Raw genomic sequence first — 57,671 nt, 5'->3', positions numbered from 1 at the left:
AGGTTACCAATCTTTCAAAATGAAAGTCGGTACGAATGTAAAAGAAGATGTAGCGAGAATTGAAGCTGTACGCGAACGTGTAGGAAATGATATCGCGATTCGCGTCGATGTAAACCAAGGTTGGAAAAATAGCGCAAACACATTAACAGCACTTCGTTCATTAGGACATTTAAACATTGACTGGATTGAACAACCTGTAGTAGCAGACGATATTGACGCAATGGCCCATATTCGTTCTAAAACAGACCTTCCGCTCATGATTGATGAAGGATTAAAAGGCTCTCGTGAAATGCGCCAAATTATTAAATTAGACGCAGCTGATAAAGTGAATATAAAACTAATGAAATGCGGTGGCATATATCCAGCTGTAAAACTCGCTCATCAAGCTGAAATGGCAGGCATTGAATGCCAAGTTGGATCGATGGTCGAATCATCTGTTGCCTCTTCCGCAGGATTCCATGTCGCTTTCTCAAAAAAAATCATTACTAGTGTCGAACTTACAGGTCCATTAAAATTCACGAAAGACATCGGAAACCTACATTACGATGTACCATTTATTCGCTTAAACGAAAAACCAGGACTCGGCATTGAAATAAACGAAAATACATTACAAGAATTAACCGTCTTTCAAGACGTTGTACGCTAAAGGAGGACTAACACATGACGATTCTTTACGAAGGAACATTAAAACAAAACAACGATCCATTTCACGTTACATTACTATCTTTAGAACATATAGAACAAATTTTATCATTACAAAACGTTGTAGTTGAAGCGCTAGAGGATAAAGGTCGTTTACAACCACTCTCGCTAGAAGAATTTCAATACATTCTAGAAGGAAATGGCATGATGATTGGTGCCTTTATAGAAAACGAGCTCATCGCATTTCGTGCCCTACTCGTTCCTCCTATCGATGATGAACATTTAGGGCTTGATATTGGCCTATTAGAAAGTGAACTACACCGCGTTATCTATCAAGAAATCTCAAACGTTCATCCGAACTGTCGCGGAAATGGTATGCAAAAAATATTAGCGGCAGTTATAATGGGTGAATTACAAAAAGAAGACAGCAAATACGATTACGTTTGCTGCACAGTTGCGCCTTTTAACATTCCGAGTTTAAAAGATAAGTTTGCGCAAGGAATGGAGATTGCTGCGCTGAAGGAGAAGTACGGCGGGAGTATGCGATATGTTTTTGTGAAGGAGTTGCGCGGGGATAAAGAAAGCAATTGGACGGATATTAAAGATGTTCCGATGAGTGATGTTAGTGAAAAGCAATCGTTACTTTCGGAGGGGTATCGCGGGTATGAGATGGAGAAAACAAACGATACTTTCATTGTGAAGTTTGGACGATAATTTATATACAAAAAGAAAAGGATGTCACCTATTCAAAAATTTGAATGGCGACCTCCTCTTCTCTTTTGATGAACTGTACCTTGGTAAATGAAATTATATGAGCGATTTTTTGAATATATCGACCACAACTTCAAATATATCAGCGATTTTTAAAATATGTCGACCACAACTTCAAATATATCAGCGATTTTTGAAATATATCGACCGTAACTCCAAATATATCAGCGATTTTTGAAATATATCGACTTACCGACAAAGATTGACAATAATCGCAACCTATATAATCCACATTACTAAACCGTCATCTTCCAACTCGATAACGCTAACCAGTTTTCCATTTCCTTATAATCAGGCATTATCTTCCCGACAAGACGCCAAAAAGATCGATCATGATTTAAATGGACCATATGACACATTTCATGAACAACTACATAGTCAATTACCTGCTGTGGTGCCATTGCTAGCTTCCAATTAAACGTTAACTGCAAGTTCGAATCACAAGTTCCCCATGTACGGCTACTATCTGTAATACGAATAGAACGCGGTTTTGTTTTAAAGTTATTTTGATGTGCTTTAATACTCTTCTCTACTAACGCCTTGCACTGCTTATAGTAAAATCGTTTTAAAGCTTGCTGTATTTTCTCATCCTTAAGCTCTTTCACATAAATGTGGAGCTTATCTCCTTCAAAAATCGCATTGTCTTGCTCAATACTTATATCCTGAGAAATCTGTATCGGATACGTGTTTCCTAAATACAGAAACCCCTCTCCTTGATCATAAGCCTTTTCCTGTGGACCACGCATTCTCTCTTGCATTTCCTTACGTGTTTTCTGAATCCAATCCCATTTCTCCTCTAGCAACTGGACTAAGTATTCAACAGGTGTACCTTTTGGAGCCTGCACTTCCACATTTCCATACGAATCTACAAAAAGACGCACGGACTTTTTCTTCTTATAAGTTATATGAAAATTAATTGTCTCACCTAAATATGTATGTACCATTTCATCACCTAGCATATTATTTTTACAAATAAAAAAGAGTAGGATACGAACGTCCTACTCTATCTATTATATCATTTACTGCTTTAACGAACTTATTATCCTCTATACTTTACACCTAATCCCTTAATGAAATTCCTTGCGTATCTATCGCCACACTCTTTGTAATTTTTATGGCCTTTTTTTCTTAACAGAGCGCCTAACTCTCCTTTTGTTACCGTAACGCCTACGCTATCTAATATATCAAGTACATCTTCACTCGTTAATGAAAGTGCAATTTTCATTTTCTTTAAAAGAAGGTTATTGGCACTCTCCTTGCTCTGTACAGGTGCCGGTTGTCCTGGTTTCGGATCTTGCTTTCCTCTTTTTAAAGTAATAAATCCATTTAAAAATGCCTCTAACATCATCATATCGCATGTTAGTACGTACTCATCTTCGATTACATCGTCATTTTCAACTTCATGTTGCGGCGCTCTCTTTATTTTTGTAAGCATATCAACTACATCTTCTTTCGTTACTTCCATCCCGCCAAGTTTAAAGATTTCCACCATATCTATATCTCTTATATCTAAAGCATATCTTACTCTTTTTAATATATCGTTGTTGCTCATTGCCATTGTTTTTCCTCCTGAAATGTTGATTATAATAATGCTTTTAGCATGTGTAAATTAATGTCGTTAAGTTACTACTTTAACATTTTAGGGGGAGGTTTTGTAGTCTTAGGTGGATTAATATACTTTTGGGGATGATTTTAAAACAGCAACATATGTTGTTTAGGCACTTTGAATTATCCATTTAAGCCCAATCGAATTATAATGCTACTAGAGTTAATATGGGAGTGAATCAATATTGAATTATCTAATTGGTTATAAAGATGCTGAATGAAACTTCGGACATGAGGATCCAATGCTAACAGAATATACATATGGAGAGTCAGGATCTGATACTTAAAAGTACAAAAGGGAGATTTTCTATCCTTTCATAAAACAATACATAACAAGCTCTATATAACCGCATATTATGTGGTCGAAGAATTCGCGCTTATAAAAGATATCAAACTATGTAAAGAAGAATTAAAATCAAATACCGTAAAAGGTATTTTAGTTGGCAATAGGATAACTCCTTCCTTTGAAGATGATATTAATAAAGCAAAAAAGGATGGGATAATCGTACGAAATTACGGATGGGGATTTACAATTAATTAACACACTTGAAAATGGACTAACCTGATATAGGTTAGTCCATTTCTTTTTATACAACTCTAAATTTGTGATACGGTTCACCTTAACTAATCTAAACGAGGTTATTGTTTATTATTTATATAATTAAATTTAACAAAAAAGATTGTGCCTTCCGATCCTGTTTGAATTTCTATTTTTGCATTATGACGGGCAGCAATGGCATAACATATGCCTAACCCCAATCCAGTTCCATTATCTTTGGTTGTATAAAATGGAGTACCCAGTTTCTCTAATACTTCAGGCTTGATACCTTTTCCTTGATCTCGCACTGCAAGCACCACACAATTTTGACCTTCCTTGTAAGTGCTAATGGTTAGTACTTTCCTTGTGCTCATCGCTTCTAAGCCATTACGATATAAGTTTATTAATAATTGCCGTATCTCATTACGGTTTAAAAGTAATTCCGGAATGTCATTTGTATCAACTTGAATATATTTATTTTGATTATACGTATCAACCTTTATTAAAGGAATAATGTCGTGAATAATTACATTTAAATCTAACATCTGCAAATCTGATTTCCTTGTATTACCCATTGAGAGAAATTCAGTAATAATAGAATTGGCACGATCAAGTTCTTCAATCATTAATTTAAAGTACTTATTATGTTTCTCATAGGTGTTCTCTTCTTTTAATAACTGCAAAAATCCCCGTACTGCTGTCATTGGATTTCTAATCTCATGACTGATACCTGCTGCCATTTGCCCTATTAACTCTATGTTGGATAACCTTTTCAATTCCTGCTCATATTGCTTTTTTTCCGTTATGTTTTTAAAAATACAACAAATACCATCATCATACGGGTATGCAATAACCTCGTGCCAATATTCATCAGAGGTAGAAAGAAATTCGAAATGAACTGTAGTTCGCTCTGACATTGCACGATGAAATTCCTTATACATAACTGTGTCGACGCTACTCCGGAAAATTTCCCATACATTCTTGCCTAATACATCTTTTGCTGTTTTTCTTTGTGGAAAATATTGATGCTTATTTACGTACGTAAATTCCCATTTATTATTCAAAGTAAAGAATCCATCCGTAATACTTTCAATCACACTTGTAACTTTTTCATTAGCAGCAGCTAGTTCTCTCGTTCGCTCTTCCACCATGCTTTCCAATTGATCCATATATAACAAGTTTGATAACGTAGGAGCTGTGGCATCAACGATAGATTTTGCCAGTTGAATTTTGGAATTATCGTAATTGTGAGTTTTTCCCTCTTTGCCAACGACGATTACCCCTAATACTCCTCCCATTGAAACCAATGGAATCATCAGTAGACCCTTACTATCTATATTTTTTGTTTGAATAACCTCTTGGATCTTGGCTTCATAGCTTTTCTCCATCCAATCCGCTTCTGTCCAATTGCAGTCCTTGCTTAACTTCGTTGTTTTAATCGTTGTTTTGTCTAGCGGGTCTAAAAGGTGGACGCCCATGTTTTTACTCTCTAAAATCTGTCCTAGGTAAAAAAAACATTTATCAAAACTCTCCTGTATCGAGGAACACATTGATAAATCACGGGTAACATTTAGTAACAGCTGCTTCTCGGCAATAAGGTTTTCCTTTTGTGTTAAATTATTTGCGTTTTGAATTGCGACCGCAGCCATATTTACATACGCTTCAACACTTTGAATTTCTGAATCTGTTAAGTTCATTGGAGCTCCATAATCAAATAAAAAAACCAGACCAAATAACTCCTGCCCAAATGAGATAGGCAGAGCTAATAAGGATTTAATTTTGAACGCATCAACTGGTCTCGGATCTGGTCGATGATCCTTTGAGGTATCAGGGATATAGATGGTTTTTTGGGTTTCAATAACCTCTTTTGCCAGTAAGTCTATTTCAGGATCAATTACCTGAGTATCGAGCGTTACGCCATTTATGGTCTCTGGTTTTCCTGCAAACCCTCTAAATGTTCCATCTTCCTGGGGTAAATAAATTCCAACAGCGTTGCACCTAACAATCTCCTCTGATATCGCCATTGTTACACGCTGCAATACTTCACGTAGTTCTAATTTTGTATTTATTATTTTTGTTATATTCGCGAGCCTAGAATATCTCGTCTGATCACTTAACATTCACATAGCCTCCAATTATAGGCATAATAAAGTAAAACTTTAATCAGCCCTCACCAATCGGGCTTTTACGGGTAGCACGACTCCCACCTAACTTCTTTGCACTAGCTGAATTTTGAGGTGGGAGTTTTACTACCCGGCAAATAGCGGGATAAAATAAACATGATAATATCAGTGAAAATCAAGACCAACCATTTTCTCCTGTATTCTTTGCTTACCCTTGTTTTACATAGAATACATCACTTACTTATGATACGGTTCACCTTAATTAAAATGAAACAAACACTAATTAAATCGCTATACCCCATCCCGCTAACTTTCAAAAGTTACAATGTTTCACTATCTCCATCCTTATCAACACTAGCCTCAAACTTATCAAGCAACGCACGCACTTCATCAGTCGATTTCGTGCTCATCAATTGATTTCGTAGTTCAGCAGCTCCAGGGAAGCCTTTTACATAAATTTTGAAGAAGCGATGAAGCCCTGTAATTGAGCGTGGCAGTACTTCTGCATATTGATCTTGAAGATCAAGTTGTAGTCTTAGAAGATCAAGATGTTCTTTACTACTATGTTCTCTTGGCTCTTTTTCAAAGGCAAATGGATTTTTGAAGATGCCTCGTCCGATCATTACGCCATCAATGCCGTATTTTTCGGCAAGTTCCATTCCAGTTTGACGGTCAGGAATGTCTCCATTGATTGTTATTAATGTATTTGGTGCGATACGGTCACGTAATTTTTTAATTTCTGGAATTAGCTCCCAATGCGCGTCTACTTGGCTCATTTCTTCTCTTGTACGTAAATGAATAGAAAGGTTCGCAATGTCTTGTTTGAAAATATGCGTTAACCAATCTTCCCACTCACTTAACTCTTTAAAGCCAAGTCGTGTTTTTACGCTGACAGGTAGTCCGCCCGCTTTTGCTGCTTGAATAAGTTCTGCTGCAACATCTGGACGTAGAATAAGGCCACTACCTTTTCCTCTCGATGCTACATTTGGTACTGGGCAGCCCATATTAATATCGATTCCTTTAAATCCTAGCTCTGCCATGCCAATACTCATTTGACGGAAATATTCAGGATTGTCTCCCCAAATATGTGCCACAATTGGTTGTTCATCTTCTGTAAAAATTAAACGACCACGTACACTTTTCATACCTTCTGGATGACAATAGCTATCCGAGTTTGTAAACTCTGTGAAGAATACATCTGGACAACCAGCTTCACTTACTACGTGACGGAAAACAACGTCTGTCACATCTTCCATTGGTGCAAGTACGAAAAATGGTCGTGGTAAATCACGCCAAAAATTATCTATCATTTCAAATTCAAATCCTCTCACTATGAATACAATTTCAAACTCTCAATTTATAATTTTTGAAAATCAGCAATATTTATTTTAACTAAAATCGTTTCTAAATGGTATTTTTATAAACCAAAAAGCAGATGGTATAGATTTTTTCTATATCAACTGCTTTTTTATTATACCAACTTAAGCCAAGCCACACACTCTACATGAGTCGTATGCGGGAACATATCAACAGGTTGTACTTCCTGCGTTTTATATCCGCCTTCTTCTAGTACTTTTAAATCACGTGCTAATGTTGCTGGGTTACATGATACGTATACGACGCGTTTTGGCTTCATGTCGATGATTGTGTTTAGTAGTGCTTCGTCACAGCCTTTACGCGGTGGATCTACGACCATTGTGTCAGCAATTACGCCTTCTTTGTACCATTTTGGAATGACTACTTCTGCTTCTCCTACGCCAAATTCAGCGTTTGTCATGTTGTTTAGTGCTGCGTTACGGTTTGCGTCTTCAATTGCTTCTGGGACGATTTCAACGCCGTACACTTTTTTTGCTTTTTGCGCTAGGAATAAGGAGATTGATCCGATTCCGCAATAGGCATCGATTACTGTTTCGTTACCGTCTAACTTTGCGTATTCTAACGTTTTATCGTATAGTACTTTCGTTTGTTCTGGGTTTACTTGATAGAATGAACGTGCCGAAATCGCAAATTTAATGTCACCGATAAAGTCATAAATATATTCTGATCCGTACAGTACTGTCGTTGTGTCTCCGAAGATTACGTTTGTACGCTTCGGGTTTACGTTTTGAACAATTGATTTTACTTCTGGGAATTTCGCAGCAATTTCTTCAATGATTGCTTTTTTGTTTGGTAGTTCAGCTGTGCGTGTAATAAAGACAAGCATAATTTCCCCTGTTACTTGTCCGTAGCGAGCCATTACGTGGCGAAGTGTTCCTTTGTTACGCTCTTCGTTGTACGCCGAGATACCATGTTTCTCACAAATACGTTTTACTTCTTGAATTAATGTATCGTTTTCTTCCGCCTGAATTAAGCATGATTCCATATTAATGATGTCATGCGTTCCTTGACGATAGAAGCCAGCTACAAGTCCGCCTTCACGTTCCCCAATTGGTACTTGTGCTTTATTGCGGTATACCCACGGGGTTTTCATACCAAGTACAGGATGAACAGGAACATCGTTTAGTCCTCCGATGCGCTGCATAACGTCGCGTACTTGTTTTTCTTTCGCTTGTAATTGTCCTTCATATGTTAAGTGCTGAAGCTGGCAACCGCCGCACTCATTGTACACTGGGCATTCTGCATCTTTACGATATGGACTTTCTTGATGAAGCTTCATTAAACGACCAAACGCGAAGTTTTTCTTCACTTTAATAATTTTAATTTGCGCTTCTTCACCTGGTAATCCGTTTTTAACGAAAATAGGATAGCCTTTTACTTTCGCAACACCGGCACCATCATGTGTTAAATCTTCAAATACTACATCTATAAACTCGTTTTTTTCAACTGGTGGCGTCATTTTTGTACTCATTTTCCGACCTCTCTTTTTCATAACACTGCGTTACATTTTATCATACTTATATGGTCTATTTCTATTGGAAGAAAAAAAGCTATTGACGATAGTTCTCTAGTAATGTTACGCTACTACTAATTTAATACGGACGATGTTACCTCATATATACTTGATAATATGGATCGAGAGTTTCTACCCGGCAACCTTAAATTGCTGGACTATGGGGAAAACTAATGAATATTAGCCTATGCGCAAAAAAGGACTCATATTGATTAGCTTTCTCTCATAGATGAAAGTGAATCCATATGGGTCTTTTTTTATTTTCATTTTTCTAAAAGGTCAGACATCTTACGTATGACATAAAACCTCTTTGTTTTATTTTTAGTAATATAACGAGCGTTTTATGTACAAACTTTATACGAACTTCTGAAAGGGGCAACTACATGCAATATGTAATGAGCATTATCGGCATTCTTGTCGTTTTAGGTTTATGTTTTGCTTTGTCAAACAACAAAAGTAAAATCAACTTCCGTGCAATTGCTATTATGATTGGTTTTCAAATTTTAATCGGTTGGTTTATGTTTGGCACAAAGATTGGTCAACAAATCATTGTTTTCATTGGTAAAGTTTTCAACAAACTAATTAAACTTGGTACGACAGGTGTCGATTTTCTCTTTAATGGAATTCAAAGAGATTTTGTCTTTTTCTTAAATGTATTATTAATTATCGTATTTTTCTCAGCACTACTTTCTATCTTTAGTTATTTAGGTGTTTTACCATTCATCGTTCGCGTTATCGGCGGTGCACTTTCAAAAATTACTGGTTTACCACGTGTTGAATCATTCCACGCAGTAAACTCTGTATTCTTCGGTTCAAGTGAAGCGTTAATCGTTATTAAAAACGATTTACAGCATTTTAATAAAAACCGTATGTTTATCATTTGTTGTTCTGCGATGAGTTCAGTTTCTGCTTCTGTTACAGCATCATACGTAATGATGTTAGATGCGAAATATGTACTAGCAGCTCTTCCACTAAACTTATTCTCAAGCTTAATCGTTTGTTCGTTATTAACACCAGTTGATACGAAAAAAGAAGATGAAGTGATTCAAAAATTTGATAGAACTCTATTCGGAGACAGCTTTATCGGTGCAATGATTAACGGTGCGCTTGATGGTTTAAAAGTAGCTGGTATCGTTGCCGCATTAATGATCGCCTTTATCGGTGTTATGGAAGTTGTAAACTACGTAATTAGCGCTGCTTCGGGTGCAATGGGATATGCTGTTACTTTACAACAAATCTTCGGTTATATACTTGCCCCATTCGCATTCTTAATGGGTATCCCAGTTCATGATATTATCCCAGCTGGTGGTATTATGGGTACGAAGATTGTCTTAAATGAATTCGTAGCAATCCTTGATTTAAAAGGCGCTGCTGCAACATTAGACCCACGTACAGTTGGAATCGTTACTGTATTCTTAATTAGCTTCGCAAGTATTAGCCAAATTGGGGCAATCGTTGGTACAATCCGTGCCCTTTCTGAAAAGCAAGGAAGCATCGTATCAAAATTCGGTTGGAAAATGCTATTTGCATCAACACTTGCGTCTATTTTATCTGCGACAATCGCTGGATTGTTTATTTAATAAAAAATCACCTTACTTGTTTAAGTAAGGTGATTTTTTTGGATTCTTTATGAAACTGAACGAAATTCAACTACTTCCTCTTTACTAATAAGTTTTCCTTCGTGTATACCTTTTACTGAAATATCAATAATAGATTTATCCTCTCCTTCAAGCTTACCTAAGGAAAATAAATAGATTAAATCTTCTTTTTGTAACATCCATTGCTTTCCATTCAATGGACCTAATATTCTTTTTTCTGAAGATGGTTTTATTTCTCCAACATACTGACATTCTCCAAAAGAAGTTTTTATTATATTTTTCTCTGTATCAATTACTATATGCTGAAATAGCTCTAGATTTTTACTTGAAACAATTTCTATCTCATGGTTACTTTTTTGTTTAAATTGCAGCTTTCCATCACTTGTATTAGATAAACTACTATTCTCAACAGCGTTCCTAAAAAAATTATATTCTTCTTCCGTAACACCAAAATTCGGATGATAAGGCTTCACCTGCTTATCTATATGCCCCGATATGTAGTTTACATACCACTCTTTATCATTTTTTACATGATCACTCATTTTTTTAGTAATAACCTCTACTTTTTTACGGGTATCACGATCCATCTCAATCGTCATAATATCCGCCGTAACTTCCGCGTTCATCAGATGCTTTGGAATATACTCTTCCACACTATTCGCCTTACTCACTTCACTTTGACAACCGACTATGAATAACGATATGAGCAGAATATATACTATTTTTTTATATTTCATTTCTGTTCTCCACTCCGTACATCAGTATTACTTTCATTTATAGCGTTTCTTATTATAGTTTAAAATCCTGATATTTTAATAGAAACTACTCTAAATATGCAAAATTGCATATTAATAAACCTTCCTCTTACTTTAAAATTAGCTTAAATCATTTACCAAAATATACAAATTACAAATGTAAAATGTTATAATTTGTAAAAAAACACATTGGAGGATACTATGAAAGCCCACGCTCTTTTCGACTTCTTACATTTACTAGTTTTAAGCATGAAAAGTTATTATGTATGGGGAATGCCGATCTATGTCTTCATTATTCCTCTTATTTTTGTAGTCGGTTATATTATTATCAATTCTAATAAGAAACGAAAGAATACCTCTATTCAAGGTCACTAATCTTTCGCTCTAATAGCTCCTCCTAAAAATCATATTCCCCTCATTTTCTTCAAATGATATGATGAACAAGGGTATATCCCCACCACTCTTATAGCGGTGGGGATTTTAATGTAAGCATGCACCATAATACACAATAGAAGGTGATTTCATGAAAAAATACGCAGCAATTGCTTTATGTACATCTGCCATTCTAGCAGGATGTAGTACTAGCAATGTAAGTCCAGAACCTAAAAAAGAGAAAAAGGTTCAAGAAGTTAAGAAACAAGAAGAGACCGTGCAAGAACAAGGTAAAATTTCTTATAATCCAATTACGCACGAATCTACAAACGTAAATATTCATATTACGGACATAAAGGATTCTTTAACCGAAGTACAATATAAAATTTGGCGCACTGCTGATGGAAAAGAAAATACTAAATCTTTTTCTTCTAAGGAAAAGGAGAAACAATTCACTATTCCTTTTGATATAAAGGAATTTGAAGGAAAACGTGGGGAATATCAAATTGAAGCATTAGGGATAAAAGAGGATGGGAAAACTATTCCGCTTACAAAGTCTACTATAACTTTCGAGCAAAAAATTCCTGTTCTTATGTATCATGCAATTGATGATTACCACGGACAAGGTATTAAAGATTTATTCGTATCTCCAGCTAACTTTGAAGCACAAATGAAATATTTAAAAGAAAATGGTTATACATTGTTAACGTTTGAACGCTGGGGCGATATTAATAAAGTAAACAAGCCGATTTTCGTTACATTTGATGACGGTATGAAAAATAATATGAATGCGTTTCATGTTTTACAAAAACTAAAAGACGATACATTTAAACCAGCGGCAACAGAATATATGATTGTTGATAATGTTGATGTAGAAGGAGCTCTTTCTACATCTGAAATAAAAGAAATGGTTGGTTCCTGCATTTTCTCTGTACAATCTCACACAGCAACACATGCAGACTTGCCGAAAATTACAAACTATGAAGAAGAATTAAAAGGATCGAAAGAGAAGCTCGAAAAAATAACAGGTAAGCCTGTTATCGCAATTGCTTATCCATTCGGTCATGTAGACGATAAAGTTGTCGCAGAAACAAAGAAATACTATCAATTTGCAACGACAACGAAGCCTGGACAATTCATTACGAAAGGTGAACCGGATGAGTTGTTAAAAATGAAACGTGTCCGTATACACCACACAACTACTGTGGAGCAATTCGCCTCTTCCATTAAATAAATGTGAGAGCTCAATACATTTTGAGCTCTCTTTTTACTTTATATTTATATATATTTTTAGAATTTTCTTGTATTATATATAGTAAGAAATCTTTCAAACTAAAGGAGATTATACATATGTCATTTGAACAAACGTTAGAGAAATATGCTGCTCTTGCAGTCAATGTTGGTGTTAATATTCAACCCGGACAAACTTTATCAATTAGTGCACCTCTTGAGGCTGTACAGTTTGTACGCCTCGTTACAGAAAAAGCATATAAATCTGGTGCAAAACACGTATATGTTGATTGGAATGATGAGACGTTAACACGCTTAAAGTTCGATCTAGCTCCTGAAGAAGCTTTCTCTGAATTTCCTTCTTGGAAAGCGCATGCTCGTGAAGAATTAGCAAAAGAAGGCGCTGCATTTATGTCTATTTATGCAGAAAATCCTGATTTATTAAAAGGTGTAGAAGCAACACGTATCGCAACTGCTCATAAAGTAGCCGGTGAAGCGATGAAAGTATACCGTGATTACGTACAAGCGGACAAAGTAAGCTGGTGTGTTATTTCTGTTCCTACGAAAGAATGGGCTGCGAAAGTATTCCCTGATGTAGCACCAGAGGAACAAGAAGCTAAACTATGGGATGCTATCTTCAAAGCTACTCGCGCTGATTTAGAGAATCCTGTGGAAGCATGGAAAGAACATGATGAAACGCTACATACAAAAGTTGATTACTTAAACGAAAAGCATTATAAAGCTCTTCATTATACAGGTCCTGGAACAGACTTAACGATCGAACTTCCAGAAAAGCATATATGGGCTGGTGCTGGTAGCCTAAATGAAAAGAACGTACCATTTATGGCTAATATCCCAACTGAAGAAGTATTTACAATGCCACTTAAAACAGGTGTGAACGGCCAAGTGTCTAGCACAAAACCGTTAGCATTTGCAGGTAACATTATCGATCACTTCACGTTAACATTTGAAAACGGACGTATCGTAGACTACAAAGCTGAATCTGGTGAAGAAGCTTTAAAACATTTAGTAGAAACAGATGAAGGCTCTCACTTCTTAGGAGAAGTAGCTTTAGTGCCTCATGACTCACCAATTTCAAACACAAATATTTTATTCTACAATACGCTATTTGATGAAAACGCATCTTGCCACCTTGCAATCGGAAGCGCTTATGCATTTAACTTAGTTGGCGGAAAAACAATGTCTAAAGAAGAACTTGCTGAAAATGGTGCAAACGCTAGTATTACACACAACGACTTCATGATCGGATCAGCTGAGCTTGATATCGACGGTATTACAGCTGATGGAAGACATGAGCCGATTTTCCGTAAAGGTAACTGGGCGTTTTAATATAAGAGGAGGCTACCCCAATGGGCAGCCTCCTCTTATTATGTCGTTTTTTCCGGCACATCAATATATTTCAAAAATCGCTGATATAAATTGTGACAAAGAAAAAAGCTATCTTCTACAAAAGATAGCTTTCATGATGCCGATGACACCTTAAGTCCAATTACTCCTAGAACAATAAAGAGAATACAACACGCTTGGAATAAGTTAATATGCTCTTTAAAGAAGTACACACTAATAATTGTAATAAGTAGTGTCCCTAGGCCGGACCAGATCGCATAAGCAATACTTAAGTTAATCTTCTTTACAACGATAGCAAAGATACTGAAGCAAATACCATAAAAAACGAAAATAAGGACACTTGGAACAAGCTTTGTTAAACCGTTCGATAATTTCATCGCAATCGTTCCAGCTACTTCAAAAATAATTGTTACGAGTAATAATAGCCAATATACCATACTAGAATCTCCTTCTCTGTTACCTTATAGAGATTCTAGTATACTACTTATAGCCCTAACGAAATATATTTAATTTCTAAATATTCCTCGATACCGAAATGGCCTCCTTCACGGCCGATACCACTTTCTTTAAAGCCACCAAATGGTGCCTGTGCAACTGATGGAAGTCCATCATTTAAGCCGATAATTCCGTACTCTAATGCTTCGCTAATTTGGAATGCCTGACTAATATCTCTTGTGAAAATATAAGCAGCCAAGCCATATGGTGTATTATTTGCACGTTCGATTACTTCTTCAACCGTTTTAAATTTCGCAACTGGTGCAACCGGTCCAAATGTTTCTTCATTCATACAAAGCATCGTGTCATTTGCCAACCCAATTACTGTCGGCTGAATGAAATATCCATCTAACTCTGTAAATTTATGGCCACCGTATAAAACTTCTCCACCCTTTTGAATTGCATCTTCAATATGTTCTTGTACTTTCGAAATTGCATTCGCATCAATAAGTGGCCCTACAGTTGTTCCTTCGCCGAATCCGTCTCCAACTTTAAGCTGCTCTACAGCTTTTGTGAACTTTCCTGCAAATTCTTCGTACACTTCTTCTTGAACGAAGACGCGGTTTGTACATATACACGTTTGTCCTGCGTTACGGAATTTCGAACCGATTACCGCTTCTACCGCCTTATCTAAATCAGCATCATTCATAACAATAAATGGAGCATGACCACCTAACTCAAGTGAAACCTTTTTCATCGTTTGTGCAGCGCTAGCCATTAATTCTTTCCCAATTTCAGTTGATCCTGTAAAGGAAACTTTTCGGACACGCTCATCTTCCATCCACGTATCAGCAATTGCTTTTGCACTACCTGTTACAATATTTATTACACCTTTTGGAATGTCTGCTTCATGTGCTAATTCAACTAATTTCAATGCAGTTAATGGCGTTTGACTCGCTGGTTTCACAACTGCCGTACAACCTGCTGCAAGCGCCGGTGCTACCTTTCTCGTAATCATAGCGGCTGGGAAGTTCCACGGTGTAATAGCTGCCATAACCCCAACTGGTTGCTTCATAACTAAAATGCGCTTATTCGGATGAGAAGCAGGAATCATTTCACCGTATATTCTCTTTCCTTCTTCTGCGTACCATTCAACAAAACTATTTGCATAATTCACTTCACCAAGTGCTTCTGCAAACGGCTTCCCTTGCTCTCTCGTCATGATTGCTGCAATTTCTTCTTTATTTTCATCAATGAGTGTGAACCACTTTTTTAACTTTACTGCACGATCCGCTGCCGTTAATTTTGACCATAATTTAAAAGCCTCATGTGCAGCATCAACTGCTTGCTTTGCCTCTGTAATCCCGCCCTTTGGTACCGTTGCAAATACTTCCTTTGTCGCTGGATTATTTACTTCGATTTGTTCTTGCAGTGTAATCCACTCACCATTTATATACATCGCTTTTTTCTCTAAGTTTACGAACGTCGCTTTTTTATCCAATGTTTTCTTCCTCCTCTATAAACTTCTTAATTTTCCTAGTAGCAGCAGATTGACTTATTTGCAAAAACTCAGCCACTTTATAACTTGATCCATACGTTTTATACGCTTTAAGAATAATATTTCTCTCTACCTCTTCCAGCATTCTATAAAGACTTTGTCCGGATTGTTCAACTGTTGCCTCTTGCATAGATAGTGGCAAATCTTCTACCGTTACAAAATCATCAGCAGTGATAACAATTCGTTCAATTACATTTTCAATCTCTCTATTATTTCCTTCCCAAGGGTACCCTACAAACATTTGCAACGTACTAGGAGCTAACTTCACATCACGTCCGTACTTTTTATTAAAATGCTGTAAATAATGATAAATGAGCGGCAAAATGTCTTCTGTTCTCTCCCGAAGTGGCGGAATTGAAATTGGAATGACATTCAGACGATAGTATAAATCTTTCCGGAATGTTCCTTGTTTCACCATCGTACTTAAATCTCTATTTGTTGCCGCTACAATTCTAACGTCCACCTTTTTTAACTCTCTTCCGCCTATAGGACGAAACGTTTTTTCTTGCAATACTTGCAAAAGCTTCGCTTGAATTTCAAGCGGCATTTCACCAATTTCATCTAAGAAAAGAGTTCCTTTATGCGCTGATTCTAATAGCCCCTTTTTCCCTTCACGATTTGCACCTGTGAAAGAACCACCTGAATATCCAAAAAGCTCTGATTCAATTAAATTTGTCGGTAATGCCGCACAATTAATTTCATAGAAATTTTCATTCTTCCGGTGACTTACTTCATGCAAATGACGTACTAATCGGCTTTTACCCACTCCAGTCTCACCTAAAACGAGAACTGTACTATCTACTACAGATACTTTTTTTATTGTTTCGACTATTTTTTGCATAGCGCTACTTTTAAAAATAAGACCTTCGTGTTCATATGTTTCTCTTAATTCTTTTTTATATGTTTTTAACTGATTATCCATCTCCTCTACCTTTTGACGTAATTGATAGAGTTCTGTAAGATCACGAGAATAACTAATCACTCTTCTTAAATTTCCTTCATCATCAAAAACAGGTCTTGTACGAACATGCAAATACTCTCCTGATTTTGTTGTTTGAACAAGTTCAACTGGCCTTTTCTTTTCAATTACTTCTAATGTTGCAGACGGATAAAAAATTCCTTCTTTCTGTAGTTCTTTTACATGCTTTCCTACTAATTCCTTAGCAGAGAGTTGGTAATGTCTTTCACACATACTATTTACACGCACAACGATTCCTTTATCATCTGTAACAAAAATTTCGTCAAATGCATATTCAAATACATCTTGTAAATCCATCAACACTCGTTCCTTTTCTGCAACCATCCTAGCCACTCCCTACTTCATATCCATCGATTCACTTTACTACCTTTATTATAAAGTGAATTTTCTGCATTTTATATAGAGTAAGCTAGAATGTTTGCGATTTATAATTCAGTTTTTAAACACGAGCGATGTTTGCTTGCTCATAACAAGCTTGCAATGATTCTTCAATTATTGTTAAACCTTCCTCTAGCTGCTCATCTGTAATAACTAATGGCATTAACACGCGAATAACATTTCCATATGTTCCTGCTGATAGTAGAAGTAATCCCCGTTTATTTGCTTCCGCACATAAATTAGCTGCCAATGTTTTGTCAGGCGCTTTCGTCTTACGATCTTGAACGAGCTCAAATGCACACATTGCCCCTAAGCCACGCACATCACCAATGCAATTATATTTATTTTTCATCTCTTCAAATCGGTTCATTACGACTTTTCCTAATTCTATCGCTCTATCATTTAATTTCTCTTTTTCAATTACATCAAGCACAGCTAATGCAGCCGCACATCCTAGTGGGCTTCCTGCATACGTTCCTCCCAGCTCTCCCGGTGCAGACTCATTCATAATTTCTTTACGGCCAATAACACCACTAATCGGTACACCAGCACCTAGTGATTTAGATACTGTAATTAAATCCGGAACGACATCATAATGATCAATTGCAAAGTATTTTCCGGTACGACTAAAGCCTGTTTGAATTTCATCCGCTACAAATAAAATACCGTGCTCTGAACAAATACTGCGTACTTCTTGAACAAATTTCTTACTTGGAACGATAAATCCACCTTCCCCTTGAACAGGTTCCATCACAACGGCTGCAATTGTTTCTGGTGCTACTTCTGATATGAAGAAGTTCTTAAACTCTTCAATGATAAAATCATCATACTGCTCTTCTGTTAACCCTTCTGGACGACGGTATTCATATGGGAATGGTGCTTTATAAACTTCTGGAGCGAATGGACCAAATCCAAATTTATATGGTTTTACTTTACTTGTCATCGTCATTGTCATTAATGTACGCCCATGAAACCCTTTAGAAAATGCGATAATCCCAGGTCTCTTCGTATATTTACGAGCGATTTTCACCGCATTCTCAACTGCTTCTGCACCACTATTTAAAAACAGGACTTGTTTATCAAAACTTCCTGGCGCTAATACAGCAAGCTTTTCCGCTAATTCAATATATGGCTCATACATCATGACATTAAATCCCGTATGAATATATTGATCTACTTGTTTATGAAGTGCTTCTTTAACAGCTGGATGACAATGTCCTACGTTAATCGTCCCTATTGCTCCTGCAAAATCAATGTACTGATTACCATCAACATCTGTTACAAGAGCTCCATCTGCAGACTGTACGAATGTTGGAATACCATTACTTACTCCTTTTGGTACTATATTTTGGCGGCGTTCTAATAAAGACGCTGCTTTCGGTCCTGGAATTTGTTCATTTACTTTAGCAAATTTTTTTGTGTTCATTGTGTACCCCATCCTTTTCTATACAATGTTTTCTCTTTATATTGCAAGATGTATGCCAACTTCCCCTTTCTAGTATTCATCCCATCCTCTTAATATCTCAGCATAAAAAACAAGTCTATATAGACTCATAAAGAGTCTTTATAGACTTGTTCGTTTATACATTAGACTTTCCTTGTTTCCAAATAAACTCACCTGAATGAGAAATTAAACCTTCAACAGATTGTAACACTAAATCTGCAAGTGGTTCTAACGTTTGACGATCACCCGTACCAGATAGTACACCAATGGCATAGCAGTCGCCACCATTTTTCGCTAAATGTAAATCCGTCGGTGTATCCCCGACGACCGCTACTTCACATGTTTCTAAATTAAATCTCTCACAAAACGATTCTATAATTCTTTTATCTGGTTTCTGTGCCGGAAACGTATCTGAGGCTATGACACAATCAAAAAAGGGTTCTAATTGATACTGCTTTAAAAATAATTCTGTCGGTGCAAAATCATCAGCTGTGACGACACCTAAAATAAGCCCTCTATCCTTTAATGCTTGTAAAACTTTTGGTAAATCTGCCGTCATCCTCATATGTTCTCGATACTCATACATAAGAGAAAACAACTTTTCACTTACCCATTCATGCATCTCTTCTTCTCTAGATGATACGATATACTTACAAATCCCCTTCGCTACATCAAGGCTCGTTCCAGCTGCTAGCGCACTACGCGGATGAACAACTGCTCCGTCTACGCCAATCTCTTTTAATATAACCTGCTGCATTGATTCTGGTAATTGATATAAATTTATACATTCAGCTACAAGCTCTTCAGCTACTTTTATCCAAATTGAATGAAAATCCATTAATGTCCCATCTTTATCAAATAGTATTGCTTTTACCTTCTCCATAGCACCCTACCTCTCATTTCTTATCTCTTCTAGTGTATCAATAAAATATGGATATAAAATAAACGGATTGTAAAAATACCATAAAAATCAAACTAACTTCCAATTTACAATTCACCTGCATAAAGTGAAACTTTAATCAGCGGGAGAATCTTATTACTCGCAAATAGTGAGGTAAAAGCAAAAAAAAGATGCCTTTACAGGGCATCCTCTTGGTGTTCTGGAACAAATAGTTCCAGACAATGATATATATTTTCGAATTCCATCGGTGCATCTCCACCATATTCACCATCTAAATTAATCATTAATTTATCTGGTGAATGCACTTTAATTCGATTCGCTTGTGTATATAGCACTTTTGGATTGTTAATATGTTCCCCTCGCTGCGCTTGTGTTGCTGCTTTAATTAAATCAGCGATAGAACCTTTTTTCAGCACTAATAAATCAAATAACCCATCGTTAATAGACGCATATGGTGCTACCTTTTCAAATCCACCAACTGAACGAGTATTTGTAATTAAAAACATCGTAATTTCTTCTTGTAGTAACTTCCCATCATACTCGATTTCAACATATGTTGGATGTAATGATGGTAACATTTCGATTCCTTTTAAATAGTAAGCAAGTTGACCTAATACCGTTTTCAGCTTACTTGGCACTTCATATGTTAATTCTGTAATACGGCCGCCACCAGCAATATTAATGAAATATGTATCATTCGCTCTACCAAGATCTAACGGAACTGTTTTCCCTTCACAAATAATATCCGCAGCCTCTTCAATAGCACGAGGTACACCAATCGCACGCGCAAAATCATTTGTCGTTCCAACTGGAATAATTCCAAACTTTGGACGATGTTCATGTCCTACTAAACCGTTCACCACTTCATTTAACGTACCGTCACCACCAGCTGCGATAACAACATCAAACTTACGATCCGCAGCTTGCCTCGCTGCCACAGTCGCATCTCCAGGACCAGTTGTCGCATGACAAGACGCTTCATATCCAGCTTGTTCTAATTTTTGTAATACTTCTGGTAAGCTCTTCTTAAATAGCTCACGTCCAGAAGTAGGGTTATAAATAATCCTTGCTCGCTTCATCATTTATTAGCACAGGAAATTTCTTTATGTATCGAAAAAGAACATACCGAACTTCTATTCAGTATTCCCATGCCTACCTCCTCTCATCTTCCTATCCTTCTTTTATCCCGCTCAAACAGGCAGTAAGAACCCGATTCGTGTAGCCCATCAAAAGTAAATATTCATTTCAATGGTTTTGTTTTATTTTACAAAAAAATTTATGTCCATCTATTTCCTCACATCAATTTACATATAACGAATAATAATTATCTATTATTTCATGAGATGAAAAAAACCTCTATGTCTAGATTTATCATTATTCCCACCTTTTTGCAACTATCATACCATAGTTGCTATACAAACATTTTTTCACTTTTGACAGTTAATCAAACGTTTATTTAAATTATTTTTCACCATTTAAACAAACGTTTGATTAACTCAGAAAAAACACCCAAATACGGGTGTTTTTTCTGTTTAATCTTTAAAAACCTATACTATTTTAGCGCTCAAAAATAAGAATTCCTCTTTTATTTTTATCGCTTATTAATCTCTTCAAGTAAGATTTTGTTAACAAGTGGTGGGTTGGCTTGTCCTTTTGTCGCTTTCATAATTTGACCAACTAAGAAGCCAATTGCACGGTCTTTACCGTTTTTAAAGTCTTCGATAGATTGCTCATTATTATCAAGAATTTCTGTTACAACTTTACGAAGTGTACCTTCGTCAGAAATTTGAACAAGACCTTTCGCTTTAACGATTTCTTCTGGGTCTCCACCTTTTTCAATTAATTCGTTAAATACTTTCTTCGCGATTTTAGAAGAAATTGTACCTTTTTCAATTAATTGAACCATTTTAGATAAACCAGCAGGCGTTAATGCAACGTCTTTTAATTCTTTTTGTTGTTTGTTTAAGTATGCAAGCACTTCACCCATTAACCAGTTTGATGTTAATTTCGCATCAGCACCGTCTGCAACAGTTGCTTCAAAGAAATCAGACATTTCTTTCGTTAATGTTAATACGTGTGCATCATAAGCCGGCAAGCCAATTTCTTCAACATAGCGAGCTTTACGTGCATCTGGAAGTTCTGGAATCGAAGCACGTACTTTTTCTTTCCACTCATCGTCGATGTAAAGTTCAACTAAGTCTGGCTCTGGGAAGTAACGGTAATCGTCAGATCCTTCTTTTATACGCATTAAGATTGTTTTCTTCGTTGCTTCATCATAACGACGTGTTTCTTGTTGGATGATACCACCAGATAATAATTCTTTCTCTTGGCGCACTTGCTCATGCTCAAGACCTTTTTGCACGTAAGTGAAAGAGTTTAAGTTTTTCAGTTCTGCTTTTGTACCGAACTTCTCTTGTCCAACTGGACGAAGTGAAATATTCGCATCACAACGAAGAGAACCTTCTTCCATCTTACAATCAGATACACCTGTATATTGAATGATTGATTTTAACTTCTCTAAGTACGCATATGCTTCTTCTGGAGTACGCATATCTGGCTCAGATACGATCTCGATTAAAGGCATACCTTGACGGTTGTAGTCTACTAATGAACCATCAGCTGTATGCGTTGATTTACCAGCATCTTCTTCTAAATGAAGACGTGTAATACCGATACGTTTCTTTTTACCGTCTACTTCGATTTCAATCCAACCATTTTCACCAATTGGCTTATCAAATTGAGAGATTTGGTAAGCTTTCGGATTATCTGGGTAGAAATAGTTTTTACGGTCGAACTTCGTTTCCGTTGCGATTTCACAGTTTAATGCCATTGCAGCTTTCATTGCAAAGTTAACTGCTTCTTTATTTAAAGTAGGAAGTACCCCTGGGTATCCTAAGTCAATTACACTTGTTTGTGTATTTGGCTCCGCTCCGAATTCTGTTGGACTCGCAGAGAAAATTTTCGAATTTGTTTTTAACTCAACGTGAACCTCTAAACCAATAATTGTTTCTAAATTCATCTATGCTCGCCTCCTTACAGACTTGCTTTTTTTATATGATAGTCTGTTGCTTGCTCAAACGCATGTGCAACGCGGTAAATTGTCGCTTCATCGAAGTGTTTACCAATGATTTGTAGACCAAGTGGCATGTTGTTAGCACCGAATCCACATGGAACAGAAATCGCTGGAACACCCGCTAAGTTTACTGGGATTGTTAAAATGTCATTTGCATACATTGTCATTGGATCGTCCACTTTTTCGCCCACTTTAAATGCCGGAGTTGGCGTTGTCGGTCCAATAATAACATCATAGTTAGCAAATACATTTTCAAAGTCATTTTTAATTAATGTACGTACTTGTTGTGCTTTTTTGTAATATGCATCATAGTAACCAGAGCTAAGTGCAAATGTACCAAGCATAATACGGCGTTTTACTTCATCTCCGAAACCTTCGCTACGTGTGTTTTTGTAAAGATCTAATAAGTTATTTACATTATCAGAACGAACACCGTAACGTACACCATCAAAGCGTGAAAGGTTAGCTGATGCTTCAGAAGAAGATAATAAGTAATACGTTGCTAGAGCGTATTTAGAGTGCGGAAGAGATACTTCCTCCCAAGTTGCGCCCATACCTTCTAACACTTTTAATGCAGCTAGTACTGACTCACGAGCTTCTTCGCCAACACCTTCGCCTAAGTATTCTTTCGGTACAGCAATGCGTAAACCTTTAACGTCGCCTGTTAAACCAGCTAAGTAGTTTCCTACTTCAACGTTTGCAGAAGTTGCGTCCATGCGGTCAATACCTGAAATAGCTTGTAATAGGTATGCATTGTCTTCTACTGTACGTGTAATCGGTCCGATTTGGTCAAGTGAAGATGCGAATGCTACTAATCCGTAACGAGATACGCGTCCATAAGTTGGTTTTAAACCTACAACGCCGCAATATGCAGCTGGCTGACGGATAGAACCACCCGTATCAGAACCTAGAGAGAATAATACTTCTCCTGCTGCTACAGCTGCTGCAGAACCACCACTAGATCCGCCTGGAACGTAATCTAAGTTCCATGGGTTTTTCGTAGCATAGAAACCTGAGTTTTCATTTGAAGAACCCATTGCGAACTCGTCCATATTTAACTTACCGATTGTAACTGTGTCAGCAGCTTTTAGCTTTTGTACAACTGTCGCATCGTAAATTGGATCGAAGTTTGCTAACATTTTGCTCGCACAAGTTGTACGAAGACCGTTAGTTACAATGTTATCTTTTACACCGATTGGCATACCGAATAATAAACCATTATCTTCAGCACCAATCTTTGCATCTAATTCTTTCGCTTTCGCGCGTGCATTTTCTTCATCTAATGTAAGAAAAGCTTTTACGTTATCTTCAACATCCGCAATACGTTTGTAAGATTCTTCTACTAAATCCGTAACGGAAATTTCTTTGTTGTTTAACTTCTTATGTAACTCTGATACCGAATGATCAAATAATGACATCGAAATTCCCTCCTCTATTCTAATACTGCTGGAACACGGATTTGATTATCTTTGTGATCCGGTGCATTTTTTAATACTTCTTCTACTGGTAAACCTTTTTCTGGTACATCTTCACGCATAACATTTTTCATAGTTAATACGTGAGTTGTTGGTTTTACATCAGTTGTATCTAATTCATTTAACTGTTCTGCAAATGTAACAATTGCATCTAGTTGTTTTTGAAATTTTTCTGCTTCTTGATCAGTAATTGCAAGACGTGCTAAATGTGCTACGTGCTTTACATTCTCAACGGAAATTCTTGACACGGCTAGGCCACCTCCATAATATATCGTTCAATCTACAATACTATTGATGATACCAAATTTTCAGTACTTCAAGCAAGTCAACACACGGTACTTACGGTATTTTTACAAAAAAAAGAAAGGCAAATGCCTTTCTTTACGATTTACTCTTTATCTAACGGTTTATTTTTCGGAAATCTCTCGTTATCCTCTTCATTGTCACGAATTGTTTTTTGTAATACAAAACAAGACATCGTTAAAAATAATGTTCCAATTAAATAGTATCCTTTTACACTAAGCGTTTCATCTAACGTATAAATCCCAATTAGCATACCTGAAAGCGCGCAAACAAATGAAGTCCATGCTAAAAACGTGAACGCTTGCGTATTTCGTCTTCTCATCGTTCTCCCCCTCGTTGGCTGTACACCCATTATAGATAAATATATTTATCATGATGGATTTTTATGTAAATTCTATTTTGCTATTTATAAATCTATCATAAAAAAATATTATTTTAAAGATAGTTTTCTGTCTAATCCGAAAAAACAGTTAAAATTATTGACATTTATTTCAATTCCACATAAAATAAAAACAAATATTACGAACCTCGAAATATACGGGAGTGGAAATAATTGTTGCAATATGAACATTTTTTAGACTTACTGCTAGATAACGCCAAGAAACTTTTCTATCCTGAAGAATGGGTCAGTCTAGATTTAACACTTTCTAAAACAGAAGTATTTTGTTTGCTTTGGATGGAGCGAAACACAGATATTACAATGACAAAAATTGCTGATCTTCTTGATATACCGATGAGTACAACGACAGGTGTTGTAAACCGTCTTGTCAAAAAGGAGTATATTGAGCGCTACCGGAATGAAAGCGATCGACGTATCGTATTAATTCGCTTAACAGAAAACGGCGTAATGCTCGTTCAAGAAGTAAAACAAAATGCAGCCCATTACTTTAGCCTAGTGACAGAAGCATTATCAGAAGAAGAAAAAGCATTTCTACTACAAATCTTCCAAAAGATCATGAATCACATCGCTACGTCACAGCAAAAAACAGAAGAAAAAGTTTCTACACCTAAAATGAAGAACATTCCGATTGAATAAAACCCTAGCTGGGTTTTTATTCAATTAAATATTTCGACACTCGTAATATTCGATATCCGAAACAAAGGGGATAGAATGATGAGAATGATTTTGTATACAGGTAAAGGCGGCGTAGGAAAAACTAGCATTTCAGCAGCAACAGCACTTCAAAGTGCAAAACAAGGATTAAAAACATTAGTAATGAGCACAGATCCTGCTCATAGTTTAGGAGATTCATTTGGCATAAAACTATCTTCTGAACCATTAGAAATTCGAGAAAATTTATGGGCACAAGAGATTAATACGATTTATGAAATGGAAAAAGGCTGGGGAAAGTTACAGAAATACATTACACTGCTCTTCACTTCCAAAGCAGCTGATGATATTACGACAGAAGAATTAACGATGTTTCCTGGTATGGAAGATTTAATTAGCTTACTTCGAGTACTCGATTATTATAAAAAAAACACATACGACGTTATCATCATTGATTGCGCTCCAACAGGAGAAACATTAGCAATGCTTAGTTTTCCTGACATGCTCGGTTGGTGGATGGAAAAATTATTTCCTATTAAAAGAAAAGTTTTAAAAGTCGTTCGTCCTGTAGCTCAACCACTTCTTGGTGTCCCCCTTCCAACCGATGATATTATGGACGAATTAACAAATACACTTGAACAGCTTGGAGAAATGAGAGATATTTTATCGAACCGAGAAATAACAAGTATCCGCATCGTTGTAAATCCTGAAAAAATGGTCATTAAAGAAGCTCAGCGTAGTTTTACTTATTTAAATTTATACGATTATAACGTAGATGCCATCATGATTAACCGTGTCATCCCTAACACTGTCACCGATCCTTATTTTCAAGCATGGAAAGATACGCAAAAGAAATATAAAACATTAATTCAAGATAGTTTTCAGCCGCTTCCTATTTACGAAGCTCCCATGTTTGAACAAGAAGTTGTTGGTTTACCTATGTTAGAGCGTGTAGGCAATGCTTTATTTAAATCCGATCCTTCTCCTACTGAAGTGAAATTCAATGGTCGCACACAATATGTGAAAAAAGATGGCGATGAGTATATTTTCGTTCTGTCCATTCCCTTCTCAAACAAAAGTGAACTTTCATTAAATCAAAAAGGTGATGAGCTTATTATTCGAGCCGGCTCTGTTAAACGGAACATCACATTACCAAAAACATTAACACACCTTTCTATTCAAGGAGCCAAGTTTGAAGAGGATGTACTAAACATTCGATTTGGAGGTGTGGTGCATGCATGAGGAATTACTACGAAAATTAATTCGGACAAAAGTAAGAGTCGGTATGTTTATATTAGAAGAGCTACCTACTCCAATCCAGCAATCAGCTAAACAAATGCTAAGTATTTTGCAAGAGGAGCTAGCTGCTTATCCGAAAGAACGAGACCATCATGAAGATAATTTAAAAAGTATCATAATTGAATAATCATCTCTGTATAGAGGGCCTTTTTTAGGCTTTCTATACTTTATTGGAGTGATATAAGTTGATAAAAAAACATTCCACTATTACGCTTTGGATCATTCCATTATTATTTTTCATTCATAACCTTGAAGAAGCTTTCCAAATGCCACAATATCTTGCTAATCAATTTTCAATTCATCTTATAACTAGCCAACAATTTTTCATTGCCATTTCCATATTAACAATCTTCGTCGTACTTATCGTCTTTCTATATCAACTAAACTTCTTGTCTTCTATATATTGGATTATTTTTATACAAGGAGCCATTTTCTTTAACGCTGTGCAACATATTATTTTGTTTTTGATTTATCGCTCCTATAATCCTGGCGTAATATCCTCAGTTTTCATTGTTATCTTTTCTATTTTCTTTTTTTCATCCAAAAAACAATTAATTCATAAAAAGCAATTCGTAATTACACTCATTTTCAGCTTACTTTCTTATCCTATTATAATTTGGATTACCTTACTATTCGCTAGCTGCTTTCAGTAATAAAAAAAGACCAGGAAAACTCCCGGTCCATCACTCTACTTAACAAACATTGGATTCTATGTTATACAAAATTGGAAGGTACAGAATTAGGGTTTTGTTTGTTAAGTAGATTATATGTTGAACGAGCTAACAGCGGAGGGGTTCCTACTGTTAGTCGTTAAACTCAATAATTATTTTACGATTTTTTCAAGCTCATCAAGTGAAAGATCTACTGAAATTGAACCATCATTTGTTTCTTTCTTAATTGCATCTGTTACTTCTTTTGAATGATATAGTTCAATTACTTTTTTCAGTGTTGGATCATCTTTATCTTTCGTACGAGCTGCGAAAATATTAATATATGGCTTCGCATTTTCATTTTTCGGATCTTCTAAGAAGATTGGATCCTTCGCTGGATCTAATCCAGCTTGACCAGCAACACCGTTATTAATAACTGAAGCTGCTACATCTTTTAATACACGAGGTGTTTGCTGTGCGATAACCGGTGTAATTTTTAACTTCTTCGGATTTTCAGCAATACCACTTGGATCTCCAAATAATCCAAAGTCTTTCTTAAGCTTTAATAATCCAGCTGCATCAAGAAGTTTTAATGCGCGAGCTTGGTTCGTTGGATCATTTGGAATAGCAATTTCTGAACCATCTGGGATTTCATTTGCTTTCTTATATTGTTCAGAGTATAAACCCATTGGTGCAATTTGCGTTGTACCGACAGCTGTAATATCTAACTTATGCTCCTTTTTAAATTGCTCTAAGAAAGCGATATGCTGGAATGAGTTTAGTTCAATATCTCCATCAGCTAACGCTTTATTTGGCGTTGTGTAATCAGAGAACTCAACTAGTTTAATTTTAATCCCTTCTTTTTCAGCTTTTTTCTTCAAAATTTCCCAAGCGTCTCCATCTGTTCCAGTTACACCGACGCGAACTACTTTCTCTTTCGCTCCTGCACCTGTATCTCCACCTGAGCAGCCGCTTAAAGCTGTAATTCCTACGATTGCTGATAATGCAAATGCTAAAATTTTCTTCATTTTCTTTTCCCCTCTTCCTTTTTATGATCTGCGTAAAAAGACTTTTGCAAAGTAGTTTCCTAAATTTTGAGCTATTTGTACGAGAATAATAAGTAAAACAACCGTTACGAACATAACTGACGTATCAAAACGTTGATAACCATATGTCATTGCTAAGTCACCAAGACCGCCACCACCGACAAGCCCAGCAACTGCAGAAAATTCAATTAAACCAACTGTCATAAACGTAACACCTAAGATTAATGGCGCTAACGCTTCTGGCACAAGAATTTCAAAAACAATTCTAATTGGTGAAGCTCCCATTGCTTGCGCTGCTTCAATTACCCCTTTCGGAACAGAAACAAGATTTGTTTCAACCATTCTAGCAATACCAATTGATGCAACTAACGTCATTGGGAAGATTGCTGCTGCTGTTCCAATCGTCGTTCCGATAACACTTCTTGTTAGTGGGCTTAAAGCTACTAAAAAGATAATGAATGGAACCGGACGAATTGTATTAATTATGATATTAAGAATAGAAAAGACCCATTTATTTTCTAAAAAGTTTCCTTTTCTTGTTACATATAATAGTAAACCTAGAGGTATACCAAGAATTATAGCAAATATAAGAGTTACAATTACCATTAAGAGGGTATCCCCCGTCGCATCTAATATGCGGGGCCAAAATATACTCCAATCAACTCGCATGAGCTTCTACCTCCTTCAGCTGCACTTGCAGTCTTAGATGTTGTAACGCTTTTTGAATTTCCTTCTGTTCACCTTGCAATTCTACAAGAAGATTTCCAAATAGCACATTTTGAAGTTCAATAATATTTCCGTACAATACATTTACATCGACGCTATAGTTCTTCGCGATATAAGATAGTACTGGCTGCCCTGTCTCCTCACCAGTAAATGTTAAGCGATAAATTTGTCCACCATTTTGAATTTTCGCTAGAACACTGTCTGGTAAGTAATCATTAATAACAGAACGTACAAAGTTTTGAGTTGTTTTTGTTTTTGGTTGTGTGAAAACGTCAAATAGTTTTCCTTCTTCAATAACTTTCCCCTTCTCCATTACAGCTACACGGTGACAAATTTCTTTCACTACGTGCATTTCATGTGTAATAAGTAGAATCGTTAAATTATATTCTCGATTTACTTTCTTTAATAAGTTCAGAATTTCTGTCGTTGTTTCTGGATCTAAAGCTGATGTTGCCTCATCACATATGAGAATATCCGGTGATGTCGCCAGTGCTCTTGCAATCCCAACGCGCTGTTTTTGTCCGCCTGATAACTGCTCTGGATAATAGTTTGCTTTATCTTCTAAACCAACAAATTTTAGTAATTCAGTTACTCTTTCTTTTATTTCATTCTTTGGCAATTTCGCCAACTTTAATGGATATGCAATATTTCCAAACACTGTTCTTGAATTAAATAAATTAAAGCTTTGAAAAATCATCCCAATTCTTTGTCTTAATTTCCGTAATTCTTTCGTCGATAATGATGTAATATCTTTATCATCTATTGAAATCGTTCCCGCAGTTGGTCTCTCTAGCGTGTTTACTAGACGTAATAACGTACTCTTTCCAGCACCACTAAATCCGATAATGCCAAAAATTTCGCCCTTTTCAACTGATAGCGTTACATCCTCCACTGCATGAACAGATTGCCCACCTGATTCATATACTTTACTTACATTGTTAAAAGAAATCATTTTCTTCCCTCCTATATGCTGTAAAACTTGAAATAGAGCTTTCGAGGTAAAATAAAAAGTGCTCCCCTTCTTATCACTTGTAAAAGATAAGAAGGAGAGCACTTATATGTACTCGTTCACATCTTCTCATCTTCCAAGCTTACTTTAAGCTTGCTGGAATTAGCACGGTATTAAAAAATCCGTTGCTGAGGTATCGTAGGGCCAGTCCCTCCACCTCTCTGGATAAGAGTGTATCGATTTAATTATCATTTAATTAATTCTCATTATAGAACTCAGAATAATAAGAGTCAATACATTTTTCGGAAAAATATTAATTATTTCTCTATTAAAATTTTCAAATAAAAATTCACAATACAATGTTATGTTAAATTCTCCTCCCTCATATTTTTTAAAAGGAGAATCCTCTCTATGAATTGAATAACATTATTTGAATATGAAACTCGGAGGAAGATGAATATATGAAAACAGCCCTTTTGCTCGTCGATATTCAAAATGACTATTTTCCAAATGGAAAGATGGAATTACGTAATCCAGTAGAAGCAAGTGAATATGCTAATCAGCTACTGCAACATTTTAGAATAAGAAACGAACCTATTTTTCATATCCAGCATGTAGCTATAAAAGATAACGCTACTTTTTTCCTACCCAATACAGAAGGTGTCCATATTCACGAAAATGTCCGTCCACTTAGAGAGGAAACCGTTATCCTTAAACATTATCCAAATAGCTTCCGAGAAACTAATCTTCTAGAACGATTACAACATTCAGGAATTGAGCACGTCGTAATATGCGGGATGATGACCCATATGTGTATTGATGCTACGGTAAGGGCTGCTTTTGATTTTGGCTTTCACTGTACCCTAATACACGATGCTTGTGCTACAAAAGATCTTTCATTTAAGAATGCTACTATACCAGCTGTTTATATTCATAATACAATTTTGGCGAGTTTAAATAATATATATGCTGAAATACTTAGCACAAAAGAGTTTGTACAACGAAAAAAATCCTTTTGAAAATTCAAAAGGATTTTTTTCGACTATATCATAGTATATTTACCATCTATTTATGCCCTATTTTTAAGAATTCATATTATATCTATAACAATCTTACTAATTATTTACATTGATACATTATCATTTTTACTATCTTTTGATTGAGTCCAATTTTTCCATAAAAATTGAATATTACATGTACGAGAAGCTTCCTTAAAGCTCATTCCTGTTAATGGATAACATGTGATTTTCATACTTGCAAAAATTATAATTGCTATCATTGTTATAGCCGTAATTATTATGAAAGCAACCAGTAACATCCAAATTGATTGTGCTGGCCAAAGATTTAATTTATTCCCAATATATACAACTACTAAATTATGCATTAAATACACACCAAATGAAAAAGCAGATAAAATTTGTATTCCCTTAAACATAAATGGCTTCATTGAGTAATTCCTAAAATATTCTTTTACTAATAAGAAGATTGAACCTGAAAGTATTACTTCGAATACTCTAACATACGCCTTGAAATCCTCAGAGTACTCTCCGATTTTAACCGTTTCATACCAAGTACCCAATATAATTAGAAGTGTATCTATAACGATTATGGATAGTAACAACCTTTTTGATACCTTCTTCTCATACGTCATTAAATAATAACCTAAGAGGAAATACCCTATATATCCACCTAAAAAGTTCATATCAAAATTAGGATACAACGTGAATATTGGTTTTAATTTATTTGGAACTAGTACTGCAATTGTTGGCAATAGCGAACTTACTATAAACCAAAGAATTAACATGTACTTTATAAGCTCTTTACTTAAAGCATCTACCATTTTCTTTAAAAGAGGAGAAAGAATATACAAAGGAATAATGGCATACATAAACCAAAGGTGTACTGTCGCCGCTTGATTCGGTATGTATAAAATACTCTTAATAACATTTGTTATTTGTATCGGTCTTGGCGTAAAATATAACACGGCAATAATTGACCATATAATAAATGGTACAATTAATTTTGGCAAACGTTCTGTATAAGCTATTTTAAGCGATGTCGTTTTACTACTCCTCATTAACATCGCACCAGAAATCATAAAGAAGATAGGCACACTTGTACTAAATACAGTTGTCAGTGCATTCGTTATATGCCAAGTACCTGAACCGATATTCCCCCGTAAGCTTCCTGCAGCAGTATGAAGAAATACTACCGCAAACATCGAAAATACACGTAGTACGTCAACATATTCAACGTAATTCTTTTTCACCCCATTATTCATCTAACAATCGTCCCTTCCCACAGAATATTTTTTCTAACCATTTTCGTCTTTTCCAAAAGTACAAATCCATTATGTCGGAATATAATTAATGTTAAAACAAAAATGAAAACCTAAAATCTTGATATTAGACTATAAAACACTGAGTATACTATATAAAATTTTAACAATAAATTCAATTTTTTTCTTATATATTTAATATTATCCAAATTAACTACTTAAATAGAGATTTTTTCTTCCATTTAACTGTTGAATATTCTTAAGACAAGACTCTTAATCTATATCAATAAAAAAAACACTCCTTTCAGTGAGCAAAACCGAAAGGAGTGTTCTCTTGTCTAACCATAGATTTTCTTTCAAATTGTATTATACAGGAAATTCTCAAAATGAATACTAAAAAATATGACTAATAAGTCAATTTTTCTCGCTGTTTTGTTTCTATTTACATGTTTATCCCACTATTAATAGGGTTTAACTAATCCCAAAGAACAAATGGTAATATTTGGTGAAATTTCTCAATTGAAACTAGCTTCTATTATAGAGAATTTCTCAAAAAGAAAAGATCTTCACAGTCTGTGAAGATCTTTTCTACTATTTCTTATAAAGTTTCAGAAGTAGTTTTTGCTTGCATGTGAAGTGCTAAGTAATCAGGACCACCAGCTTTAGAGTCTGTACCAGACATGTTAAAGCCACCGAATGGTTGGTAACCTACGATTGCACCAGTACATCCACGGTTGAAGTATAAGTTACCAACGTGGAAGTCTTCACGTGCTTTTTCAATATGGTCACGGTTGTTAGTAACAACTGCTCCTGTTAAACCGTATTCTGTATTGTTTGCAATTGCAAGTGCATGATCAAAGTCTTTTGCTTTACAGAATGCTACTACTGGTCCGAAGATTTCTTCTTTCATTAAGCGAGCATCTTCTGCAACGTCAGCAACGATTGTTGGTTGGATGAACCAGCCTTTAGAATCGTCTCCTTCGCCACCAGCTAGGATTCTACCTTCTTCTTTACCAATTGCAACATAGCTCATTACTTTATCGAATGCAGCTTGGTCATTAACAGGACCCATGTTTGTACCTAATACAGCTGGGTTAGCAACTGTTAATTCTTTTGTTAATTCAACTGCACGATTTAATACGTGATCGTATACATCTTCGTGGATTACTGCACGAGAACATGCAGAACATTTTTGTCCTGAGAATCCGAATGCTGATGCAACGATAGATTTAGCAGCTAATTCAAGATCTGCTTCTTTATCAACAACGATTGTATCTTTACCGCCCATTTCAGCGATAACACGTTTTAACCAAATTTGTCCTGGATTCACTTTTGCTGCACGCTCATAAATACGAATACCTACATCGCGTGATCCAGTGAAGCTAACAAAGCGTGTACGAGGGTGATCTACTAAGTAATCACCAACTTCAGAACCGTTACCTGGAACGAAGTTAACTACGCCAGCTGGTAAGCCAGCTTCTTCTAATACTTCCATAAATTTCGCTGCTACTACAGGAGTTGTACTAGCTGGTTTTAGTAATACTGTGTTACCAGAAACTAAAGCAGCTGTTGTCATACCTGCCATAATTGCGAATGGGAAGTTCCAAGGAGAAATGATAACACCTACTCCTAATGGAATGTAAGAGAAACGATTATATTCAATTGGACGGCTTTCTACTGGAATACCATCTTTTAATTTCAACATTTGACGAGCATAATATTCCATAAAATCGATTGCTTCTGCTGTATCAGCATCTGCCTCATTCCATGGTTTACCTGCTTCTTTTACAAGAATAGCAGAGAACTCATGTTTTCTACGACGAACGATTGCTGCAGCACGGAATAAAATGTCTGCACGCATTTCTGGTTTTGACTTTCTCCAAGTTTGGAATGTTGCATCCGCTAATTGCATTGCTTTTTCAGCTAATTCACGGCTTGCTTTTGAAACGCGACCAACAAGTTCCTCTTTATTTGCAGGGTTTACAGAAACAATTTTGTCTTCTGTAGTGATCTTTTCTCCCCCGATAATTAATGGATAGTCTTGTCCAAGATAAGATTCTACTTTCTTTAAACCTTCTTCAAACGCTAATTTGTTAGCCTCTACTGAAAAATCTGTAAATGGCTCATGTTTGTATGCTACTACCATTTTTTTAGCCTCCCCTTAGAAAAACGTTTACATTTTACAACATTATTCTACACGATAATTTAGATTTATTCAAATATTCCTAGACTTATATTTTAAAAATTAATTAATTTTTAAAATATAATAAAAAAAAGAGATTCATACATACGTATGAATCTACAAAATATGAGTATATTCCAAAACATTTTTCCCTATTAATAAAATAGTAACTAATAAAAATAAAGTCCTTATATATCCAACACCTTTTTGAACCGCAAACTTCGATCCAAAATAAGCACCTAAAATCATTGATAACCCCATAATAATACCGTATTCAAAATGAATCACATCTAAAAATAAAAAAGTAATTAAAGATACGATATTACTAACGAAATTCAAAAGTTTTCCAGATGCTGCCGCTTGAATAAAATCCAAACCAATTAATAAAAATGCAAAAATTAAAAAGGATCCTGTCCCAGGTCCAAAAAATCCGTCGTAAAACCCTATCATTAAAATAACAAAGAAAAACATTAATGTTTTCCCTTTTGTCATCTTTTTATAGGTAGATGCACTTCCCCAATCTTTTTTCGCAATAATATAAATGGCAATAAAAACCAACATTACGAGTACTAGTGGACGCAAAATATCAGGTGGAATAAACTTTACCACTAAAGCACCTGCGACTGCTCCAACAATAGTTAATGGGATTAACTTTCCTACAATTCGAAAATCAACCTTACCTGATCGAATAAAATAAATTGTACTCGTAAGCGTCCCCATCGTTGCAGCTAATTTATTTGTTGCAATTGCCGAAGCTGGTGATAAACCAACAAACATAAGCGTAGGAAGCGAAATTAACCCTCCTCCTCCAACAACCGAATCAATAAAAGCAGCTAAAAACCCGAATGCAATTAATAAAATAATGACTTGAAAGCTTAGTTCTTCCATGATTTTACCCCTTACCCCTTTATTTGTAACATTTAAAATTATAACAAAATTTTTCAAGAAAAAAAGCTGTTCCTTTATAGAAACAGCTTTCATCTTTAATCTAAAATTTTCACAAGTGGTTCATCTTGCTTCGCTTCACGTATAATAATTGCTTCTGGGCGTTCCACTGATTTAATTGTTACTTGTACTTTCATATAATTAGGGAAGTATTCCATAACAAGTCCAGCTACATATTGTGTAAAACCAATGACTTCAGCTTTCCCATTGAATTGGACAGGAATATCGAGCTTCATTTCTTTTAATTCATCATCTCTATACATTCCAGTACCAATAATAGCTGTATAATCGCCTTGGAAATACTCACTTAATTTTGATTTAAAGTTTGACACCCTTGCAAGGTCTTCACGTTTATTATCCGCTTTTGCTTGTTCAGACGGGAACAAATAATATTTCTCATTGATCGGCTTCCAATCCTCAACCGTTTCACTGCCTTTTTCTACCTTAGCATAAGAAACAAAATTCCCTGGTACAAGCGAAGACTGTGGACCTTGACGATAAATTGCAAATGTAACCGGAACATCTTTTATTCCAGGCCTTTTTTGCTGCATGACTTTCAAGATTTCTTGTGCCATTTTTTTCCCTTCAGCTAACATTTTTTCTTGCTCAATTTTAGCCTCACGCGGATAACCATGCTCTTCCTCGTAATAATGAACCGAATTCATCGCTAATCCAACTACAACACCATCAGGCTCAGTACCTTTATCACCATTTTGTAAGTAATAGTCATGTTCTAAAATATTTGAGATATACATTGGATTTTTTGTATTTTTTACTTCTAACGATTCTGATCCTTCACCTAAGGCAGGGTTTAACCCTATATTTGGAAATTTAACCGCATCTTTTTTCAACTTATCCTCTAGCTCTTTTTGTTGAGCATCTGTACGCTTTCTTTTCACAAGCATTTGAATCGTTTGTGTGTCTAAAACGTCTCCACCTTTAAAGAAATAATCTTTCGTGCTAAATGATTCTTTCGCAATGCGCATTAGTCCCGTTTCAAATTCATCTATATCTAGACGATTGTTCAAACTTTGTCCAACTAAACCACGTGCACTACCTGGATCAAATGGAAATGTTGTCTTATAATATTCATCCGAAATGGAGTATTTTGAGATAACAGCTTGCTCTTTCGCTTTCCCTGATTTCTCAACTGTTTTTTCATCTTTGTTAGAACCCATGCTACACCCACTTACAAGTAGGCTAAGACTTAATACCGCTAACGCTATTTTTTTCATCGTAAGTTTGCACCTCTTACTTATTCAGCTCTTGTAAGAACCTCTCTTCATTCCAAACTTCAACATTGTGCTTCTCTGCTTGTGCTAATTTCGAACCAGCAGCTTCACCAGCAACAACTAAATCCGTACTTTTACTAACACTTCCTGTTACTTTTCCACCTAATGCCTCAATTTTCTTCTTCGCTTCACTGCGGCCCATAACTTCTAATTTCCCTGTTAAGACGACAGTTTTTCCTGCGAAGTACGATTCAACATTTTGTAAATCAGCAATTTTTATCCCTTTGTATGCCATGTTCACGCCATACTCTTTAAATTGTTGTAATAGCTCTAATACGTCTTCATTATCGAAATACGTTACAACGGATTGAGCCATTTTTTCACCAATCTCATTAATTGTTTTTAGTTCTTCTTCCGTCGCTTTCACAAGCTCATCCATCGTTTCGAAATGCTCAGCAAATGTACGTGCCGCTTTCGCACCGACATGACGAATACCCAGACCGAATAATAATCGCTCTAATGAGTTTTCCTTAGAATTCTCAATTGCTTGAACTAAATTTGTTGCTGATTTTTCACCGAATCGTTCTAGCTGTAATAATTGCTCTTTCGTCAATGAATATAAATCAGCAAACGTACGAATATAATCCGCATCAAAGAGTTGTGTAATTACACGTTCTCCAAGTCCGTCAATATTCATTGCATTTCTTGAAACGAAATGGATTAACCCTTCACGAATTTGAGCTGGACAAGTCGGATTTATACATCGAAGTGCTACTTCTTCTTCTAAACGAACAAGTTCACTCTCACACGCTGGACAATGCGTTGGCATATGATATTCTTTTTCCTCACCAGTACGCTTATCAAAAATAACGTTCACAACTTCAGGAATGATATCTCCAGCTTTTTTCACAACAACGTAGTCACCGATTCGAATATCTTTTTCACGAATTAAATCTTCGTTATGTAAAGAAGCACGACGAACAATAGTTCCAGCTACTCGCACTGGCTCTAGCTCTGCAGTTGGTGTTACAACCCCTGTGCGGCCGACACTTAATTCAATCCCTGTTAATCTCGTAACAACTTCTTCAGCCGGGAATTTATAAGCAATCGCCCATCTTGGACTCTTTGCTGTAGTTCCTAAGCTTTCTTGAAGAGCAACATCGTCTACCTTTATAACGATTCCATCAATCTCATAATCAAGATGCGGGCGTTTTTCTTGCCATTCTTCTACATAGGCTATTACATCTTCGATTGTTTCACATGTACGACGATTTGGATTCGTCTTAAATCCAAGCTCCCCTAAGAAATCCAGTGATTCACTATGGGATGGAATTGTTTTTTCTTCTACATTAGCAAGACCATACACAAACATAGATAAATTACGCTTCGCTGCAATTTTCGGATCAAGTTGACGTATCGATCCCGCTGCCGCATTACGTGGATTCGCAAATACATCTTCACCATTTTGTTCTTTCTCTTCATTCAACTTAACGAATGAACGCTTCGGCATATAAGCCTCGCCTCGTGCTTCTAACGTTACTTCTTCATTTAAACGCAGCGGGATAGCTTTAATCGTTTTTAAGTTTTGGGTAATATCTTCACCCGTTATACCATCACCACGTGTTGCTCCTTGAATAAAGCGTCCTTTTTCATAATGAAGTGAAACAGCAAGTCCGTCAATTTTTAATTCGCATATATATCTTACATTCGCATCATCAATTCCCTGATGTACTCTTCGATCAAAATCACGCAAATCTCCTTCATTAAACGCGTTTCCTAAACTTAACATTGGTGATTTATGCGTTACCTTTTCAAATATATCAAGAACAGTCCCCCCAACACGAATGGAGGGAGAGTCTTCACTCATAAACTCTGGGTTCTCTGCTTCTAATTTTATAAGCTCCTGCATATTACGGTCATACTCCGCATCAGAAACAGAAGGATTGTCTAATACGTGATATTGATAGTTAAATGTATTTAACAAATCACGTAGTTCTTCTATACGTTTTTTTGCTATCTCTTTTGACATATCCTCATTCCTTTCCTATTGTTTCGTCACAGGTGCGAATTTTGCTAATAAACGTTTAACACCAATTGGGCTTGGGAACGCAATATCTAATTCTTTTGCATCGCCTTCACCTTTTACACTTACAACTGTACCGACTCCCCATTTTTGGTGGGAAGCTTTATCGCCTACTGCCCAGCCAATTTGTTCGCCACCCGTTGTCTTAGCTGCAGGACGTACGAAAGCTGAACGAGAACGGGTTGTAGTTGTACTTTTTGTTGTACTTTTCGTTCTTCCCTTTGCCCCAAACGAAGTTTCACGCTTCGGCGCTGTTTCATTTAATGATTCCACTAGTTCTGCCGGGATTTCTGTAATAAATCGAGATGATGCGTTCATACTTGTTCTACCAAATAAAGTACGCATTTGTGCATTGGATAAATATAATTCTTCTTCTGCACGAGTAATACCTACATAAGCAAGACGACGTTCTTCTTGCATTTCATCTTCTTCCATCAGAGAACGAGTATGCGGGAATATCCCTTCCTCTAAACCAACAATAAAGACAACTGGGAACTCTAATCCTTTTGCCGAGTGCATCGTCATCAAAATAACTTCTTCACCAGCAGTTGGATCTTCATCTACACGATCAATATCCGCAACAAGAGCTAAGTCTGTTAAGAATGCAACAAGGCTCTTATCTTCACTTTGAGATTCGAATGTTTGTGTAACAGATAGAAACTCGTCTAAGTTCTCTAGACGACCTTCTGCTTCTAAAGTACGCTCATTTTTCAGCATGTCGCGATAGCCTGTCTTTTCAATAACTTCTTCAACCAATTCTGTAACAGATAAATACTCTTGCATATTTACCCAGTTGTGTAATAAACCTGCGAATTCTTTTACTGCCTTTGTAATTTTCGCACTTACTCCAACATGCTCAATCTCATCGAATACAGCAGTTAATGAAATTCCATTTTGTACACCGTAATTAATAATTTTATCGATAGAAGTCGCACCAATTCCGCGCTTCGGCATGTTAATAATACGTGCGAAACTAATTTCATCATCTGGATTCCCAATTAAACGTAAGTACGCCAAAATATCTTTAATCTCTTTACGGTCGTAGAACTTAGTACCGCCGACAATTTTGTAAGGAATATTAGATTTCAGGAAAATCTCCTCGACCATACGAGACTGAGCATTTGTACGATATAACACTGCAAAATCAGTATATTTTCGTTTTCCCATTTGAATATCGTCACGAATTTTTTTCGCAACAAAATACGCTTCGTCTTTTTCCGTTGCAGCACGGTAATACGAGATTTTGCTTCCAACTTGATTGTCTGTCCATAATTTTTTCGGTTTACGGTTTGAATTTTTTTCAATAACAGCATTCGCTGCATTTAAAATATTTTGTGACGAACGATAATTTTGTTCTAACAGGATAACTTGCGCATTCTCATAGTCTTTTTCAAATGACAAAATGTTAGAAATGTCAGCCCCGCGCCAGCGGTAAATAGACTGATCAGAATCACCTACAACGCAAAGATTTTTAAAACGTGCTGCTAAATGTTTAACAAGAAGGTACTGCGCTTTGTTCGTATCTTGATACTCATCCACGTGAATATATTGGAACTTACGCTGATAAAACTCTAGTACTTCTGGAACACGTTCAAATAGCTGAATCGTTGTCATAATTAAATCATCAAAGTCTAATGAATTATTTTTCAAAAGACGTTTTTGATATTCTGTATATACATCGCTCGTTAATTTTTCATATGGATCAGCGATTGTAATTTTTTTCGCATATTTATCTGCAGATAACAATTCATTTTTCGCATTACTAATACCAGCTAAAATAGAGCGCGGCTCAAATTTCTTCGGATCAATATTGCGCTCTTTCATAATTTTTTTGACTACAGTTAACTGATCGCCTGAATCTAAGATTGTAAAGTTACGATTAATACCAATACGATCGATATCGCGTCGTAAAATACGTACACACATAGAGTGGAACGTCGAAATCCAAATATCTTCTGCTTCTGGTCCGACAAGTGCATCAATACGCTCGCGCATTTCACGAGCTGCTTTATTTGTAAAGGTAATAGCTAGTACATTCCATGGTGCTACACCTTTTTCACCAAGTAAATACGCAATACGATGTGTTAACACACGTGTTTTACCACTACCTGCGCCTGCCATTAATAGAAGTGGTCCATTCGTTGTTTGTACTGCTTTTTGTTGTTGCGGATTTAAACCATTTAATAACCTATCTGTCGTACTCATATACGCCTGCACCTACTCTCCTTTTACTGCTTTAACTGTTTTTAATGCCGATTTTATATCATCATAAATAATATTTCCAACAACTACCGTATCAGCATACTGCGCCATTTCTTTCGCTTGTTCTGCATTAGAAATACCGCCGCCATAATACAACTTCGCTTGTTTTAATTCTGCTTTTACATTTTTAACAAGTTCAATGTCGCCATACGTACCGCTATATTCTAAATAAAATATCGGTAAACGTAATAGCTTGTCTGCTAAACGCGCGTATGCAATCACATCTTCTTCTGTTACATCACATTTCGCATCTGTAAGCTGGGCTACTTTCGCTTCAGGATTTAAAACACAATACCCTTCCATGAAAATTTCGTCCCAGTCCATAATATCCCCAAATTCTTTCAAAGCCTCATGATGAACACCTGTTACCCATTCTACCTTTCGGCTATTTAAAACACTTGGGATATAATAAAAATCAAATCCTGGTGTAATTGCTTCCACATCAGAAACCTCTAACACACAAGGAACTGCATATCTACGAATGCTTACTAGCATGTGTAGTACATTATCAATTGTTATGCCATCACTTCCGCCTACAATAACAGCATCTGTTCCAGACTCACAAATCATTTCTAAATGTTCATCGCTTAGCTCCTTATTTGGATCTAGCTTAAATACATGTTTCCATTTGGAAATATCGTACATGAAAACACCCTTTCTTTTTTCTAATCATATCTATATCCCTGCTCAAAAAAGCAGTTAGTTTTTATTAGGATTTTTGAAATTCTTCTACTACATCTGTTCACAAAGGCGAGTCGAGTTTCGCGCTCCCTTTTATGCATTCTTTCATTATAACAAAAAAAGCTACTTACACACACGCCCATTCCAACATCTTTTTTAACGTCAAATGTTGGATTACATATCATCAAAAGCACACGGGATACTAATAAAAGAAATAGTATTTGCTATTTCGAAGTTCATCAAAAAGGAGTGTTTTTCAAATGAAGCAAAACATCGGTACAATCAATGCTCTAATTCGAATTACACTCGGACTTATCCTCTTCGGTTGTAGTACCGCTAAACTCGTACGCAAACCTGGATGCACTTGGTCTAAAGTTTTACTATGGTTTGGTGCAATGAAAATTGCAGAGGGGATTGTTCGTTTCTGCCCTATTGCTGAAGTATGTAAATTTGGAAAATTCATGAGTATGGGCGTATTTAAAATGCCTAGCATGAATTTTGCTGAAAAAGGACATGCTAAAGAAGAAGTGAACCAAACTTCCAATCATGACAAACCACAGTCAAATGGAAGTTATGACGCTTCTGACAAAGAGATTGAGTCAGCGATTGAAGATATAATCCTGGCAAAACCGCTTTGAATCATTTGTCACGACGCAAGATGCTCTCAAAGAGACTTAGCTGCTGCAGTGGGCGGTTAAGTCTTCTTTATTTTACCACAAAACAGAACGTACATTCTTATTTTTTAGAGTTACATCCCTGAAACGTACATAAATCAATCAATAAAATTCAGAAAATTAGGTGTAAACCCCTTGCATAGAATGATATAAAAGTGATATCATTTTTATATCAGGAGGCGATCATATGAAAGAAAAACAAGTATTTTATGTTAATGGATTTCTCGGCGTTATTGGAATTTTAGTTTTAGCCGCTATCGGTGTATTTTGCCTTGTCCAAGAAATTTTCATAGTAGCAGCATTAACAATTATTTTAGCAGCGGTTCTCGCTACAGGTATTGGTATTGTTCAACCTAACCAAGCGAAAGTCATTACGTTCTTCGGTAATTATTTAGGAACAATTCGTCAAAACGGTTTATTTTTAACAATTCCGTTTGCATTCCGTCAAACTGTATCTTTACGTGTTGAAAACTTTAATAGTAAGAAATTAAAAGTAAATGATGTTGAGGGAAATCCAATTGAAATTGCAGCTGTTATCGTATATAAAGTTGTTGATTCTGCAAAAGCAATGTTTGGCGTTGAGCATTACGATCGATTCGTAGAAATCCAAAGCGAAACGGCAATCCGCCACGTTGCAACAAAATATCCTTATGATAATTTCCAAGATGAAACTTGTATCACGTTACGAGGAAACACTGAAGAAATCTCTGAAGAATTAAAGCGTGAGCTAGAAGCACGCCTTGAAATTGCTGGTGTAGAAGTATTAGAAACTCGTTTAACGCATTTAGCTTACGCAACAGAAATTGCCCATGCAATGCTCCAACGTCAACAAGCAAAAGCAGTATTAGCTGCTAGAAAAGAGATTGTTGAAGGTGCTGTGAAGATGGCGAAAGATTCAATCCACATGTTAGATGAAGAAGGCGTACTGGAACTCGATGACGAGCGTAAAGCAAATATGGTGAACAATTTATTAGTTGCCATCGTTTCAGATAAAGGTGCGCAACCAGTTATTAATACAGGAAGCCTATATTAAAAGGTTGTAAATAATTATGGCTAAAAAGAAAAGCTTTCCATTACGTATTGATCCTGAATTACACGCAGTCATCGAAAAATGGGCGAATGATGAGTTTCGTAGCGTCAATGCACACATCGAGTATTTGCTTCGAGAAATGGCAAAGCAAAAAGGAAAATTAAAAAAAAATAAAGATGAATAAAAAATCCCGCTGAGAAATCAGCGGGATTTTTATATTAGCTTCTCGTCATCTCATGCCCAATTGCACGATATCCTATATCACTTCGATAAAATAGACCATCACTCTCAATTTTACCGATTTCTTTATATACTTTGTCTTTCGCTTCTTGTAAACTATTCGCCTTACAAGCAACAAATAGTACACGGCCACCGTTTGTTACAAAGTCACCATGTTTCATCGCTGTACCCGCATGGAAAACAATCACATCTTGCAGCGCATCTAATCCGCTAATAATATCACCTTTTTTATATGCTTCTGGGTATCCTTTAGAAGCCAGTACGATACCGATTACCGCTTCTTCTGACCATTGTAATTTTAATTCACTTTCATCTAATACAGCATTACATACATCAACTAAATCGTTTTCTAAGCGTGGTAATACAACTTCCGTTTCAGGATCACCAAAGCGCGCATTAAATTCAATTACCTTTGGACCATCATTTGTTAAAATAAGACCTGCATATAAAATACCTGTAAACGAACGGTTTTCTGCAATCATCGCCTTGGCAGTTGGGTGTAATACTGTTTGAATCGCTTCTTGAACTGCTGATTCTGGAATTTGTGGTACTGGAGAATATGCACCCATTCCGCCTGTATTCGGACCTTTATCCCCATCAAAAGCGCGTTTATGATCTTGAGCAATTACCATCGGATGTACGGTTGTTCCATTCACGAATGCCATTAATGAAAATTCTTGTCCATCTAGAAACTCTTCAATAACGACCTTCTTGCTTGCTTCACCGAATTTCACATCTTGCAGCATTTCTTTCACAGCTTGTAATGCATCTTCAAGTGTCATTGCTACTGTTACACCTTTACCAGCAGCTAATCCATCAGCTTTAATAACAATTGGCGCACCAACTTTTTGAATGTACTTTACTGCTTCTTCATAGTCTGTAAAAGTTTCATATGCCGCAGTTGGAATATCATACTTTTTCATAAGCTCTTTTGTAAAAGCTTTACTACCTTCAATAACAGCAGCCGCTTTATTAGGACCAAATACGCGAAGTCCCTCTTCCTTAAAACGATCCACGATTCCGTTCATAAGTGGAATTTCTGGTCCAACGAAAGTTAATTCAACATTATTCTCTTTTGCAAATAAGACTAATGCATCGAAATCATTCTCATCAATATCAACTGGTGTTGCAACATCTCGCATACCTTCATTACCTGGCGCTACATATACTTTTTCTACCTTTTCAGATTGTGCAAATTTCCAAGCTAAAGCATGCTCACGCCCACCGCGACCAATTACTAAAACATTCATATTTCATCCCCCAATACTTAAATAAGTACAAACTAGAAGCTATGCTCCTAGTTTGCTTTCATATCAATAGAAGTTTAAAAGGGAGGATCAAGGGAACCGAGCAGATCAAGGCGCATTCGCCAGGAGGACACGGAGTGTAGTTTTCCTACATGAGTACCGCACTGGCGATGCAACGATGACATGCGACAGTTATCTTGACCGGACCTTTTAAACATCCTCTATTAGTGTTTGAAATGACGTACGCCAGTGAACACCATAGCAATCCCATACATATCTGCCATTTTAATAGAATCCTCATCACGAATTGATCCACCTGGTTGGATAATTGCTGTAATACCAGCTTTTGCTGCTTCTTCTACTGTATCTGGCATTGGGAAGAAAGCATCAGATGCAAGTGCGCTACCTTGTGCTTTTTCGCCAGCTTGTGTAATTGCGATTTTTGCAGAACCTACACGGTTCATCTGTCCCGCACCTACACCAACTGTCATGTTATCATTCGCTAAAACAATTGCATTTGATTTCACATGTTTTACAACTTTCCAAGCTAGTTTTAAATCTTTCCATTCTTGCTCTGATGGTTCACGTTTCGTTGGAATTGAAATTGCGTCCTCATCTAATGATAACGTATCTTCCTCTTGAATAAGAAGTCCACCTTGTACAGAAGTTAGTTTTTTACTTGCACTTGTCGCTTTTTCAATATTTACAGTTAGTAAGCGTAAGTTCTTCTTACTTTGCAACACTTCTAAAGCTTCTTGCGAGAACGAAGGTGCGATAACAATTTCTAAGAAAATTTCATGTAACTTTTCAGCTGTAGCTTTATCAATTTCACGATTAGCTGCAATAATACCGCCAAAAATTGATACTGGATCTGCCTCATAAGCACGTGTGTATGCTTCATGAATATCAGTTCCTACTCCAACACCACATGGATTCATATGTTTTACCGCTACTACTGCTGGTTCTGTAAATTCTTTTACGATGCTAAGCGCTGCGTCTGCATCGTTAATATTGTTATAGGATAATTCTTTACCGTGTAATTGTTCTGCGTATGCAACAGAAGAAGTTGCAGCGAATGGCGCTTTATAGAATGTTGCTTTTTGATGTGGATTTTCTCCATAGCGTAAATCTTGTTTTTTCTCAAATGTCACCGTTAATGTTTCTGGACTTTCTTCACCCATTTGCTCTGTTAAGTAGTTAGAGATTAACGCATCATATGCCGCTGTATGACGGAATACTTTCGCTGCTAATTTACGTTTCGTCTCTTCTTTTACTTCGCCGTTCTCTTTCAGTTCCGCTAATACAACATCATAATCTACTGGATCTACAATTACCGATACAAATTTATGATTTTTCGCAGCAGAGCGAATCATTGTCGGGCCACCGATATCAATATTTTCAATTGCATCAGCAAATGTTACATCAGGCTTAGCGACTGTTTCTTTAAATGGGTATAAGTTAACAACAACAAAGTCAATTGGTTGAATGCCTAATTCATTCATTTGCGCTACATGCGTTTCATTATCGCGAACTGCTAATAGACCACCATGAATGTTTGGATGTAATGTTTTTACGCGACCATCCATAATTTCTGGGAAACCAGTTACTTCAGAAATACCAATTACTTGTAAGCCGTTTTCTTCTAGTAATTTTTTCGTACCACCTGTTGAGATAACTTCGATCCCTTGTTCAAGTAAACCTTTAACAAATTCTACTACTCCTGTTTTATCTGAAACACTTACTAATGCACGCTTTTTCATTTATCCTTCACCCCTGGTTGTATGTTAGTTAACAGTTGTTTCTTTCACAGACTGAACAATTTGATTCACTGTATTTACGTATAATTTATGTTCAACTTGTTGAATTTTCTTTTGTAAGCTTTCTCTCGTATCCCCTTCAGAAACAACTACTGCTTCTTGCGCAATAATCGGACCTGTATCCATACCTGCATCTACATAATGAATCGTTACTCCAGTTACTTTCACACCCGCTTCTAACGCTTGACCAACAGCATCTTTACCCGGAAAACTCGGTAATAGTGATGGATGAATATTAATAATCTTCCCACCATACGCTCCTAGTAAAGTCGACCCAATTAAACGCATATATCCAGCTAAAATAACATAATCAATTTCATACTCTTCTAGCTTCTTTAATATCTCTTTTTCAAATGCTTCTTTTGACTCATATGCTTTCGCTGAAAAGGCGAAACACGGGATATGATGATAATGTGCCCGTCCAACAGCACGTGCTTCTGGTTTATCACATACTAATAAACTAATATCTGCATCCAATCTTTTTTCTTCTACCGCGTTAATAAGAGATTGGAAGTTCGATCCGCTTCCAGAAGCAAAGACTGCTAATCTACTCATAGTTCTGTGCTCCCGTTAAAAGTAACGCCAGCACCTTGTACAGTGCGTCCAATAATACGAGCTGTTTCTCCTTGCTCTTCAAGAAGACGAACAATATCTTTTGCATCTTCTTCCTTCACCGCTACTACCATACCAATACCCATGTTAAAAATATTGAACATTTCTTTCTCTTCCAGTTTTCCAACTTCTTGAAGTAAACTGAAGATCGGCTGAATTTCCCAAGCTCCTAGCTCAATTTCAGCACCAATTCCCTCTGGCAACATACGTGGAATATTTTCAATGAATCCGCCACCTGTAATATGCGCCATACCGTATACTTCATGTTTCTTCAATAGTTCTAAAATAGGTTTGACATAAATTTTCGTTGGTTTTAATAATTCTTCACCAAGAGGTAGCTCTAAGCGTCCGTAAATGCGATCTAAAGATAGTTCTCCATCTTCTAGTAACACTTTTCGTACTAAAGAGTAACCATTACTATGAATACCGCTAGATGCTAATCCAATTAATACGTGACCAGCTTCAATTTTCTCACCTGTTACAATTTTCTTTTTATCAACAATTCCAACTGTAAAACCAGCTAAATCGTACTCTTCCGTAGAATACATTCCTGGCATTTCAGCTGTTTCTCCACCAATTAATGCACAACCAGCTTGGCGACAGCCCTCTGATATACCTTTGACGATGTTTTCAATTTTACTAGGTTCAGCTTTACCACAAGCAATATAATCAAGGAAGAAAAGCGGTTCTGCTCCTTGGACAACAATATCATTTACACACATTGCTACTGCATCAATACCAATTGTGTCATGTTTATCTGCCATAAAAGCGAGCATCAATTTCGTTCCCACGCCATCTGTTCCAGATACTAATACAGGTTCTTCTAATGCAAATTTTGATAGATCAAACATACCTCCAAAACCGCCTAAACCGCCTAGTACTTCTTTTCTCATTGTTGTTTGTACGTGTTTTTTCATGCGAGATACCGCTTCATATCCAGCTTCAATATCTACTCCTGCTTGCTTATATGCATTCGCCATCGTTATTTACACCTCGTCTTTTAATTTCTCCCCATCCAGGGCGGCCGTTTTAAGAAAGAAGCTAGCTTCTACATCAAAAGAAGTAGAAGCTTTTCCACTTTCTTATTTCATACTTTCTAAAAGCTCTTGCTCATAATCATAAAGAGCTGTTGGATAGTCTCCATTGAAGTAAGCCATACATAGGCCGCCATATTTCCCTTCATACGGACGTCCAATTGCATCTACTAATCCATCTTCGCTTAAAAATGTTAAAGAATCTGCTCCGATTATTTCACGGATTTCTTCTACTGTATTATTTGCTGCAATTAATTCTTTTCTCGTTTGAATATCAATGCCATAGAAACATGGATACTTAAGAGGTGGTGAAGCTATTCTTACATGAACTTCTGTCGCTCCAGCCTCACGAAGCATACGAACAATTCGTTTACTTGTCGTTCCCCTTACGATAGAGTCATCAATCATAACAACTCGTTTTCCTTCAACTACACCTCTTACTGCGGAAAGCTTCATCTTTACCCCTTGCTCGCGCAGTTCTTGAGAAGGTTGAATAAATGTACGTCCAACGTAACGATTTTTAATTAATCCTAACTCATACGGAATGCCTGTTGCCTCCGCATAGCCGATCGCAGCTGAAATACTAGAGTCTGGTACACCAGTAACAACATCAGCTTCAATAGGAGCTTCTGCCGCTAAGCGTTTCCCCATATTTTTACGTGCTGCATGAACGTTAATACCTGCAATATTAGAATCCGGACGTGCAAAGTAAATATACTCCATACTACAAATTGCATGATCTACTTCATTTGTAAAACGATCTACGTGAATTCCTTCATCATTGATGATAAGTAATTCACCAGGTTCTACATCACGAATGTATGTTGCACCTACTACATCGAAAGCACATGTTTCTGATGCTACAACGTAAGCATCCCCCATCTTTCCAATTGAAAGAGGACGGAACCCGTTCGGATCTAGCGCAACAATCATTTCATTTCCAGTTAGTAAAAGATATGCGAACGCACCTTTCACTTTATTTAGAGCTTCTTTTACACTTTCAATTAAAGAATCTTTCGTACTACGTTTAATGAGATGTAAAAGTACTTCTGTATCTGAACTAGTTTGAAAAATACTTCCTTCTGCCTCTAATTCACGGCGAAGCATTTTTGCGTTAATTAAATTTCCGTTATGGGCTAGCGCCATACTGTGATCAGAAAAACGGAATAATAATGGCTGAACGTTAGCAACTTCACTTCCACCAGCTGTCGCATATCGTACGTGTCCGATTGCTGATTTTCCGTTTAATCCTTCTAGCTCACCTCTTGAAAACACTTCCGATATTAAACCTAACCCCTTGTGACCGATGATCTTTTCCCCATTATTTACAACAATGCCTGCGCCCTCTTGTCCACGGTGCTGCAAACTGTGCAATCCGTAGTACGAAACTTGTGCTGCATTTTCATGCCCCCAAATTCCGAAAACGCCACATTCTTCATTTAACCCCTTTATTTCAGCAAGCATGGGATTGCCCCTTTCCAAGCCTTTCTCATTTCATCTACATTTGCTGTAAGTAATACTTCATTTTCTTCATTATGAATTGTTACTTCATTTGTATTTGTTACTTCTCCAACTTGAGTTGCTTCAACGACTTTCTCGAACGCTTCTTTATTTTCACGTTTTATAGTTAGAACGAAGCGAGATTGTGATTCCGCAAATAATACCGCCGTTGCTTCTCCGTCTAGTTTCACAGTAGCACCTAAACCGTTAGCACCAATTGCACTTTCAGAAATCGCAACTGCTAAACCACCTTCAGCAACATCATGTGCAGATTGAACAAGGCCAGCTTGAATTGCTTCTAATACTTGTTTTTGACGTTTTAATTCTACATCTAGATCGATACTTGGTGATTGGCCGAAAATTTTGCCGTGGACCATTTTCTGTAATTCACTTCCACCAAACTCAGCTTTCGTCTCTCCGATTACGTAAACTAAATCGCCAGCTTGCTTAAATTCTTGTGTTGTTACGTGTTTTAAATCATGTACAAGACCAACCATACCAACAGTCGGTGTTGGATATACCGCTTCACCACTACGCTCGTTATACATCGATACGTTTCCGCCGATAACTGGCGTTTGTAATGTGCGACAAGCTTCACTCATACCGTCTACTGATTTCTCAATTTGCCAGAAGATCTCTGGTTTTTCTGGGTTACCAAAGTTTAAGCAATCTGTAATTGCAAGTGGTTCTCCGCCAGAACATACGATATTACGCGCTGCCTCTGCTACTGCAATTTTCCCGCCCATTTCTGGATCTAAGTAAATATAGCGTGAGTTGCAATCTGTCGTCATTGCTAATCCTTTTTCTGTACCGCGTACACGTACAACCGCTGCATCTGAACCTGGTGTAACAACTGTGCTTGTGCGTACTTGATAATCATATTGATCATATACCCACTCTTTACTTGCAATTGTCGGTTGTTGTAGTAAAGCGAATAACGTTTCTTTATAATCTTCTACTTTTGGTGTTTCCATTTTCATCTGCTGGAACTCAGCAAAGTACGCTGCTTCTTTTGATGGTTTATGATAAATTGGCGCTTCTTCTGCAAGAGCATCTGCTGGTACTTCAGCTACCTTTTCACCTTTATGGAATAAACGAAGCATTTTGTCTTCCGTTACTTTCCCCATCGTAACTGCTGCAAGACCATACTTCTCAAATAAATCTACTATTTCTTGCTCTCTACCTTTTTTTATAACGATTAACATACGCTCTTGAGATTCAGATAACATCATTTCATATGGTGTCATTCCCGTTTCACGCTGTGGTACATCATCTAAGTACATTTCAATACCCATACCTGCTTTACTTGCCATTTCTGCAGAAGATGAAGTTAAACCAGCAGCTCCCATATCTTGAATTCCAACAAGTGCATCCGACTGAATAAGTTCTAAGCAAGCTTCAATAAGAAGTTTCTCCATAAATGGATCTCCTACTTGAACTGCCGGACGTTTCGCTTCTGAGCTTTCAGATAGCTCTTCAGATGCGAATGTTGCACCGTGAATACCATCACGACCAGTTGATGCTCCTACGTACATTACTGTATTACCAGCACCATGCGCTTGCCCTTTTTTAATATCTTCATGGTTAATTAAACCTACGCACATTGCATTTACAAGTGGATTTCCTTCATAACATGGATCAAATTGTACTTCGCCGCCAACAGTAGGAATACCGATGCAGTTACCGTATCCTGCGATTCCTGCTACTACTTCTTCGAATAAATATTTCACACGTGGTGATTGTAATTCACCGAAGCGAAGTGAGTTTAATAGAGCTACTGGACGTGCTCCCATAGAGAATACGTCACGGATAATACCACCAACGCCTGTTGCTGCTCCTTGATATGGTTCAATAGCAGAAGGATGGTTATGACTTTCCATTTTAAATACAACCGCTTGATTATCACCGATATCTACAATTCCAGCGCCTTCTCCAGGCCCTTGCAGGACACGCTCACCTGTCGTTGGGAACTTGCGAAGAACTGGTTTTGAATTTTTATAACTACAATGTTCAGACCACATTACAGAGAATAATCCTGTTTCTGTATAATTCGGCAAACGGCCTAGAATCTTTTCAACCATGGCAAACTCTTCGTCTGTTAGCCCCATTTCCGCATATATACGCTCTTCTTTAATTTGTGTTGGATTTGGTTCAAGCATTAACGACATATGTTTCCCTCCACTGTTTTAAGATAGATTGAAAGACTTTTAACCCTTCAGCACCACCAAGCAATTCATCTACAGCACGCTCTGGGTGTGGCATCATACCAAGTACATTTCCCTTTTCATTTACAATACCAGCAATATCTGAAACGCTACCGTTCGGATTTTCTACATAACGGAATGCGATTTGATTATTCTCTTCTAATTGTTTAAGAGTCGCTTCATCACAATAGTAATTCCCTTCACCATGTGCAATTGGAATATTGATTACTTCATCTTTTTCATATTGTGATGTAAACATCGTTTCGTTATTTTCAACACGTAACTGAACAGTGCGACACATAAATTTTAAGTTTTCATTTCTCATTAGTGCTCCTGGTAGTAATCCTGATTCAACAAGAATCTGGAATCCATTACACACCCCTAAAATTGGTTTTCCTTGCTCAGCAGCTTTTTGCACTGCTTTCATTGCGTTAGCAAAGCGAGAAATAGCACCACAACGTAAATAGTCACCGTAAGAGAATCCACCAGGTAGTAAAATTGCATCATATTCATCTAAATTCTCTCTATCGTGCCAAACGTAATCTACTTCTTCACCAAGCTCATCTTTAATTGCATGGAACATATCGACATCACAGTTCGAACCCGGAAATACTATTACTGCAAATTTCACTGTGCGACAACCTCCTCAACTTCATAACGGAAGTCTTCCATTACAACGTTTGTTAATAGTTTTTCACACATTTCTTTTACCTTTGCGTCAAGGTCAGATACTGATTTATCAATTGTTAGTTCCATGTACTTTCCGATTCGAACGTCTTGTACTTCTGTAAATGAAAGACTATGAAGTGCCCCTTTTACTGCTGTTCCTTGTGGATCTAATACACTTTCTCTTAACGTTACATATACCTTAACTTTATACATGTGAAATTCCCCCTAAACGTTTTAAAATTTCTTCATATGCTTCTGTTAAATTCCCAAGATCACGACGGAATACGTCTTTATCAAACTTTTCATTGCTCGCTTCATCCCATAAACGGCAAGTATCTGGTGAAATTTCATCCGCTAAAATAATTTCTCCCTCATCGGTTACACCAAACTCTAATTTGAAATCTACTAATCTTACACGACAGCTTGCGAAATGCTCAATCAATATTTGATTGATTTGTAGAGCCATATCTCGTAATACGCTTACTTGCTCTGGCGATGCAACGTTTAATACACGAATATGATCTTCCGTTACAAGCGGATCTCCTAAATCATCATCTTTGAAGTAAAATTCTACGATTGGTTCTGCAAGTACAGTTCCCTCTTCCATTCCTAATCGTTTTGAAAGACTTCCTGCAATTACATTTCTTGTGACAACTTCTAGAGGAATAATACTCACTTTTTTAACAAGTTGCTCTGTTTCAGATAACTTCTCAACAAAATGTGTTTTAATTCCTACTTCTTGTAACTTTCTGAACAATAAAGTTGTAATCTCATTGTTCAAACGACCTTTTCCTGTAATCGTCTCTTTTTTCTCCCCATTGAAAGCAGTCGCACTATCTTTATACTCTACCCAAACCATATCTGCTGATTCTGTACGATAAATTCTTTTTGCCTTACCTTCATACAGCAATTCTAGCTTTTGCATTTCGCAAGCCCCCTGTAGTTTGAAAAATGTGAATAATATTTTTATAAAGAATGGCACAGAATGACTCTATTCTGTGCCATATGAAATTTTACGCTTCGTTTAATCCAAGGCGTTCAAAGATTGTATCAACATGTTGCATGTGATGCTCATAGTTGAAGCATTCATTAATTTCTTCTTGTGTTAACTTGCTCGTAATACGCTCATCGCCTTCTACAAGCTCTTTAAATTGTACTTGTGTTTCCCAAGCTTCCATCGCTTTAGGCTGTACGATATCATAAGCTTCTTCACGTACCATACCTTTGTCGATTAGTGTAAGCATTACGCGCTGAGAGTAAATTAATCCGTATGTTCTTGTCATATTGCGTTTCATATTCTCTGGGTATACAGTTAAGTTTTTTACGATATTACCAAAGCGATTTAACATGTAATTTAACGCAATTGTAGCATCTGGTAAAATTACGCGTTCTGCTGAAGAGTGAGAAATATCGCGCTCATGCCATAATGGAACATTCTCGTAAGCTGTCATCATATAACCGCGGATAACACGAGCTAAACCAGTCATATTTTCAGATCCAATTGGATTACGTTTATGTGGCATTGCAGAAGAACCTTTTTGGCCTTTTGCAAAAGCCTCTTCAACTTCACGTGTTTCACTCTTCTGTAAACCACGAATCTCAACTGCCATCTTTTCGATAGATGTTGCAATTAGTGCAAGTGTTGACATGTAATGAGCATGGCGATCACGTTGCAATGTTTGTGTTGAAATTGGTGCTGCTTCTAATCCTAAGTTTTCACAAACATACTTTTCTACGAATGGATCGATATTTGCATATGTACCAACCGCACCAGATAATTTACCAACGCGAACTGTATCAGCAGCTTGCTTAAAACGCTCTACGTTACGTTTCATTTCTTCATACCAAAGACCAAGCTTTAAACCAAATGTTGTTGGTTCTGCATGAACACCGTGTGTTCTTCCCATCATGATCGTGTATTTATGCTCTTTTGCTTTGTTAGCTAAAATGCTTACAAAGTTTTCTAAGTCTTTTAATATGATTTCATTCGCTTGTTTTAAGATGTAAGATAGCGCTGTATCTACAACGTCTGTAGATGTTAAACCGTAATGAACCCATTTACGTTCCTCGCCTAATGCTGGTGTTTCTGATACAGCACGAGTGAATGCCACTACGTCATGACGTGTCTCTTTTTCAATTTCATAAATACGATCAATATCAAATGATGCATGCTCACGAATTTTTTTAACATCTTCTTTTGGAATATCGCCAAGCTCAGCCCATGCTTCACAAGCTAAAATCTCAACTTCTAACCATGCCTTAAATTTGTTTTCTTCCGTCCAAATTGCACCCATTTCAGGGCGTGTATAACGATTAATCATCTTTTTCCCTCCAACAGTTGTTCTTGATGGTCCCAAATATGCAAACTCTTTGCTTTTTCTAGAGCGACTTCAATATTATCATTTAAAATATTAACATGCCCCATTTTTCGCTGCGCTTTTGCTTCTTCTTTTCCATACAAGTGTAAATAGCACCCGGTTAATCTATTCACTTGTCCTAGGACCCCTTCTATATGTTCGCCTAAAATGTTTACCATGACAACTGGTTTTAACAAATTTGTTTCTCCAAGAGGTAAATTACAGATTGCTCGAATATGTTGACCAAATTGACTCGTTTCACATGCATCCTGTGTATAGTGTCCTGAATTGTGAGGTCTTGGTGCTAATTCATTAATGTAAATCTCACCGTCAGCTGTAGCAAACATCTCTACCGCTAGTGTTCCCACAAGTTCTAGTTCATCTGCGAGCACTTTTGCATAAGCAATTGCTTTTTGAGAAAGTTCCTCTGTAATGCGAGCTGGAACGATAGATTCATGCAAAATGTTATTTACATGAATATTTTCCGCTACCGGAAATACTTTCGTTTCACCACTTACACTTCGAATTACAATAACTGATACTTCTTTTTCAAAAGGCACCCATTTTTCTAAAATGCACTCCGCTGCATTCGCAAGCTTTCGCGCTTTATCAACGTCAGCTTCACTTCTTAAAACAACTTGCCCTTTCCCATCATATCCACCTGTCGTTGTTTTTAAGACGGAAGGATATGATAAATCGGCGATTGCTTCAGTAAGCTGCTCTTGAGTTTGAAGCAATCTATACGTTGCTACTGGTAATCCCGCTTTTTCAATTGCATTCTTTTCTGTAAAACGATTTTGCGTTTTACTTAACAACTGACTACCTTGTGGTAAGTAAGCATGTTTTTCCAACCATTGCAAACATCTATAATCAATATTCTCAAATTCATATGTGACAACATCACTGATCTCTGCTAAATGCTGAATTGCTTTTAAATCGTCATATGGTGCAACAATTTCAATATCAGCAACTTGTGCACATGGTGAATTCTTTGTAGGATCTAAAACAGCAATTTTATATCCCATCTCCTTAGCTGCCAATGCCATCATTCTTCCTAGCTGGCCGCCTCCAATAATACCGATTGTTTTTCCAGGTAAAATGATTCTCGTCATACTAGCTCACTACCTTCACGCACAGTTTTCTCAATAGCTTCTCGTCTCAGTTCTAATGCATCATGTATGTCATCATGAAATGATCCAAGTATTTGTGCAGCAAGTAATCCAGCATTTGTTGAACCAGCCTTACCAATTGCAACAGTTGCAACTGGAACCCCTCCTGGCATTTGGACGATGGATAATAATGAATCTAAGCCGTTTAACGCTTTTGATTGAACTGGAACTCCGATTACAGGAAGATTCGTCTTCGCTGCAACCATTCCTGGTAAATGTGCTGCCCCGCCAGCTCCAGCAATAATAACTTTTAATCCACGTTCACGAGCTGTCTCTGCATATTCAAACATATAATCCGGAGTCCGATGAGCCGATACAACTTTTTTCTCATACGGTATATTTAATTCATCTAAAATGTCACAAGCATATTTCATTGTTTCCCAGTCTGACGTGCTTCCCATTATGACTCCAACTAGTGATTTCATATTAGAATCCCCCCGATTCAAATAAAAAAAGCCTGAAATAGAACAGTTTCTCTTTTACTATGAGAGAAAGCGCTCTACTCAGGCATACGTATCCCTTGTGAATAGAAAAATACCGAGTGACTTTCCCTCATAGTCTAACGAATAACGGTCGTTAGGTAGAGACTTGCAGGCCATATCCCCGCGATTATATGAGGTCTTATATTATTGTTTCTATGGCTATATTAACAATATTCCATAAACAATGTCAACAAATAATCGAATGTTTTTTTATTAGTCTCTGATAACGTTCGTGTTTTAGTTATATTCAAAAGGAGAATTGCAACTATATGCAAGAAGGAAAGGGAATTAGAATATATATTTCTAGAGATCTATTTTACGTATAGCTGTTTATATAGTACTTTAGTATGTTTTAATCAAAGTATATACACTCTTGTGAACTTATTATTGTAGCGAATTAATTTCTAAGGGGGAATAATCTTGAAAAAAATAACTATGCTATTATCCTATTTATTTTTCTCTATCGCAGTAATTGCTGTAATGATTGAATACTTATTTATATCATCCCATTTTTTCTACTCTCATTATTTTAAATATATACTTGCGCTAGAAATAATGTGTCCTATCATAGGGATTATTTTAGGAGTACTCGGAAAACCTGGAAAACCAAAAATCATTGCTATTACTTTGAATAGCCTTATTTTCATTCTTTTTTCTTCTTTAGCGTTATTCAATTTATGGGTTTTAACATTTGGTAAATAAAAATAAACACAAAAAACCTAAGTCGAAACGACTTAGGTTTTTGCTTGGCGACGTCCTACTCTCACAGGGACAAGGTCCCAACTACCATCGGCGCTAGAGAGCTTAACTTCCG

Annotated in this window: 53 protein-coding genes and 3 riboswitches (1 of these 56 running past the window's edge); of the genes, 15 read left to right on the top strand and 38 right to left on the bottom strand. The window is 36.6% G+C overall.

Annotated features, from left to right (window positions below; all coding sequences use genetic code 11):
- Positions 1-646, top strand: partial view of a mandelate racemase/muconate lactonizing enzyme family protein gene (locus tag BAU27_RS22915; protein WP_071772044.1) — the 3' portion only. The gene continues 464 nt to the left of window position 1, outside the view; 646 of the gene's 1,110 nt are visible here — the last part of the coding sequence; the start codon falls outside the window, past its left edge; its stop codon occupies positions 644-646.
- 14 nt (positions 647-660) lie between these two features.
- Complete coding sequence (locus BAU27_RS22910; RefSeq protein WP_071772043.1) at positions 661-1,356, top strand: N-acetyltransferase; 696 nt, start codon at positions 661-663, stop codon at positions 1,354-1,356.
- A gap of 293 nt (positions 1,357-1,649) precedes the next feature.
- Here the strand turns inward: BAU27_RS22910 and BAU27_RS22905 are convergent, their stop codons facing one another.
- The 5 genes from BAU27_RS22905 to rlmD form a co-directional block, all read right to left on the bottom strand.
- A complete protein-coding gene (locus BAU27_RS22905; RefSeq protein WP_071772042.1) occupies positions 1,650-2,357 on the bottom strand; it encodes a M48 family metallopeptidase in 708 nt (235 codons plus the stop codon).
- A 95-nt stretch (positions 2,358-2,452) separates the two neighbouring features.
- The gene (locus BAU27_RS22900) at positions 2,453-2,971 is read right to left on the bottom strand and encodes a YehS family protein (protein WP_071772041.1); all 519 of its coding nucleotides are present in this window, start codon (positions 2,969-2,971) and stop codon (positions 2,453-2,455) included.
- A 686-nt stretch (positions 2,972-3,657) separates the two neighbouring features.
- Positions 3,658-5,676: a GAF domain-containing sensor histidine kinase gene (locus BAU27_RS22895; RefSeq protein ID WP_071747222.1), complete on the bottom strand. Its 2,019-nt coding sequence runs from the start codon at positions 5,674-5,676 to the stop codon at positions 3,658-3,660.
- Positions 5,677-5,999: 323 nt separating this feature from the next.
- The gene (locus tag BAU27_RS22890) at positions 6,000-6,989 is read right to left on the bottom strand and encodes a tRNA dihydrouridine synthase (protein WP_071747221.1); all 990 of its coding nucleotides are present in this window, start codon (positions 6,987-6,989) and stop codon (positions 6,000-6,002) included.
- A 161-nt stretch (positions 6,990-7,150) separates the two neighbouring features.
- On the bottom strand, positions 7,151-8,527 hold the full coding sequence (rlmD, locus tag BAU27_RS22885; RefSeq protein WP_071772040.1) for a 23S rRNA (uracil(1939)-C(5))-methyltransferase RlmD: 1,377 nt from the start codon (positions 8,525-8,527) through the stop codon (positions 7,151-7,153).
- Positions 8,528-8,648: 121 nt separating this feature from the next.
- Positions 8,649-8,750: riboswitch (purine riboswitch) on the top strand.
- 202 nt (positions 8,751-8,952) lie between these two features.
- On the opposite strand from rlmD, the gene BAU27_RS22880 reads away from it, so the two are divergent.
- Complete coding sequence (locus BAU27_RS22880) at positions 8,953-10,149, top strand: NupC/NupG family nucleoside CNT transporter (protein WP_071747219.1); 1,197 nt, start codon at positions 8,953-8,955, stop codon at positions 10,147-10,149.
- 47 nt (positions 10,150-10,196) lie between these two features.
- Here the strand turns inward: BAU27_RS22880 and BAU27_RS22875 are convergent, their stop codons facing one another.
- Positions 10,197-10,904, bottom strand: coding sequence for a hypothetical protein (locus BAU27_RS22875; protein ID WP_071747218.1), 708 nt, complete (start codon positions 10,902-10,904; stop codon positions 10,197-10,199).
- Positions 10,905-11,123: 219 nt separating this feature from the next.
- Between BAU27_RS22875 and BAU27_RS32415 the strand changes: the two genes are divergently transcribed.
- The 3 genes from BAU27_RS32415 to BAU27_RS22865 all read left to right on the top strand — a co-directional run bounded on the left by BAU27_RS32415 (position 11,124) and on the right by BAU27_RS22865 (position 13,874).
- The gene (locus tag BAU27_RS32415; protein ID WP_165616077.1) at positions 11,124-11,297 is read left to right on the top strand and encodes a hypothetical protein; all 174 of its coding nucleotides are present in this window, start codon (positions 11,124-11,126) and stop codon (positions 11,295-11,297) included.
- 148 nt (positions 11,298-11,445) lie between these two features.
- Entirely contained in the window at positions 11,446-12,528 is a 1,083-nt protein-coding gene (locus BAU27_RS22870) for a polysaccharide deacetylase family protein (protein ID WP_071772039.1), read from the top strand.
- 116 nt (positions 12,529-12,644) lie between these two features.
- The gene (locus tag BAU27_RS22865) at positions 12,645-13,874 is read left to right on the top strand and encodes an aminopeptidase (RefSeq protein WP_071772038.1); all 1,230 of its coding nucleotides are present in this window, start codon (positions 12,645-12,647) and stop codon (positions 13,872-13,874) included.
- Positions 13,875-14,005: 131 nt separating this feature from the next.
- On the opposite strand, the gene BAU27_RS22860 is transcribed toward BAU27_RS22865, so the two are convergent.
- The 10 genes from BAU27_RS22860 to BAU27_RS22815 all read right to left on the bottom strand — a co-directional run bounded on the left by BAU27_RS22860 (position 14,006) and on the right by BAU27_RS22815 (position 24,760).
- A complete protein-coding gene (locus BAU27_RS22860) occupies positions 14,006-14,329 on the bottom strand; it encodes a DMT family transporter (protein WP_071772037.1) in 324 nt (107 codons plus the stop codon).
- A gap of 47 nt (positions 14,330-14,376) precedes the next feature.
- On the bottom strand, positions 14,377-15,828 hold the full coding sequence (gene gabD / locus BAU27_RS22855) for an NADP-dependent succinate-semialdehyde dehydrogenase (RefSeq protein WP_071772036.1): 1,452 nt from the start codon (positions 15,826-15,828) through the stop codon (positions 14,377-14,379).
- Positions 15,821-17,188 carry a sigma-54 interaction domain-containing protein gene (locus BAU27_RS22850; RefSeq protein ID WP_071747213.1) on the bottom strand — a complete coding sequence of 456 codons (1,368 nt, stop codon included), beginning with the start codon at positions 17,186-17,188 and terminating at the stop codon, positions 15,821-15,823. The genes gabD and BAU27_RS22850 overlap by 8 nt, the downstream gene beginning before the upstream one ends.
- Before the next feature lie 115 nt (positions 17,189-17,303).
- A complete protein-coding gene (gene gabT / locus BAU27_RS22845) occupies positions 17,304-18,668 on the bottom strand; it encodes a 4-aminobutyrate--2-oxoglutarate transaminase (RefSeq protein WP_071747212.1) in 1,365 nt (454 codons plus the stop codon).
- A gap of 154 nt (positions 18,669-18,822) precedes the next feature.
- The gene (locus BAU27_RS22840; RefSeq protein ID WP_071747211.1) at positions 18,823-19,569 is read right to left on the bottom strand and encodes an HAD family hydrolase; all 747 of its coding nucleotides are present in this window, start codon (positions 19,567-19,569) and stop codon (positions 18,823-18,825) included.
- A gap of 194 nt (positions 19,570-19,763) precedes the next feature.
- Positions 19,764-20,669: a diacylglycerol kinase gene (locus BAU27_RS22835; protein ID WP_000977668.1), complete on the bottom strand. Its 906-nt coding sequence runs from the start codon at positions 20,667-20,669 to the stop codon at positions 19,764-19,766.
- 509 nt (positions 20,670-21,178) lie between these two features.
- A complete protein-coding gene (gene gatB / locus BAU27_RS22830; protein ID WP_071747210.1) occupies positions 21,179-22,606 on the bottom strand; it encodes an Asp-tRNA(Asn)/Glu-tRNA(Gln) amidotransferase subunit GatB in 1,428 nt (475 codons plus the stop codon).
- Positions 22,607-22,620: 14 nt separating this feature from the next.
- Positions 22,621-24,078, bottom strand: coding sequence for an Asp-tRNA(Asn)/Glu-tRNA(Gln) amidotransferase subunit GatA (gene gatA / locus BAU27_RS22825; protein WP_071772035.1), 1,458 nt, complete (start codon positions 24,076-24,078; stop codon positions 22,621-22,623).
- Between the two features lie 14 nt (positions 24,079-24,092).
- Positions 24,093-24,383: an Asp-tRNA(Asn)/Glu-tRNA(Gln) amidotransferase subunit GatC gene (gatC, locus tag BAU27_RS22820; RefSeq protein WP_000086999.1), complete on the bottom strand. Its 291-nt coding sequence runs from the start codon at positions 24,381-24,383 to the stop codon at positions 24,093-24,095.
- Between the two features lie 140 nt (positions 24,384-24,523).
- Positions 24,524-24,760: a YiaA/YiaB family inner membrane protein gene (locus BAU27_RS22815; protein ID WP_001254393.1), complete on the bottom strand. Its 237-nt coding sequence runs from the start codon at positions 24,758-24,760 to the stop codon at positions 24,524-24,526.
- A gap of 231 nt (positions 24,761-24,991) precedes the next feature.
- Between BAU27_RS22815 and BAU27_RS22810 the strand changes: the two genes are divergently transcribed.
- The 4 genes from BAU27_RS22810 to BAU27_RS22795 all read left to right on the top strand — a co-directional run bounded on the left by BAU27_RS22810 (position 24,992) and on the right by BAU27_RS22795 (position 27,441).
- Positions 24,992-25,474, top strand: a complete 483-nt coding sequence (locus tag BAU27_RS22810) for a MarR family winged helix-turn-helix transcriptional regulator (RefSeq protein ID WP_071747209.1) — start codon at positions 24,992-24,994, stop codon at positions 25,472-25,474.
- 75 nt (positions 25,475-25,549) lie between these two features.
- Entirely contained in the window at positions 25,550-26,731 is a 1,182-nt protein-coding gene (locus tag BAU27_RS22805) for an ArsA family ATPase (protein ID WP_083596124.1), read from the top strand.
- The gene (locus tag BAU27_RS22800; protein ID WP_071747207.1) at positions 26,724-26,915 is read left to right on the top strand and encodes a DUF3926 domain-containing protein; all 192 of its coding nucleotides are present in this window, start codon (positions 26,724-26,726) and stop codon (positions 26,913-26,915) included. The genes BAU27_RS22805 and BAU27_RS22800 overlap by 8 nt, the downstream gene beginning before the upstream one ends.
- A gap of 58 nt (positions 26,916-26,973) precedes the next feature.
- A complete protein-coding gene (locus BAU27_RS22795) occupies positions 26,974-27,441 on the top strand; it encodes an HXXEE domain-containing protein (protein ID WP_071772033.1) in 468 nt (155 codons plus the stop codon).
- Between the two features lie 170 nt (positions 27,442-27,611).
- On the opposite strand, the gene BAU27_RS22790 is transcribed toward BAU27_RS22795, so the two are convergent.
- Genes BAU27_RS22790 through BAU27_RS22780 form a run of 3 tightly spaced genes read right to left on the bottom strand, consistent with a single transcriptional unit; the run spans position 27,612 to position 30,162 of the window.
- Entirely contained in the window at positions 27,612-28,466 is an 855-nt protein-coding gene (locus BAU27_RS22790; protein WP_071747205.1) for a MetQ/NlpA family ABC transporter substrate-binding protein, read from the bottom strand.
- Between the two features lie 21 nt (positions 28,467-28,487).
- Positions 28,488-29,153 carry a methionine ABC transporter permease gene (locus BAU27_RS22785; RefSeq protein WP_071772032.1) on the bottom strand — a complete coding sequence of 222 codons (666 nt, stop codon included), beginning with the start codon at positions 29,151-29,153 and terminating at the stop codon, positions 28,488-28,490.
- Complete coding sequence (locus BAU27_RS22780; RefSeq protein WP_071772031.1) at positions 29,143-30,162, bottom strand: methionine ABC transporter ATP-binding protein; 1,020 nt, start codon at positions 30,160-30,162, stop codon at positions 29,143-29,145. The genes BAU27_RS22785 and BAU27_RS22780 overlap by 11 nt, the downstream gene beginning before the upstream one ends.
- A gap of 123 nt (positions 30,163-30,285) precedes the next feature.
- Positions 30,286-30,391, bottom strand: a riboswitch (SAM riboswitch).
- Between the two features lie 229 nt (positions 30,392-30,620).
- Between BAU27_RS22780 and BAU27_RS22770 the strand changes: the two genes are divergently transcribed.
- A complete protein-coding gene (locus BAU27_RS22770; protein ID WP_071772030.1) occupies positions 30,621-31,178 on the top strand; it encodes a cysteine hydrolase family protein in 558 nt (185 codons plus the stop codon).
- Between the two features lie 104 nt (positions 31,179-31,282).
- Here BAU27_RS22770 and BAU27_RS22765 read toward each other — a convergent pair whose 3' ends face one another.
- The 7 genes from BAU27_RS22765 to pcrB form a co-directional block, all read right to left on the bottom strand.
- Positions 31,283-32,440, bottom strand: a complete 1,158-nt coding sequence (locus BAU27_RS22765) for an acyltransferase (protein ID WP_071772029.1) — start codon at positions 32,438-32,440, stop codon at positions 31,283-31,285.
- A gap of 595 nt (positions 32,441-33,035) precedes the next feature.
- Complete coding sequence (gene pruA, locus BAU27_RS22760; protein ID WP_071772028.1) at positions 33,036-34,583, bottom strand: L-glutamate gamma-semialdehyde dehydrogenase; 1,548 nt, start codon at positions 34,581-34,583, stop codon at positions 33,036-33,038.
- A gap of 153 nt (positions 34,584-34,736) precedes the next feature.
- Positions 34,737-35,507: a TSUP family transporter gene (locus tag BAU27_RS22755; RefSeq protein WP_071772027.1), complete on the bottom strand. Its 771-nt coding sequence runs from the start codon at positions 35,505-35,507 to the stop codon at positions 34,737-34,739.
- Positions 35,508-35,602: 95 nt separating this feature from the next.
- Positions 35,603-36,799, bottom strand: a complete 1,197-nt coding sequence (locus tag BAU27_RS22750; RefSeq protein WP_071772026.1) for a CamS family sex pheromone protein — start codon at positions 36,797-36,799, stop codon at positions 35,603-35,605.
- A gap of 16 nt (positions 36,800-36,815) precedes the next feature.
- Positions 36,816-38,825 (bottom strand): NAD-dependent DNA ligase LigA, encoded by a 2,010-nt coding sequence (gene ligA, locus BAU27_RS22745; RefSeq protein WP_071772025.1) that lies wholly within the window; start codon positions 38,823-38,825, stop codon positions 36,816-36,818.
- A 15-nt stretch (positions 38,826-38,840) separates the two neighbouring features.
- On the bottom strand, positions 38,841-41,084 hold the full coding sequence (gene pcrA / locus BAU27_RS22740; RefSeq protein WP_071772049.1) for a DNA helicase PcrA: 2,244 nt from the start codon (positions 41,082-41,084) through the stop codon (positions 38,841-38,843).
- A gap of 12 nt (positions 41,085-41,096) precedes the next feature.
- Positions 41,097-41,786, bottom strand: a complete 690-nt coding sequence (pcrB, locus tag BAU27_RS22735; RefSeq protein ID WP_071747198.1) for a heptaprenylglyceryl phosphate synthase — start codon at positions 41,784-41,786, stop codon at positions 41,097-41,099.
- 296 nt (positions 41,787-42,082) lie between these two features.
- Here pcrB and BAU27_RS22725 point away from each other — a divergent pair, with 296 nt between their 5' ends.
- The 3 genes from BAU27_RS22725 to BAU27_RS22715 all read left to right on the top strand — a co-directional run bounded on the left by BAU27_RS22725 (position 42,083) and on the right by BAU27_RS22715 (position 43,710).
- Positions 42,083-42,460, top strand: coding sequence for a YgaP family membrane protein (locus BAU27_RS22725; RefSeq protein WP_071772024.1), 378 nt, complete (start codon positions 42,083-42,085; stop codon positions 42,458-42,460).
- A gap of 223 nt (positions 42,461-42,683) precedes the next feature.
- Complete coding sequence (locus BAU27_RS22720) at positions 42,684-43,529, top strand: SPFH domain-containing protein (protein WP_071747196.1); 846 nt, start codon at positions 42,684-42,686, stop codon at positions 43,527-43,529.
- A gap of 16 nt (positions 43,530-43,545) precedes the next feature.
- Positions 43,546-43,710, top strand: coding sequence for a type II toxin-antitoxin system antitoxin (locus tag BAU27_RS22715; protein ID WP_071772023.1), 165 nt, complete (start codon positions 43,546-43,548; stop codon positions 43,708-43,710).
- Positions 43,711-43,744: 34 nt separating this feature from the next.
- Here BAU27_RS22715 and purD read toward each other — a convergent pair whose 3' ends face one another.
- The 12 genes from purD to purE form a co-directional block, all read right to left on the bottom strand.
- Positions 43,745-45,016 carry a phosphoribosylamine--glycine ligase gene (gene purD, locus BAU27_RS22710; protein ID WP_071747195.1) on the bottom strand — a complete coding sequence of 424 codons (1,272 nt, stop codon included), beginning with the start codon at positions 45,014-45,016 and terminating at the stop codon, positions 43,745-43,747.
- A gap of 221 nt (positions 45,017-45,237) precedes the next feature.
- Entirely contained in the window at positions 45,238-46,773 is a 1,536-nt protein-coding gene (gene purH, locus BAU27_RS22705) for a bifunctional phosphoribosylaminoimidazolecarboxamide formyltransferase/IMP cyclohydrolase (RefSeq protein WP_071772022.1), read from the bottom strand.
- Between the two features lie 24 nt (positions 46,774-46,797).
- Positions 46,798-47,385, bottom strand: coding sequence for a phosphoribosylglycinamide formyltransferase (gene purN, locus BAU27_RS22700; RefSeq protein WP_071772021.1), 588 nt, complete (start codon positions 47,383-47,385; stop codon positions 46,798-46,800).
- Positions 47,382-48,422, bottom strand: a complete 1,041-nt coding sequence (gene purM, locus BAU27_RS22695; protein ID WP_071747192.1) for a phosphoribosylformylglycinamidine cyclo-ligase — start codon at positions 48,420-48,422, stop codon at positions 47,382-47,384. The genes purN and purM overlap by 4 nt, the downstream gene beginning before the upstream one ends.
- 102 nt (positions 48,423-48,524) lie before the next feature.
- On the bottom strand, positions 48,525-49,940 hold the full coding sequence (purF, locus tag BAU27_RS22690) for an amidophosphoribosyltransferase (protein ID WP_000879018.1): 1,416 nt from the start codon (positions 49,938-49,940) through the stop codon (positions 48,525-48,527).
- A complete protein-coding gene (gene purL, locus BAU27_RS22685) occupies positions 49,925-52,144 on the bottom strand; it encodes a phosphoribosylformylglycinamidine synthase II (RefSeq protein WP_071772020.1) in 2,220 nt (739 codons plus the stop codon). The genes purF and purL overlap by 16 nt, the downstream gene beginning before the upstream one ends.
- On the bottom strand, positions 52,128-52,811 hold the full coding sequence (gene purQ / locus BAU27_RS22680; protein ID WP_000666771.1) for a phosphoribosylformylglycinamidine synthase subunit PurQ: 684 nt from the start codon (positions 52,809-52,811) through the stop codon (positions 52,128-52,130). Before purQ ends, purL begins: the two co-directional genes overlap by 17 nt.
- Entirely contained in the window at positions 52,808-53,062 is a 255-nt protein-coding gene (gene purS, locus BAU27_RS22675; RefSeq protein WP_000278821.1) for a phosphoribosylformylglycinamidine synthase subunit PurS, read from the bottom strand. The genes purQ and purS overlap by 4 nt, the downstream gene beginning before the upstream one ends.
- A complete protein-coding gene (gene purC / locus BAU27_RS22670; protein WP_071772019.1) occupies positions 53,055-53,774 on the bottom strand; it encodes a phosphoribosylaminoimidazolesuccinocarboxamide synthase in 720 nt (239 codons plus the stop codon). The genes purS and purC overlap by 8 nt, the downstream gene beginning before the upstream one ends.
- An 88-nt stretch (positions 53,775-53,862) precedes the next feature.
- Entirely contained in the window at positions 53,863-55,170 is a 1,308-nt protein-coding gene (purB, locus tag BAU27_RS22665) for an adenylosuccinate lyase (protein WP_071747187.1), read from the bottom strand.
- On the bottom strand, positions 55,167-56,318 hold the full coding sequence (gene purK, locus BAU27_RS22660; RefSeq protein WP_071772018.1) for a 5-(carboxyamino)imidazole ribonucleotide synthase: 1,152 nt from the start codon (positions 56,316-56,318) through the stop codon (positions 55,167-55,169). Before purK ends, purB begins: the two co-directional genes overlap by 4 nt.
- Entirely contained in the window at positions 56,315-56,800 is a 486-nt protein-coding gene (gene purE, locus BAU27_RS22655; protein WP_002010008.1) for a 5-(carboxyamino)imidazole ribonucleotide mutase, read from the bottom strand. The genes purK and purE overlap by 4 nt, the downstream gene beginning before the upstream one ends.
- 110 nt (positions 56,801-56,910) lie before the next feature.
- Positions 56,911-57,012: riboswitch (purine riboswitch) on the bottom strand.
- Between the two features lie 265 nt (positions 57,013-57,277).
- On the opposite strand from purE, the gene BAU27_RS22650 reads away from it, so the two are divergent.
- Entirely contained in the window at positions 57,278-57,559 is a 282-nt protein-coding gene (locus tag BAU27_RS22650; RefSeq protein ID WP_071772017.1) for a hypothetical protein, read from the top strand.
- Positions 57,560-57,671: the final 112 nt, after the last annotated feature.

Origin of the sequence: Bacillus sp. NH11B (genome assembly GCF_001884205.1) — a bacterium.
In the GTDB taxonomy this organism is placed as follows: domain Bacteria; phylum Bacillota; class Bacilli; order Bacillales; family Bacillaceae_G; genus Bacillus_A; species Bacillus_A proteolyticus.
This window is presented reverse-complemented; position numbering and strand designations above follow the sequence as displayed.

Bases quoted from the DNA above. Each gene is read 5' to 3' on its own strand.
- purD (WP_071747195.1), bottom strand. From the start codon at position 45,016: ATGAATGTTTTAGTAATTGGTCGCGGTGGGCGTGAGCATGCTTTAGCT.
- BAU27_RS22750 (WP_071772026.1), bottom strand. From the start codon at position 36,799: ATGAAAAAAATAGCGTTAGCGGTATTAAGTCTTAGCCTACTTGTAAGT.
- purN (WP_071772021.1), bottom strand. From the start codon at position 47,385: ATGAGTAGATTAGCAGTCTTTGCTTCTGGAAGCGGATCGAACTTCCAA.
- BAU27_RS22900 (WP_071772041.1), bottom strand. From the start codon at position 2,971: ATGGCAATGAGCAACAACGATATATTAAAAAGAGTAAGATATGCTTTA.
- gabT (WP_071747212.1), bottom strand. From the start codon at position 18,668: ATGAACACAAAAAAATTTGCTAAAGTAAATGAACAAATTCCAGGACCG.
- BAU27_RS22785 (WP_071772032.1), bottom strand. From the start codon at position 29,153: ATGCGAGTTGATTGGAGTATATTTTGGCCCCGCATATTAGATGCGACG.
- purL (WP_071772020.1), bottom strand. From the start codon at position 52,144: ATGTCGTTAATGCTTGAACCAAATCCAACACAAATTAAAGAAGAGCGT.
- BAU27_RS22905 (WP_071772042.1), bottom strand. From the start codon at position 2,357: ATGGTACATACATATTTAGGTGAGACAATTAATTTTCATATAACTTAT.
- BAU27_RS22890 (WP_071747221.1), bottom strand. From the start codon at position 6,989: ATGATAGATAATTTTTGGCGTGATTTACCACGACCATTTTTCGTACTT.
- BAU27_RS22840 (WP_071747211.1), bottom strand. From the start codon at position 19,569: ATGGAGAAGGTAAAAGCAATACTATTTGATAAAGATGGGACATTAATG.
- purF (WP_000879018.1), bottom strand. From the start codon at position 49,940: ATGCTTGCTGAAATAAAGGGGTTAAATGAAGAATGTGGCGTTTTCGGA.
- BAU27_RS22870 (WP_071772039.1), top strand. From the start codon at position 11,446: ATGAAAAAATACGCAGCAATTGCTTTATGTACATCTGCCATTCTAGCA.
- BAU27_RS22765 (WP_071772029.1), bottom strand. From the start codon at position 32,440: ATGAATAATGGGGTGAAAAAGAATTACGTTGAATATGTTGACGTACTA.
- BAU27_RS22895 (WP_071747222.1), bottom strand. From the start codon at position 5,676: ATGTTAAGTGATCAGACGAGATATTCTAGGCTCGCGAATATAACAAAA.
- BAU27_RS22720 (WP_071747196.1), top strand. From the start codon at position 42,684: ATGAAAGAAAAACAAGTATTTTATGTTAATGGATTTCTCGGCGTTATT.
- BAU27_RS22725 (WP_071772024.1), top strand. From the start codon at position 42,083: ATGAAGCAAAACATCGGTACAATCAATGCTCTAATTCGAATTACACTC.
- BAU27_RS22850 (WP_071747213.1), bottom strand. From the start codon at position 17,188: ATGGTTGCAGAAAAGGAACGAGTGTTGATGGATTTACAAGATGTATTT.
- pcrA (WP_071772049.1), bottom strand. From the start codon at position 41,084: ATGAGTACGACAGATAGGTTATTAAATGGTTTAAATCCGCAACAACAA.
- BAU27_RS22770 (WP_071772030.1), top strand. From the start codon at position 30,621: ATGAAAACAGCCCTTTTGCTCGTCGATATTCAAAATGACTATTTTCCA.
- gatB (WP_071747210.1), bottom strand. From the start codon at position 22,606: ATGAATTTAGAAACAATTATTGGTTTAGAGGTTCACGTTGAGTTAAAA.
- gatA (WP_071772035.1), bottom strand. From the start codon at position 24,078: ATGTCATTATTTGATCATTCGGTATCAGAGTTACATAAGAAGTTAAAC.
- purH (WP_071772022.1), bottom strand. From the start codon at position 46,773: ATGAAAAAGCGTGCATTAGTAAGTGTTTCAGATAAAACAGGAGTAGTA.
- BAU27_RS22815 (WP_001254393.1), bottom strand. From the start codon at position 24,760: ATGAGAAGACGAAATACGCAAGCGTTCACGTTTTTAGCATGGACTTCA.
- BAU27_RS32415 (WP_165616077.1), top strand. From the start codon at position 11,124: ATGAAAGCCCACGCTCTTTTCGACTTCTTACATTTACTAGTTTTAAGC.
- purE (WP_002010008.1), bottom strand. From the start codon at position 56,800: ATGAAATCACTAGTTGGAGTCATAATGGGAAGCACGTCAGACTGGGAA.
- BAU27_RS22805 (WP_083596124.1), top strand. From the start codon at position 25,550: ATGATGAGAATGATTTTGTATACAGGTAAAGGCGGCGTAGGAAAAACT.
- BAU27_RS22780 (WP_071772031.1), bottom strand. From the start codon at position 30,162: ATGATTTCTTTTAACAATGTAAGTAAAGTATATGAATCAGGTGGGCAA.
- purS (WP_000278821.1), bottom strand. From the start codon at position 53,062: ATGTATAAAGTTAAGGTATATGTAACGTTAAGAGAAAGTGTATTAGAT.
- BAU27_RS22860 (WP_071772037.1), bottom strand. From the start codon at position 14,329: ATGGTATATTGGCTATTATTACTCGTAACAATTATTTTTGAAGTAGCT.
- BAU27_RS22755 (WP_071772027.1), bottom strand. From the start codon at position 35,507: ATGGAAGAACTAAGCTTTCAAGTCATTATTTTATTAATTGCATTCGGG.
- pcrB (WP_071747198.1), bottom strand. From the start codon at position 41,786: ATGTACGATATTTCCAAATGGAAACATGTATTTAAGCTAGATCCAAAT.
- BAU27_RS22715 (WP_071772023.1), top strand. From the start codon at position 43,546: ATGGCTAAAAAGAAAAGCTTTCCATTACGTATTGATCCTGAATTACAC.
- pruA (WP_071772028.1), bottom strand. From the start codon at position 34,583: ATGGTAGTAGCATACAAACATGAGCCATTTACAGATTTTTCAGTAGAG.
- purM (WP_071747192.1), bottom strand. From the start codon at position 48,422: ATGGCGAATGCATATAAGCAAGCAGGAGTAGATATTGAAGCTGGATAT.
- rlmD (WP_071772040.1), bottom strand. From the start codon at position 8,527: ATGAGTACAAAAATGACGCCACCAGTTGAAAAAAACGAGTTTATAGAT.
- ligA (WP_071772025.1), bottom strand. From the start codon at position 38,825: ATGTCAAAAGAGATAGCAAAAAAACGTATAGAAGAACTACGTGATTTG.
- BAU27_RS22865 (WP_071772038.1), top strand. From the start codon at position 12,645: ATGTCATTTGAACAAACGTTAGAGAAATATGCTGCTCTTGCAGTCAAT.
- BAU27_RS22910 (WP_071772043.1), top strand. From the start codon at position 661: ATGACGATTCTTTACGAAGGAACATTAAAACAAAACAACGATCCATTT.
- BAU27_RS22800 (WP_071747207.1), top strand. From the start codon at position 26,724: ATGCATGAGGAATTACTACGAAAATTAATTCGGACAAAAGTAAGAGTC.
- BAU27_RS22875 (WP_071747218.1), bottom strand. From the start codon at position 10,904: ATGAAATATAAAAAAATAGTATATATTCTGCTCATATCGTTATTCATA.
- BAU27_RS22835 (WP_000977668.1), bottom strand. From the start codon at position 20,669: ATGATGAAGCGAGCAAGGATTATTTATAACCCTACTTCTGGACGTGAG.
- purK (WP_071772018.1), bottom strand. From the start codon at position 56,318: ATGACGAGAATCATTTTACCTGGAAAAACAATCGGTATTATTGGAGGC.
- BAU27_RS22880 (WP_071747219.1), top strand. From the start codon at position 8,953: ATGCAATATGTAATGAGCATTATCGGCATTCTTGTCGTTTTAGGTTTA.
- BAU27_RS22790 (WP_071747205.1), bottom strand. From the start codon at position 28,466: ATGAAGAAAATTTTAGCATTTGCATTATCAGCAATCGTAGGAATTACA.
- purC (WP_071772019.1), bottom strand. From the start codon at position 53,774: ATGCAAAAGCTAGAATTGCTGTATGAAGGTAAGGCAAAAAGAATTTAT.
- purB (WP_071747187.1), bottom strand. From the start codon at position 55,170: ATGATTAATCGTTATACACGCCCTGAAATGGGTGCAATTTGGACGGAA.